This window comes from Phaeodactylibacter sp. (assembly GCF_022763345.1).
Lineage (GTDB): Bacteria > Bacteroidota > Bacteroidia > Chitinophagales > Saprospiraceae > Phaeodactylibacter.
The window spans coordinates 1-57,671 of record NZ_JALEGS010000077.1 but is presented as its reverse complement, the minus strand read 5'-3'; the positions used below and the strand labels follow the sequence as shown (position 1 = coordinate 57,671).

The following is a 57,671-nucleotide window of genomic DNA, read 5'->3' as shown; positions in this document are numbered from 1 at the left end:
ACCCGATTGCGCCGCATTACCGGTGAGTTGGACGAGACAAGTCTTGAAGAAGAAACGGTGACCTCTATTGATGCCGATATCATCGAAGCGGAAAGCCAGGAACTGCGAAGCGCCCGGCTGAAAGAGGCGATGAAGCAGCTCAGCAAGCGGCAGCAGGAAGTCCTCTACCTCAAGTATTTTCAGCAGATGGATTACCATACCATCGCCGAGGTACTGGAAATCAATTACCAGTCGGTGAGAAATGTAGCTTCAGCTGGCCTGAAAGCGCTGCGTAAACTTACCGGGTTGCTTTTTCTCCTGTGGTGGTTATAGGATCCTGCGCTGCCGCAAAATCAATAACAAAAGGCTTAAGATAAACACACCTCCTGCCAAACCAACTTGCATCCACAAGGTTTGCTGAGCCCGTACCCGGCTTTCTACAAAATATGGATTGGCGGCATTGGGCGTGCCGGTGCCTGGCCGGAAGGCCCAGTTTTGGGGGTCCGAATTGTTGAGGTCCGGCAACAGCAGGCTCAGTACGAATGCCGAATCTACAGGAGGCGCCTCGTAGCTGATACTGTCTACCATAGCCCCAAGGATGGAATACAGGGCAATGGATTCCTGCCGTTTGTTCAGCCCAAAGTTCAAACCGCCAACAACATTATAGGCTTCCGGGTGCGTAGCTCTGAAGTCCGCAGAATCTTCTGCAATGACCAGGTAATCATTAGGCTCAATCGTGACTGCAGGGAAGGTGAAGGTATTGTGCTTAAGGTCACTTAAGGTCCACTTAGCCAGGTTGAGCCGCTCTTTCGAACCATTGTACAATTCCAGCCAATCGCCAGCATTCCCGCTTTTTGGAGAGATTTCGTTGATGACGAGCTTGCTTTCCAGAGGATGGATGTAAGGCTCGAAGACGGCGTAAATCTCTGTGTCTCCTGCTGCCAGCGAAAGGGACAGCTCCTGACGTCCGTCCCCGGCGATTGCCCCTTCCCAGTGTGAAAACCGATAGCCGTGGTGGGCGACGACGCGCAGCGACAGGGGGAATCGCTCAAAGTAGGTGCCTAGCAGGGTATCAGAAGTGATGGTCAGGTTTTCATTGAGGACGACCTGGCCGCCTTTCGTACTGCCCACAGAGACCTTGCGTTGTGCCCCGGTCTGAAAATATTCCATCAGGTGCATGCGCACGAATCGGGGGCGTTCCTGCGCAAAGGTGCGCATGACATTGACGTGGAAATTCCAGTCCGTACGGCTGAGCTTCCACCGTTCGAGGTGCCGGGGTATCTCGGGCTTCAGCCGCTCGTAAAAGAAGTTGACTCGGTCCAGCACCCGTTGAGGTTCAAAAGAGGTGTTTAGGCGATCGGCAAAGCGGTTGACAAAACGGTGCCTGCAATCCTCATTTTCCAGTAGTTTGCGCAAAATGAAGGTGCTCCAGGGCGGATTGGGCCAGGCAGGGCCATCAGGATTGGTATGAAAAGCGAGGCTGTTGAACTCGTAGGCGCTGGGCTCGTGCAGGCCAAAGCCCCAGTCGGTATCGTATAGGATCCACCGCCAGCGCCCTCGTTCGGTTTGGGGGCGCCAGTACCTGATGTTACCGCCTGCGTCCTGATTGTCGAAGTAAATCTGGGCGATTTGGTAGTCCAGGAAGTTGTCAATTTCCATCTGAGCAGCTACGTAGTTGAAATGCTCCGGCTCGCTCAGGTCGTGTTTTTCCAGGTAGCGGAGCAGCGCACGGTAATGCCGGGTACTGCCTCTTTTGACCGTGTAGCGGTGCTCCATGATGTCTACGCTGTCGTTTTCCACTTCTTCAAAGTGGCTGTCAATGAAGTAGCGGTTGATTTTTTCTCGAATGTTGTAGATGCCCCAGTACCGCCCGTTAATGTAAACATGAGCGGGGCGGTTGTCCTGGGTTTCCAGGTCCCAGTCTTCCACCAGGCTGGTCATGAGGGCATCCCGGAAGTGGCTTTTGCCAAAATCGCTGCCCGAGTTGCGGAGTACCAAAAACTTAAACTTCTTCTTGCCAGGCTTCCCGAAGATTTCGTGGTCAATGCGGTGCTCCCCGTACTCGTCGCGGGCAACGAGGGCTATGGATTTTTGTGGAAAGAGGCGGCTCATGCCCCCAAAAAGCCTGAAGCCGGAAGGGCTACGGTATACGCACTGCCCGTTGCTTTCAAAAATCTCCAGATTGCAGGTAGTCTCCCGTTTGCTCCAGAAGTTAGCACCCGGTTTTTTCCATAGCGTATCTACCGCATTCGCACCAAGCATGAACAGCCCATAGAAAGGGTGGAAAAGGGTAGGCGGGTCTATGCCAATCGAGATAGTGGCAAAGCTGGTCTCCGGCTCTCCAATGAAGTAGGTATGCCCCTCCTGTAAATCCTCGCGCCCGTCCTCGTAAGTGGCAAGGAGCCGAAGCACAGTGGTTTCCTTTATCGCAATGGGGTTTTGATAGCGGGCCGATCGTTGGGTTGGCGCTGAGCCGTCAAGCGTGAAATAGACTTTCCCGCCCGGGCACTGTATGTCAATGGAGACGGCTTCCGGATAATAACCAGCCGGAAGGGATAGTATGATCTCGGGTGGCGGAGGCACTGCCGTTTCCTGTGCATATAGGCAGAGCGTAAGGCAAAGCAGGGAAAAAAGGGATATCAGTCGCTTCAAGGTGCTCGTGTGTTTAATCGGTTTTGGGCAGCAAGGCTGCAAATTACGCATTTTTGTTAAGTGTTGCCACTCGCATTGTCCACCTCTTTTTACGCAATGCAGGAGCAGTAAGTTACATTTTGTAAAATTGATTATTTTAGTAGCCTCTTATCGAATTTAAGCGACTTTAAAAGATGGGAAGGTACATCAGTACAATGCTATTGCGCTGGCTAGGCTGGCGTATTGTCACAGAATATGAGGCACTGCCGCCTAAGTATGTTCTCATTGCCGTACCCCATACCTCGAACTGGGATTTTCCGGTCGGGCTCCTGGCTCGTTCTGCACTGGGACTCGATATCAAATATGTGGGCAAAGCCAGTCTGTTCCGCCCTCCATTAGGCTGGCTTTTTCGCTGGCTGGGTGGCTACCCCGTGGACCGAAGCCGCAGTAACGGCTATGTGGATGCGGTGGTGGAGGTCTTCAATGAAAAAGAGGCCTTTGCCATGTGCATAGCTCCTGAAGGTACACGAAGCCGGGTGGACAAACTGAAGTCCGGGTTCTATTACATTGCTTTGGGGGCGCAGGTGCCTGTTATTATGGCGCGCTTCGATTGGCAAAAGAAGCTCATCACGATCAGTGCCCCTTTTCGCCCGACGGGCAATAAGGAATTAGATTTTTCTCATATTGATGCTTTTTTTGCCGGCACGCCTGGCAAAAATCCAGAGCAAAGCTATGGTTACCGTCGCGAGCACGACCTCGCTGCAGATTAGCCCTGGCTTTCTCTAAGGTGCAGATAAACCTTTTGCAACACTTTCTGTCTTTAACTTCATCATGTACACTCATAAACCACCAACGATGAAGTTTAAATTACTCTACACGCTATTTGTGCTGGCTGGCGGCGCTTTTTTATTCCTTGGCAACAGCTCTGGTGCCGGGGCGGTACAGGGTCAGGACCGTACCGGCTCACCGCTGAGCAGCGCTACTTGTGGTGCCTGCCACGGGGGCAATAATTTCTCGCCCACCATCGAATTGGAAATCCGGAAAGATGGAGAAGCCGTAGACGCGTATATTCCCGGAGAAGTGTATACCATGCGGGTCTCAGCCGGATTTACAGGCAACCCTTCGGTTTTCGGCTTTCAGGCAGTTGCGCTTACCGGAGCCAATAATGCACAGGCTGGCGATTTTCAGAATGCGCCCTCTGGCGTACAAATCACTGCCCTTAACGGCCGGGAGTATCCCGAGCATAGCTCACGCAGCCAGGAGAGTGCTTTTGAGATAGAATGGGTGGCTCCGGAGGCGGGTACCGGTGAGGTGCGTTTCTACAGTTCCATTCTGGCGGCCAATAACGGCAATGGATCCGGCGGCGATGGCGTAGCTTCGCTGGATGCACCGGTTGTGCTTACTGAGGATGCGACCAGCAATACAGCAGACCGTCTGGCGCTTGAGGCTGCAGTCGAGGTATTTCCCAATCCTGCAGGTGAAGTGACAACCCTGCGTATTAGCGAAGCGGAGGCGGGCGACTATCAGGTAGAACTGATGACGATACAAGGTCAGGTGCTTTCTGCTCAAAGCCTGCAGATCAGTGGTGATGCTACGCTGCCAATAGACTTATCAACTCAGCCTGCAGGGTTATACCTGTTGCGGGTCAGCAATGGGGAGCGTTCACTCGTGCGCCGGGTAATCAAGCGATAAGAGTGCTTAACGAACTACTATGCCTTGTGGGTGCTGAGTCGTATTGGCATCTGTCAGGTACTCGTACTGCTCAATAGCTTCGTATACCGTGCTAAGGATACGGTGGCGGGTACGAAGCTTATTGAGCCGGTAGTTGTTCATATCCGGAAAAGTACGGTTGGAAAGGAAAACGAGGACCAGGTTTTCTTCTGGGTCCGCCCAGGCACAAGTGCCGGTAAAGCCGGTGTGCCCAAATGCTGTATCGGAGGCATCGGCAGGCAGGTTGATCCACTTGCTGGGGTCCAGTTGACGCATATCGAAGCCTATACCACGGCGGGTAGATTTTGGGTGCCGTTGAGCGAAAGCATCAATGGTCTCGGCGTTGAGCAGGCGCTGATCGCTGTATACACCACCGTTGAGCAGCATTTGCATGATCGCCGCAAGATCCTGCGCATTAGAAAATAAACCGGCGTGCCCGCTGACCCCGCCCAGCATAGCCGAGCCCATATCGTGCACGTATCCCCGCAGTGCCTGTTTACGGAAGTAGTTATCAATTTCGGTAGGTGCTATATCTATGGGTTCAAACCGCTCCAGCGGGCGGTAAGTAGCGGTTTCCAGCCCCATAGGCTTATAAAACAGGCGGCGCGTAAATTCATCTAAAGGCATACCTGTGAGGCGGTCCACCATTTCAGCTATCAGGTAAAAACCGAGGTCGCTATACTTGTAGTGAGGATTATCGTCTATATTGGAATCAAAAATCTGCTGGAACAGGTTGGCCCTAAAATCATCCCGAAGGTACATGTCCGGGGCGACTTCCGTACTGAAACCCGGCTCCGGCATCCGGCGAAAAAAATCGCGGCTGTGCAGTATTCGACCTTTACGGGTATGTACCAGAGTTTGCTTGTAAAAAGGGATCCAATCTTCCAAACCAGCCTGGTGCGCCATAATATCCCGGAGGCAGAGTTGGGCTTTATTAGTACCTTCCAACTCTGGCAGGTACCGCACGATTGGTGTGTCGAGGTGTATTTGGTTGGCTTCCTGCAGCCACATGACTGCCAGCGTGGTCGCAGCAATTTTAGTAACCGAAGCCAGGTCATAAATGTCATCGGTATCTACAGGCTGCGCACCAGAGTAAGTATGGTGGCCGAATGCTTTTTTGTAAACGATTTGCTGATCTTTGGCGACCAGCACCACGCAGCCCGGGGTCGCCCTGGCTTCAATCGCTCCTGTCGCGATTTCATCAATTTTAGCAAGGGTCGCCGCATCCATGCCTACCGCTGCCGGCGGCGCAAAACCAAAGCGGGCCAGTTTGCCAGTGAGCACACCGTCTCCGAATGCACTCTTGGGAGAGGCCGTGATGGGCAGCCGCCCTTTGATGGCGCGGGCACCAAAGAGGGCCTCAGCAGCCAGGTGCTGCATCATTGGGCTGTCTTCGTAAGCTTCCAGTATCCACTCCTGCTCGTCAAAAAACTTCAGGCTGTACGGGTTGCCGAAGACGACAAGTACCACTTTGGTCTTTTGCTGGAGTTGTTGCAGCAAACGCCGGGCTGCTCCTGAAATGCCAAAGTCATTGGAAGCCCGGCTGCTCATGTTATGCAGGCCAACGATGGCGATATCGGCTTTACTCAACTCGGCAATAAGACGAGTCTGTTCCCGTTCTGAGGGTGCTTGTCCGCATTGCAGGGCTGGCATTTTCTTGTACTCTTGAAGCCGGTCCTGGAAGGGGGTGGCTTTATTGGCATTAATGCTCAGGCTCGCCATTTTGATGCCTTCCAGTTGCCGGAAGGGGAGGAGGTCGTTGGGATTGCGGACCAGCGTGAGGGCATTGGCCAGGAGTTTGCGCTTAAGCACCAGAGCGTCATCTGTGTTCAGAAGCTCCCGAAGGCTGTCGGTGCGCAGGGGCTCAAATTGCTGCAACCCCAACTCATATTTCGCGCGGAGCACTTTTTTAACCCGGGGCGCAAGCTCTTCCCAACTTAGCTTTCCGGCTTTGATGTAATTGCGGATTTCCCGGTAGGCAGCCTCCATATCTTCGGGCAGTAGCAGGATATCGTTGCCGGCTACCAGCGCTTCGGCTTCCACTTCTCCGCTTTCGAAGTGCTTGGTTACGCCTTTCATCTCCAGCGCATCGGTGAAGACGATGCCTTCATATTCCAGCCCTTCCTTTAGCAGGTTGGTGATGGTATTGTAGGATAGGGTAGTGGGGCGTTTCTCCCGCTCGTCCAAAGCCGGCACGTTGAGGTGGGCGACCATCATACTGCCGATGCCCTGTTTGGCCAGTTGCCGGAAGGGGAAGAGCTCGATGCTGTCAAGCCGGTCAAAATCGTGGCGGATTACTGGCAGATCAAGGTGAGAATCCACATCCGTATCACCGTGGCCCGGAAAGTGCTTGGCGCAGGCCATCACCCCGTTATCCTGCATGCCCTGAGCGTACCGCCAGCTTTTGGCCGCTACATTCATCCGGTCCTCGCCGAAGGAGCGGTTGTTGATGACCGGGTTGGCGGCGTTGTTGTTCACATCGGCTACCGGGGCGAAGTTGACGTGGATGCCGGCCAGCTTCATCTGCCGGGCGATCTCGGCCCCCATCTCATAAATCAGGCTGTTGTCCTGAATGGCACCAAGGGTGAGCTGCCGCGGGAAGCTGATGGTGCTGGATTTCATGCGCATGCCCAGCCCCCATTCGCCGTCAATGGCCATCATGAGCGGGACCGGTTCGGCAAGTTTTTGGTACTGATTGATGAGCTCTACCTGCCGCTCCGGTGTGCCCTGGAAAAAGCATAAGCCACCGACCTTATACTTTTTGATTTGTGTTTCTACAGACTGGATGTGTTCCGGGCCAAGGTCAGAATGGGCACGGATCATAAAGAGCTGCCCCAGGCGCTCGGTTTCAGTCATGGTATTGTACACGGAGTCAGCCCAGGCCGTTGCCGGATCAGTTTGCGCATGTAGCCCGTACCCCATCAGGAGCAGGCAGGATAGAATCAGTGGTCGGATCATTTCAGGTCGCTTGTTTTAATTGTTTGACTGCATTTTTTCAAGGAAACCGGGGTCGAGTTCCAGTGCTTTATTGCGGTATTGCTGCCCCCGTTGCTGATCGCCGGCGTTGTAGTAGGCGGTGCCCAGGTCAAACCAGGCACTGGGGTTTTGGGGCGCAACTTCGGTCGCTTTAGTAAAGTATTCAATGGCTTTTGGGGTGTTGCCTCGTATACCGTGGGCTACGCCCAGCAGACGGATGACTTCGTACTCGTCCGGCATCAGTTCGTAGGCTTGGTTCAGATAAGTGATGGCCTTGTCCACCTGGCCGAGCTGCTCGCCGTAGTATTTGCCGGCATCCTTGTAAGTAATACCCAGGTTGCGGTTGGCATCCCGGTAGTTGGGGTCAATCGACAGGGCATTTTGGTAAGCGGCAATGGACTGATCGTAAGCCTGCAGGTAATTGTAGGCGTTGCCCATGAGGAGGTAGGCGTTTTTGTAGTTGGGGTGGATGCGTACCGCTTCTTCCAGATGCCCGATGGCTTCGCGCAGCATGGCTTCCTTTCGGGTGGCATTCTCCGGTTTTACGGATTGAGTGACGAGCTCACCGCCTACCGCATTACGGAGTTTGGCGCTGTTGGGCGAGTATTGGATATCGGTTGTGAAAAGGGTATAGTTGTCAGCCCAGACCGGATTGCGGATCAGTGTTCTCATCCCAAACAGCAGCGCGATGCCGGCCACCATGCCAAGCACCGGTTTGAAGCGACGGAAGGCTGGAATTTTGCCAGCAGGCGCTCCCTTTACCGCCCAGCGATAGCCCAGCAGTGCCAGCGCCAGGCTGAACCCTACAGAAGGCATAAACAGCAGGCGCTCTGCCATGTGCGTGCCTACCGGAAAGAACAGGTTGGAGACAATAGCCAGGGTAATCAGGTAGAACAGAATGGCAAAGCTCATGGGGTCGCGTTTGGGGAGCCGCCACAGGGCGTAGGCACCCAGCGCCAGGTAGAGCAGCAGGCTGAGCATGGCCTCCCAGTCCCCAAAGGTCATCACGCCAATTGCCCGGGGATAGTAGTCGTGGGTTAGGGTGACGGGTACAAATAACAACTGCAGGTATTTTCCCAGAGAGTATATCACCGTGGCAAATCGCTCCTGTGCCGTGAAGGCTACATAGCCATTGCCCTGTACTTTGACAAAAGGATTATTCATCATCTCCATGGGCGGATCGCTCAGCCCAAAGCCCAGCACCGAGAACCGAATAGCCAGAAAGGCACCGGCAGCGATAGCAAAGGGCAGGGCCTGTTTGATGATTTCGCCGGTCTTTGCGGAGGTAAAAAAGTAGTACGCCAGTGGTGCTACAAATAAAAACATGATGGCATTTTCCTTCGCCATCAGCGCCAGGAAGAAGACTATACCTGCCAGTAGATTGTAAAGTGGTTGCTTATTGTTAAAGGCACGAAGGGAGAGGTATAGCGCCCCAAGGCTGCCCAGCAGGGTAAGGATCTCATCCCGCCCCTTGACATTGGCTACCACCTCAGTATGTATGGGGTGGACGGCAAACAACAGGCTTGCCGCCAGGGCAACGAAGTAGGCCTTCACCTGCCCCTGCTGCGGGCGGAACAGCTGCAATAGCACCAGGTACAGCAGCACCGTAGTAGCACCGTAGTAGAGCCCGTTAAACAGGTGCCCTACGAAGGGGCTTTCCCCAAAAAACTGCACCTCAATGGCAAACAGGATGAGTGACAGGGGCCGGTAACGCCCCCCCGCCACAAGCGCTGCCTTGCCTTCCTCCTTAAAGAAGCCGAAGAAGGTGTCCTTGCTCAGAATGCCAGGTATGCCGCTGATACCTTCCTTGACAAACATATTGTCATAGATCACGATGGCATCATCCAGGGCATAACCGTGCCCGAGGGTATTGGCATACAGCAAAAAGCTCAGGGCAAACAAGCCCCAGAGGTGGAGTTTCGAATTGGTAAACCAGTCAGGATACCCTTTGGGGGCAGCGGCAGGCTGGCTTTTGGTTTGGCGCTCAGGCGTCCTTTTTCCCATGGTCAGTGGTGTCTGCAGTTTGTTGTCCGAGGTAAAATAGAGCTTTTTTGCTAGGTGGAGAAATTAAATCAAGGCATTCCACAACTTGAAAATTATTGTCGTTCCACAAATAATCTGGATCTGATGATCACGGATGGGCAAAATTCATGAAAACGAGCGTGCTTAAAAAATGGTTGAATTTGTGCCTGAATTTCGATATTTTTATGCAAAAAAAAAGTAAGTACATGCGTACTAGTATCGAAATAAATGACCAGTTGATTCAGCAGGCGCTTGAATTGAGTCAACTAAAGACAAAAAAAGAAGTCGTGAATGAAGCGCTTGAGCAATTCGTGAAAAAGATGAAGAGGCTACGAATGCTTGAGCTCCATGGCAAGGTAGAGTGGGAAGGTAACCTTGATGAGATGCGCAGTATATGAACAGTAGCGGTGTTTTGGTTGATACCTCTGTATGGATTAGCTATTTAAATGGAGGTGAAGAGCCGGAAGTGGCAGCTTTGATGTCATGGATCAGGCAAGATCAAAAAATAAGTATATGCCCGGTAATTGTTCAGGAAACGCTACAGGGGATTAAATCAGATAGCCAATTTAAATTGGTAAAAGAGAGCTTGCTGTCTTTTGATATTCTTGAATGGGACCCCATTGAAGCCGCTCTTTCCGGGGCTTTAATTTATCGGGCTTTAAGGAAAAAAGGAGTGACAATCAGGAAGTCCAACGACTGTACAATTGCTGCATTTGCAAGAAAATTCGATATGCAAGTCCTGCATATTGACAGAGATTTCGAGATAATGAGCAAAGTTGGTATTATTAGCCAATTCAAACCCTTCTGATTCTAAAATTGATATGAAAGACATCCAAGCACTCCTGCAACTGCTCGACCTGGAACCGATCGAAGAGCATATTTTCCGCGGGCAAAGTGCCAGTATCGGCAGCAAGCGGGTATTTGGCGGGCAGGTACTGGCGCAGGCTTTGCAGTCGGCTATCCGCACCGTACCGGAAGACCGGTTTGTGCATTCTCTCCACGCCTACTTTATCCTGCCCGGCGATGTGGCACAGCCGATCATTTTTGAGGTGGACCGCATCCGTGACGGGGGCAGTTTTACCACCCGGCGTATCAAAGCCATTCAGAAGGGGCGGGCGATTTTTAACATGTCGGCCTCTTTCCAGAAGCAGCAGGAAGGGTTTGACCACCAAATCAGCATGCCCAATGTACAGCCCCCGGATGCACTGATGAACTGGGACGACCTTTTGGAGCAGATGGGCGACCGGCTGCCGGAGGGGATTCGAAAATTCCTGGAAATTTCCCATCCCATTGAATTCCGGCCCGTGGAGCGGGTGCACCCCATGCTCAGTGGCAAACAGCAGCCCATTCGCCACGTATGGATGAAGTCGAAGGGAGCGATGCCCGATCAGGTTACGGCACATCAGGCGGTACTGGCTTATGCTTCTGATTATAATTTGCTGACTACCGCTTTGTTGCCCCACGGCGATCAGGTATCAAAAACCAAAATTCAAATGGCCAGCCTGGACCACGCCATGTGGTTCCACCGCCCCTTCCGGGCCGATGAATGGCTACTCTATGCCATCGACAGCCCAAGTGGTTCTAACGCCAGGGGGTTTACACGGGGCAGTATTTTTAATCAGGAGGGCGTATTGGTGGCCTCAACCGTTCAGGAGGGGCTGATTCGACCGGTGGAGGGGTGATTTTTTAGGGAATTGTTTGTCGTCTGTAGGGATGGCTGGCTATGTAGATGCAATGCCTGGGGGGCAGGGCATATTCGGCTGCATTTTTCTACCGATTGAGAGGCTTACTCATTTACCATTATCAAAACTTTCTGATATAGTTTTGGACTTATCCTAAATCCAATGTCATAGATTAGTTTATCTAAGATTGGTTTGATATCATTGACATAGTTTTTCGATTTGGCATCTATTAGAATTCCAACCCAACCAGTTATAGTCAAACCATACTCTTCGGCTACCTTTCTACCCTTTCTCTCGTCAATTAGCAGCAAATCTGCCTTGTTTTCCAAGGCCAATGCAATCGATTCAGCCTCTCCCGGATCAACTCTTTTCAGTAATTTTTCATAAAGTGGCTTGTTCAAAGTTTCTCTTACTTCAAGCCAGCTGTTTTCTTCAAATAATTGATCTCTACCCTCTATTCTCAGAAGCTCTTCACTTACTTTTTGAGGAACTATAACTCTTTTGAATAACTTTTCCAGGATTTCTAAATATCCGATCTGTTTGAGGTTTGTAATCACAGAGGTATCGCTGACTATTATCATCTGGTTGGTTTTAGGCTCAGGCTAAGAAGCTTTCTTTTGATGGAAAGCTTTCAGATTTTCTAAGTCAGTATCTAGGTCGTTTTCATCATATTTTATGTATATATTCCTTTTTGCTAACTCTCGTTGAAACGAAATATGATCCATGTTTACCAGGTTTTTTGCTTGCCCTATCGACAACCTCTCTGTATCATACAGATGAACGGCTATTTCTACTAATAGCTCATCTGCTGATATTTCTGCAGCTTTTAAGGTCTTTTCAGATATTATCAAGTCCATAAACAATGATTTTCATTGTAATTTAATGCTTTTTAACCACTTGTTCAATAGTGTTTTTAGCCCTTTTGCCTGCGAAGCTACCCCACTGCGTGAAGGTCATCCAGAAAGACCGGATCACTTTCAATGCATCTGCATTCTCTTTACAAAAAGAGATGTTGGCATTAACCGTTCAGGAGGGGCTGATTCGACCGGTGGAGGGGTGATGCCTGGGTTTACTTTGGACCTGTCCCGGTTGAAGCAACCTTAGGTATCTTTTCCAAATCAACAATCAAATCCCCTTAGTCTCGTCCCCAATCTGAAAAAACAGCATGCCCGGTTCCTGTCCGGGCAGGACGATGCTGGCCAGGTTCTTCTGGTCCCGGTAGGTATCGAAAAGTACACGGTAGGTCAACTGTAGGGATTCTACCTTGGTCAGGTTTTCCACTTCCATATAGCACCAAACGGCTGAGAGGTCATCAGAAATTTCCTTACCCCAGTATTTGAAGTCCCGTGGCTCACCGTTCACGATCAGTTTGAAGTGTTCGCGCAGGTAGGCTTCGAGGTGGTGCTCGGCTTCAACGGCTTCCTTTGGGGTGCAGAGGAATAGATCGTCATGCCCCCGTTGCTCAAGCGCGAGCTCCAGGTCATCCAGGAAAATATGCATGCTCATCTGCAGCGACTGTGCTTCTGCATCGTATTCCATCAGGCATTTGCTGACGTGAAAGTCGTGGGCTTCCAGTGCAGGCGCATTCGAAAAAAGCAAGAGTAAGTATAGAAAAACCGTATTCATAGATTCGCGTAATTTATGAGGCGGTCCGCCTTATTCAAAACGAATAAGAACCCTTTGCAATTACGCTTGCCAACGGGAAAAGTTGATCAGGCACCACGCACGGCCCTCTCCCAGTTCACACTTTGCTGCCCTTTGAGGTACCGGCGCAGGCCGAGAAACACCGAAAGGTTCATGATGAAAAAGTAGTAGGGCACAAATAGGACCTTCACCTTGAGCTTGCGGTTTTCCAGGAACCAGCCCAGCAGCGCTGCTGCGTAAAAGAGGACTTGCCCCCAGAAGAGCAGGCTGTATAAACCAAAATCAAGCAACCCCTCCTGCAGTGCGAGTGCCAAATTGATCGGAATCAACAGCAGCAGCAACAAAGGCGTAAGCGTCCATCGAAGAACCCGGTGAGAAATATACTGAAAGGACAGGCGGCCGTACTTAAAGATATTCAGCAGCGGCCACAGGCGGATGACCGACTGAATGCCGCCCGCTGAGATCCGGACCTTGCGCTTGAGCTCCTCCTTAACGTTGGCGGAAGCCGTCTCAATCGCGTAGGCATTGGGATTGTACTGAATGGTATAGCCCTGCATAGCTACCCGCAGGGAAATGATAAAGTCATCAAGGAGGGTGTCTTTCTCTACTTCCTGCCAGAGTTCAGTACGAATGGCGAAGAGTTCGCCAGCGGCGCCCACTACAGAGTACAGCTCGGCATCCCATTTTTTGAGCGTAGACTCGTACTTCCAGTAAATACCCTCGCCAGCACCGGCAGCGGCATCTGCATCCTTGGAACGAATCCGCTTTTCACCCGATACACATCCCACCTTGGGGTTGCGGAACAGGCGGACAATCTCCTGAATAGAGTCCTCGCCGAGGTCTGTATTCGCATCCGAAAAGATGACAATGGGCGTTTTGACAAACTGCATGCCCCGGTTCATAGCGGCAATCTTGCCGTTGCGGGCCGGATTGTGGTGGACTTCGACCCCTTGGTATTGCTGAAGGATGTCGGGCGTACCATCGTCAGAGCCATCCGTGACCCACATGTGGCGTACCTTATCTTGTGGATAATTGAGAGATTTGGAGTTCCGGACCTTGGCGTCCACATAGTCCTTTTCGTTATAGGCGGCTACGAAAAGGGTCACCTCCGGCTCATAATCAGCATTGCCTTCGTAGGGTTTGTGCAGCCCCAGCAAGCGCCTCACTTTTACAAGGAAGTATAGCAAAATACCGTAGCCTACGTAGGTATAAAATACAATGAAGAGGAATAACCAGAATAGAATTTCAAGAAGTGTCATGGCATATTTGTTGGATTAGACAGCCGGAGCCAGGGAAGTACTGGAACCAAAGGACTGAAAACTCCCCTAAAAATAAGCAAATTTGTAATGTATTTGCCCAAATGGATTAATACTTTGTCACAATTGATTATCAGCCCATAATTGACTATCTTTGATCAGCTGGATTCCCCTTAAATAAATTGTTTCTCGAAGCCTCTGGTGCTTTCAAGTACCTTGATCTTCTTATACCTGCAGACAATGCTTGGTTAGGTCGGTCAATCAGATAGGTATATTGAACAGGCGTGATTAATTGCACACTCTCAAATGAATATGCACATTGAAACCTTTAGCACTTTTCTGGTGGCTGCTGTTATTATGGCTGGCTACTGCCTGTGACCTGCAGGTAGTAGGGTCTGCTAAATCAGCACCGCCACTTGGTAAGAAAGTCTATCTTTCTGAGTCTGATGGCGCTTTTACGCTTTATAAAGACAACCAGCCTTTTCGCATACACGGCGCATCTGGTGATCCCCGTTATATCCGCCAACTGGCAGAAGCCGGTGGGAATTGTCTCCGTGTGTACGATACTCTGGGGCTGGCAGAGGTCCTTGATACCGCGCTTCATTATGGGATAGCCATTATTGCTGATCTGCCACTACCGAAAAGTCAGTATCTTTCGTTTTACCAGGATCAGCAGCAGGTGAAAGCTCAGTTTCATGCTTACCAGGATTTTGTTCGCCGGCACAAAGACCACCCTGCGCTTCTGATGTGGATATTGGGCAACGAGCTCGATTTTCCCTACAAGCCTAACTACATCCCATTTTACCGGGCATACAATGATCTGCTCGCGATGATTCATCAGGTGGATGGGCAGCACCCGGTCGCTACCGCCCTCACGAACTTTCAGCGGCGCACCATTACCAACATCCGGCTCAAAATACCCGATCTGGACCTTTTGGGGATCAATACCTTCGGGTTGCTCAAAGACCTGGAGCAGGACATGGCTGATTTTGCCTGGATGTGGGACGGGCCCTACTTTGTCAGTGAATGGAGCATCAATGGCTATTGGGAAGTGCCAATGACTGCATGGGGCGCTCCCATTGAAGATGCCGGCTGGAAAAAAGGAGAGGAATTAGTAGAGCGCTTTTACCAGGAAATGCCCTATCATGATCCCCGTTTTCTGGGCAGTTGCCTGTTCTACTGGGGGCATAAGCAGGAGCGGACCGAGACCTGGTTCAATACCATTACCTACGATGGGGGTCCTACAGCCCTTTATGAGGCTTACGAACAGTTGAATGATTGTTCCCTGTCTTACCCTACTGCTCCCCAACTGAAATACATGCTCCTGGACAGCGCCGGCAGTTCTGATCATATTATGCTCCAGCCGGGGCAGCTCTACACGGCTCATTTAGTTTTTGACTCCCCGCCTGATTCCACCCTGAAAACCCGGTGGATGCTGCTCAATGAGGACTGGTATTCACTGGAGCTTGATACGGTGGTTCCGGTAATTCAATATGATCATTTGCTGGACACCGCCGGCACGCAAATGGTCCGGTTTCGGGCACCTGCACACGAAGGCCCATACCGGCTATATGCAACGCTGCATTACCCAGGCAGTATTGCGACCGCAGCCAACACCCCTTTCTACGTTATTGAGTAATACTTAGCCCTATGATCACCCCGCCTACAAAACTACAGACCTTAATCATGCGAAGCCTGATCCTAACTGGGGTGGCAAGTATGATTTTTCTTTGGTATGAATTGCTCCGACCGGTACATATTGGACATCCGCCACTCTATTGGCTGCTGCTTTTTGCGCTTGCTCTGCTGTGTGGGAAGGTCCTTCACGAGTGGACTTACTACTTTAGCATTAGCGTGCCGGAGACGCCTGAGCACCCGCCTGAGTTCACGGTTGATGTACTGACCACCTTCGTGGCGGGGGAGCCCTACGAGATGATCGAGGAAACACTGGCTGCCATTAAAAACATCCGCTACCCGCACGAAACCTACCTCTGTGATGAAGCTGATGACCCGCGCCTGAAAGCTTTTTGTGTGAAGCTGGGGATTCATCATGTGACCCGGGAGAAGAAAATCAATGCCAAGGCAGGCAATATCAATAATGCGCTGCAACAAGCTACCGGAGAAATATGCCTTGTGCTTGATCCTGACCATGTGCCGCAGCCAGATTTCCTGGACCATATAGTTCCTCACTTTGCCGATGAGCGGATCGGTTTCGTGCAGACCGTACAAGCTTACGAGAATATTCATGAGACCCTGATTTCCAAAGGGGCAGCCCAACAGACCTTCCAATTCTATGGGCCGATGATGATGACCATGAATTCTTATGGTACCGTACAGGCGATTGGGGCTAATTGCACTTTTCGCCGAAAGGCACTGGACTCCATTGGCGGGCATGCTGCTGGCTTGGCAGAGGACATGCACACGGCTATGCAGCTACATGCAAAGGGGTGGAAATCAGTCTATGTGCCACGAGTGCTTGCCCGGGGGTTAGTGCCGTCTACTCTTTCCGCTTATTACAAACAGCAGCTGAAGTGGTCACGGGGTGTATTTGAATTGTTGTTTACGACTTATCCGCGGATATTCAGGAAGCTGACCTGGCCGCAAAGACTGTACTACGGAGTGCTGCCTGGATACTATTTTCTGAGTACGGCCTATTTTCTCAATTTGCTTATTCCGGTTATCGCGCTTTTTTCCGGCCATATGCCTATGCGCATGGATTTAGTGGAGTTCGCATTGATTGGGCTGCCCTTATTTGTCTCCGGACTAGCGATTAGGCAGTATGCCCAGAACTGGGTGATGGAAGAGCGGGAACGGGGGCTGCATACCGTTGGAGGCTTGCTTTTGATCGGAACCTGGTGGATTCACCTCATGGGGCTGATCTTTGCCATCCTACGCCGGAAGGTGCCCTATGACCCCACCCCTAAAGACAATCAGGAAGCCAACAACTGGCCCCTGAATATCCCCAATCTCATTGCCATCGGTGTATCCCTGGCAGCAGTGATCTACGGGCTGAATACACATCCCAATATTTACTACGCCATGATGAGCAGCCTGGCCCTGCTCAATATCAGCATTTTAAGCTTTACGGTCCTGGCGAGCCGGCAGGCCAGCTGGCGGCGCGTCATCGACAGCCGCCGGTCGCTCCGTTTGCTGGATCACCGCATCCGGCAGGTCCGGCGGGCCGTTTGGCTTTTCAACCACGGGATATTCGCCCTGATCCGGAAGACTGCTTTTCCGTTGGTGGCGATCATTTCTATTGGTGCAGTATGGCTTTTGCAGGACTGGCCGACGTATCGTTTTCAGCTCATCAAGGACAAAGCGGTACAGCAATGGGTTCGGGAGGAATACCAGCATAATCCTGTACTTCAGCCGGGATCAGAATTGGATACGCGTCCGGCAGATGCTGCACCGCTGAGCATTCTGAGAACGGCTCAGGTGCTTTATCCTGGTGATATTGCCGTGTTCTCAGCTGTTGAGCCCAGAGCAGACCGCTGGGCCCTGGTTGACACGACGCACTACGACCGTCTGGATTGGTTCCTATTGAGGCTGGGAAGTGAGCCGGAAGAATACCGGTTTGCCAAAATGGGTTCCGGCCTTTGGGCAGGAATTGAAGTGCCTGAGCAAATAGATAACTTCAGAGTACTCCTGAAAGCCACACGCAAAGGGGAACGCCCGGTTATTGTGGCTAAACCGCTGAGGACACCATTCCCAAAAGCGCAGGAACAAAGCTTGCTTACACCCGCTCCCACTGCCCTGTCTCCTGATTAAAGCGTTTGATGACCCGGGCCGGGTTGCCAACCGCTACCGAGAATGGGGGGATGTCCTTGGTGACCACACTGCCCGCACCGACCTGTACACGCTTGCCTATGCGCACACCAGCCACTACCACGGAGTTGGCGCCGATGTGTGCCTCTTCCTCAATAATCACCGGTTTGATATCCAGGGGCTGCACACTGGAGTTTTTCGAGCCATCCTGGTAGCCATGGTTGAAGCCCGAAATGAAGACATGCTGCCCCAGCCCGGAGCCATTGCCCATCGTGACCGGGCCGATGACCACACTTCCGATCCCGATACGCACCCGGTTGCCCATGAGGACATCGCCGGACCCATTGTTAACGGTAGTGAAATCTTCAATAGTGGTAAGGTCGCCAATTTCGAAGCGGTTCCAGGGGAATACGTCTATTCGGGAACGCCGGCGGATGGTAGAGCCTTTGCCCCGTTTGTGGAAAAAGCGGTTCAGAATATTGCGCACCCACCACCGTGGCCGGGGGTTGCGGTTGGGCGTGATCAGCCAAAGGGCAAACGCTTTGGTCTTAGGGTTAGATTTGATTTTGGAAATGAAGCTCATGGCTGTTTAGTTTGTTGAAGGGGTTAAAGATCGCCAGGGGAGACAGAGTAGGGCCTGGCTGTTGTTCCTGAATGCTGTAGCAGGGACAACCGTGTTGCCACAATTGCCCAAACCGTGGGCCGAATACCTGCCATCATACTAGCCTTGGCTCGAATGTGCATATGTATGGGTTTAAGTTGTGGTCGTGGCCGCCTTTTCCTGGCATAGCTCAGTCAGCAACTGATCAAACTCCATGGCTTTTGCCTGCCAGCTGTTTTTTATTGCAAAGGCTGTACGTGCTTGTATTTGCTCAGGGCTGTCGGTGGCAATGGCTTCCCGAAGTGCAGTTGTAAAGGCTTCAGGTGAATCCGTCTGAGCGGCATAGCCCTCAAACTCCGGCAGGTCGGCAAAGGCGGTCATGACCACCGGCACGCCCACCGCCAGGTATTCATTGATCTTAAGGGGATAGATGCTACGGTTAATGTCGTTGACGAGATAAGGGATAATGCCCACTTCACAGTCGGCCATCAGCGCCGGGACCTCGTCGGGGCGTACAGGGGGGCGGAAGGTTGTATTGGGATAAGGCTCCAGACGGTCGCGTACGGCCTCATTGCGCAGGCTGCCCACAAATTCAAACTCGAAATCCGGGAGCACTTTGATGGCATACTCTACCGTGTCAATATCGAACCGGTGGTCCATGCTGCCCAGGTAACCGACTTTCGGACCTTTGCCGTAGTCTCGCACTTCCTGCCTGGCAAAGGGCTGGAATGTAGCATAATCTACCCCGTTTTTGACGGTGTAGGTAGCCGGGTTGCGAGGCAGTTTCTCCTGCCGTATGAAATCAGAACTGGCGATAATAGCATCTACCGCTTCTGAAAAACGACGGTCTCTTGCAAAAATCCGTTGTCCGTGCCGACGGGTGCCGATGCCGTCGTAGCAGTAGTAGACATTCAGCTGTTCGTCCAGCTTCCCAATCATAGGCAAGCCATAGAAAGGATTGTAGGCCGTGACCACGATGGCATCTTCAAGCCCCAATTGCCGCATTGCCCGGCGGACGGTCCGCCGGTACTGCCTCGCATTGCGCCGGAAAAGGATTTCAAAAACAGTATCAACCGGAATGAAATCCACCGGCAAGACCGGAGGTACTACCAGGTGGTGGACTGTCGTACCGTAGGCCGTTTCGATTTTTTGTACCCTTGGCTTAATGCCCAGCATACGCTTTACAGGCGCCTGCTGCCGGTCCAGCCAAGTCATGAGTACGTCCTTCACCGTGAAGGGGTATTCCACAAAGAGGACTTCCCGATCCCGGGCAAGGAGAGACATGAGCTGTACCGTAGATTTGGTATAGGCTCCGTGCCAGGTGGTATTCGATATGCAAACGATGGGTGCCTTCTTCATACCACAGTGGTTTTTTGGTGGATGCCCTGATACAGTTCCAGCACCTGCTCGGCCATAGCGCGCCAGGAAAACTGGGCGGCCCGCTTTGGCCCCCGCTCGCTGAGCGATTGATAAAGGGCTTCATCATTCAGCAGCAGCTCTATGGCTGCAGTGATTTCGGCCGGTTGGAAAGGGTCAACCAATAAGGCGTCACCCCCTGCTACCTCCGGCATCGATGAAGTGTTGGAGGTGATGACCGGCACGCCACAAGCCATACCTTCCAGAATCGGGATGCCGAAACTCTCCCGAAGGGAGGGATACAGGAATAACTTCGCCTGACTAATGATCGCGGGCAGTTCCACATTCGGGACATACCCGGTCAGGTGGATATAGGCTCGGAGCCCGGGGTGCCCGATATCCCGCAGGATTTGCTGAAGCTTAGCTTCTTCATAATCCAGCATGACCAGGTAGTAGGGCGTCTCCTGTTTGGCATTAAAATCGGCAAAAGCCTTAAGCACGCCGGGGGTGTTCTTTTTGGGGGCGGTATTGCCCAGGAAAAACAGGAAACGCTCCGGCAGGCGGTATTTCTCGCGCGCATTCAGGAGCAGGTCCGGGTCTGTGACCTTGCGGAAATGCGGGCTTACACCATTATACACTGCGGTCAGCTTTCCGGGCTTGAGCCCGAAAAACTCATTGATCCGGTCTTTCTCGAAGTTGGATACGGTAATAACGCATTTGCTGCGTTTCAGTACCGGGGGCACCACAAAGCGGCGGTACACATTCCCCAGCCTTTGATACCAGGTGCTGCCTTTTTGGAACAGGCTGAGCTTTTCCATGTAGATAATATCGTGCAGCGTAATCATGAGCGGCACCTTTGAGCGCAGCGGGCCTGTGTTACTGGTGCAATGCAGAAGGTCACAACCTTGCTGACGGGCAGCCCGGGGCAGCGCCCATTGTTCCCAGACCGGATAGCCTCCGGGGGCAGAAAGTTCAACGATCTTAAAATTGGGGGCTTCAGGGATACAAGTATTGTCTTCATCCGGTTTGACGAAGATGATGTATTCATTTTCCTGGTCAATCTCCTGAAGGTTTTTGATAAGCTCCAGAGCAACCATGTCCATCCCATGCTTTTTGGGGCGGAACAACCGTTGGCCTTCTATTCCGATTCTCATGCCTTCGGGGTTTTGTCTTCGATCGTGCCGTGCTGAGTGTGGATGAACTTTTTATTGGCGCCCTTGAGCTTGAAGAGCGACAGGAACATCAGCGCGAAGGCACGCGGAAGGGTGAACAATGCCTTGAGGGTGTCAAGGTTATAGAATTTGCGGGGGACGGCCAGGGCCATGCCCAGGTAGGTTAGCAACAGCGGCCATTGCCATTCCCGGAAGGATAACGCTAGCCAGGAAGCCTCCGGGAATAACCAGCTGAGGAGCAAGTACCCTCCTCCGAGGATGGTCACCATGCCCAACAGCAGCACCCGGGGCGGAGAAATCATTTGGTATACCTTATCGGCAAAGTCGATATTGCCCCGCAGCAGGCCGGCAAGCCCCGACCACGCATAGCGCTTGAAGTAAATGAGCTGTGCCGAGAGCCACCGCCGCCGCTGATTGGCAAATACCTCTGACTTTTGCACTTTCTCATCCAGTACAACTGCATCCGGCAGGTATTCTATGGTCTGCCGGTCGCGCAGCAGCTTGAGCTCCAGTTCCTTGTCGAAGCCACCCACCGCTTTTACATTCGCCATCGTTTCTTTGAAGAAGGCGTAGTCAAAGGCCATACCGGAGCCGATGAGTGCCGAGGACAACCCCAGCACCCGGTGCCCCTTACGGAAAATCTGGTTGTTGACCTCCTCACTGACCGCATCCAGGATGGCGAAGGGCGTATTGAGGTTTTTAGCTGCCCGGTGCCCCTGCACAATCCAGTAGCCCCGGTCAAAGGCGTCATTGACTTTGGTCAGAAAACTGCGCTCCATCAGGTTGTCGGCATCCAGCACCAGCGCAATATCATAGCCATCGCCAATGGTTGCCATAGCACGGTTGAGGGCTTTAGACTTGGTGCTCTTCTCGAAAGAGACTTCCACCAGCCTTATGGGGAGTTCGCGCAGGGCCGAAAGTGTTTGGGGCTGGAAAGAGTCGGCAATAACAACCACATCGTATTGCTCAGCGGGGTAGTCTTGTTGCAGGGCATCTTTCGCCACATCCACAATGACGGCATCCTCCTTGTAGCCCGGGATGAGCACGGCGATTTTTCGCGTAATGGACTTTGCCGCAAGCTTGGGGCGATAGGGTAGGAGGCTGGCCAGCGCAAAAAGAAAAACATAGGCTGCCGCAAAGCCGAAGTAAATCAGGAGTGCCCATTCCAGAGCTGATGTAAGGTAAAATAAGTAGTCCATGGTTGATGTGTTTAAGTTCGGGCTGCTGCCGGGTGATGGAGGTTCCAGGTGATGCCCCGCCAGTAGGCGGAAAGGTGCGCCCACTGCCGCTGTAGCAGGAAGGTGAGGGTATTCTTTGGTATGGAAATCAGGCAGAGGTACAGTATGCTGAAGAGCAAATGCAGGCTGCTGAAGTTGCGCCGGGCATAGAGCACCCGATTGCGGGTCAGGTAGTAAGTTTTGAGCGGGCTGTTCTTACCGGTGGAGATCGACTCCTTGTGCAAAATGTAGGACGCTGGTTGGTAATACGCCTCATACCCTGCCCGGCGGATCATCGCTGCCCAGTCGTGCTCCTCGTAGTACAGGAAATAGCCTTCGGGCATTTTACCAATCTCCTCCACGATCCGGCGGGGTACCATCATGGCAGCCCCGTGGATGGACTCGGTTGGCCCGGCCGTGTCGTAGTCCGGCCCATCCGGTTGCCGGTAACCAATGCTGTTGTTGCGGATGGTCCAGGGGTTCATAGGGGTGTAGCCTGCGTACTGAATGAGGCTGGGGTCCCAGTGAAATTTGATCTTGGGGCTGATAATGCCGATTTCCGGATGCTTTTGCAGCGTTTCCACGAGCGGCTCCAGAATACCGGGAGGGACTTCGGTGTCGTTATTGATAAAGAACAGGAACTCCCCCTTTGCCGCATCAATGCCCAGGTTGTTGCCACCGGCGAAACCCAGGTTTTCAGGGCTCTTGATGAGACGTACCTCCGGGAAGGCTTCTTTAATGCGGTCAGGGTTGTCATTAGGCGAAGCGTTGTCCACCACGATGACCTCCACCGAAGGATAGGTGAGTGCACGCAGGGACTTCAGCAACTCCAGCGTGACGCCGGACTCGTTGTAGTTGATGGTGATTATTGAAACAAGTGGTTGTGCATACATGTCTCGTTGGGGTTTTATGGTTCTGCTGTTGCTGTAGCTTTTTCTGCCTGTGCTTCCTCGTCCATCCGGGTTGAAAGGAACATGAAAGCCATGCTGGCATAGATCATGGGGCCGGTAGGGAATTGCCCTAATACACCGTTGCCGTAAGAAGCGACCATGACGCCAAACATACCACAGGCCATAGCGGTAGTCGTCCCGCGTATCCAGTCGTCTCTGATTTTGAACATCGCCAGGTAACAGGCCTTACCCAGGATATAAAACAACACACCGAGGTGCAAAAAAAGACCTACTATGCCCAGCTCTGCCCAGATCATTACATACCAGCTGTCGGTAGGGGTATTGGCCAGGAAGGTATTGGGGCTAAACCGGCGGCCCCAGTTGCCCGAGGAACCGATGCCCCCTCCTATGGGCCGGGAAGCCAGATAGCTCTTGAGCTTCCGTTGGTTTTCCAGTCGTACCTGCAGGGACTTGTCCTCCGGGTCGAAGGCGGTGCGCATACGCCTGATCTGATCGATATTATTGCCAATCGTCGTATACTTGAAGAAGCCGATGAAGGCAATCCCCATAATCGCGCCGATGACCATTACATAGATATTCTTTTTGAGCACAAAGTACAGGGCGCCACCCATTATGGGTACGGCAATAGCCCCCCGGGTACCGGAAATAAACATGCCATAAATGCCACCCAGGGAAACCACAATGTAGAAAACCCGGAGCCAAAAATTCCGGTTTTGCGCCAGCGCCAGTATCCCGAACACGACTCCTGCGTGCGCCTGAGCGCCCCCAAACTGCCCGGCATCGGAGTAGAAAGAGAAGACCCGCAGTTTGCCAAACAAAATATGCGTCTCCGCAGCCCCTTTATCCAGCCAGGCTTGCTCGAAAGGGTCCGGGCCAAGGACGAGTTGCTGGGCGCCTTTCAAGGTACCCAGGAACGACATGATGCCCCAAATGATGAAGAAGCCATGCATGTGCTGCCGCTTATCAAAGATGATCAGGATGAGCGGGATGATCAGCAGCATGTAAAGCCCCAGCCCGCGCATGGCATAAAACCAGGCCGCCCGGCTGGCTGCTTCCGGGTTGACAATTTGGAACAACAGGTAGCCATACCAGATAAAGGCGACCAGGGTGATGTCACTTTTGGCTTTTTCCCAGGGTACATCCTGGTGAAAGGTTTTGAAGAACAGGGAGCCGTACATGAGGAATAGCACTCCGTCAATTGTCAGCCCCCATTGGGCGGGCACATACCGGCTGGCCCCCAGGATGACAAAGGCCTGAAAAAAAAGAGTATAAAACCCAATTTGCGGGTAAAGCATAACCGCGAGGACAAATGAGATCACAATGGGCAGGGCTATGCCCAGAATGCCAACCGATAACCCTTTAGTAGCGATACCATAGGCCATGACCAGTTGTACCCCCAACATGATTAGTATGGGTATGGGCTTCTGTAGCCAGCTGGCACCACTCGCTTTTTTGTAGACCTCGCTGCTCATACGGCTAAAAAGCTTTTGAGGTTCTTAAAAAAAGCGAGCCCTTCGGTCCAGATGTACCTGGATTGCACCTGCAACTCCCGTTTCAACTCCCGCATGCCGATGCCGATACCAATCATTGTGAATACAATGGTTCCGATAGCGACCACCTCCAGAGACTGGAATACAAAAACTCCGACGAGGTCAATTACAACGTTGGCGATTGTCATCACCACTACCTTTTGCAGGTTCACTTTAGGGCGGTTGATGCTATCCAGGGCTACTCCGGAAAAGCGGTCGATGGGCAACAGTAGCGTATAAAGCGTAAAAATCCGGAAAATCAAAGTGACCTGTGGGAGGCTATCTGCGTAATTGCTGCCGCCCAGAAAGAGGATTAAAGGCTCAGCCAGAATGAAACAGAGCACAGCCACCGGTATAAAAAGCAGGGTCACGGCACCGGTATACCCATAGAATATCTTGCGCACACCAGCCATATCTTCCTCATGATACCGTTTGGCCATCCGGGGATAAGCGGTCATGGTAAAGCTGCGCAGTGGGATACCAAGCAGGTCGGTCAGCTTGAGCGGAATTGCGTAGAGGGCTACAGCGGTAGAACCCATTACCGGGCTCAAACCAATAATAAAGGTGTCCGCACTTTTGAGCAGGCTTGACCCCACGAGTGTCCCCATGGAGTATTTGCCAAAATCAATCAGTTCCTTTTGGATAGGCTGGGTGGCTTTGCCCAGATAGGCCATTCCATCCCATTTGGCAAAAGTCGTCCAAAGGCTGGCCAGCAGGTTGCAGGCGAGGTGGGCGTAGAGGATTTCCATCAAACCCCACTTGAAATACAAACCATTGGCAGCCAGGAAAAGGACAAAACTGCCCGTTGCCGCAAGGCGTACGTACATCATGCGGCGGAACTGCTGCTCAGCCTGAAAGAGGGAGGTGGCGTTGTTCCAGTTCATATTGAACAGGGCAAGAATGGGGTACCACTGCAGGAACAAAAGATAGCCCCGACTGATGCCTGTACCTGCCTGCTGTGCCCAGAAAGCGAGGGGCCAGCAAACCGCTGCCACGGCACCTAAGAGCCAGAGGTTAATCCGGAAGCTTGTGCCCATGATGGCCCATTGCTGTTCTGCCGCCGCCCCTGACAAAAGGCGCACGGAAGATGTTTTGGTGAGCCCAAACCGCAATAAATCAATAAAGGAAGCCAACGCTACATACAGTACCCAGTCTCCGAAAGCCGCCTTATCCAGCTGACGGGCCAGCAGCATAAAGCTCGCCAGGCCAGCAGCTGCAACAGACACGTTGCTGAGCAAAGAAGACATATTCTTCTCAAAAAGCACCTTTTTTATGACGGAAACGAGCCTCATAGTTTTCGTTTTGAGAAGAACCGAAGGCGGAGAGCATTCTTAATAAACCGCCGCACCCAGGTCCGACGGCGGGGCAGATCGCCCAGCACAGACTCCATCTCCAGTAATTCGACACCATTGAGGATGACACTGGGCTCCGGCTCCGGCGCAATTTCCCGAAACACCTTCATCGCGTTTTTGTCAGCTTCGCTCCAGGGGCGGTTGGCGCGCACCACCAGGTAGACATGGTCTGCTTCATGGAACAGCTTCACCGGGAAAGCCTTTGAGATGATTGGGGGGGCTTCCACAAAGATGAAGTCATAGGCGCTTAGTTGTTCAGGGCTAAGGTCCGGATTGAGCTCGGAAAGTCGTTCTTTAGCATACAGCTTGCAGTCGGAGGGGAATTCCCGGTGGTCGTAGGTCCCTTCCTCCATGGAGTATTCTTTGTTTTCAGGGGTAAGGAACAGGGTGCGGTAGCCCATTCCAGCCAGCTTGTTGAGCAAGCGGTGCCCGATGAAAGTCTTACCGTCATTTTTCTGGGTAGAGATGAAAAAGTTGACGGAAGGGGCCTCGGGGTTGGCTTCCTTTTCCCGGTCGGCGAAAGCCACATTGAGCAGGATCGCGTCTGTAGCCCGGTCTTGCAGGTAGTCCACATCAATGCGGCGGCTCCGGCGTACCAGCTTGGGGTAGATGGCCGTGACCGGCAGGCCTATTTTCTTCTCTGCCCGGCGGGCGTCCTTGATGTTGGTATCCAGGAACTCCAAAAGCAGGATTGTAAAAGCCGTAAGCGCAAAGCCCATAACCCCAGCTGCTGCAATCAGGATTTTCCGTTTGCTGGGTTTAGGTATGAGTGGATAGTAGGCCGGCTCGGCAATCGTATAGTTAGACTTCATCTCGATGCTCTGCTGCTTGAGCTTAGCCAGCCCAAGGCTGTGAAGGATGCTGAGGTACTCCCGTTCGGCTACGTCGATTTTGCGCTCCAACCGCTTCATTTCGGCGCCGAGTGGGGAGAAGGTGGCGTAGAGCTCTTCAAATTCTTCCCGTTTTTCTTCAAACACCTTGATCTGGGCTTCCTTGCGCTCTACTTCCATGACGGTATTAAGCCAGTTGTCCAGGATAGAAGTTGAAGGCAGCCCGTTTTGGTCTATATCGGCACGGTAGAGGGTATCGATGACCGCGCCCAGCTTGCGTTCCAGGGAATCCGCTCTTAATCGAAGCTGATAAATCCTTTGGGCATTGTTTTCCCGTTTGAGGGAATCAGCAGGCGGAGTGATTTCGAGCATAGCAATCTGGAAGTTCGCCTCAGCAATTTCGTCCCGGGTTTCCAGGACCGCCTGACTGGTTAACCGCTGTTTTTGGCGGAGCTCCATACGGCTTTCCAGGTTTTTGAGAATAGCTTTGGCGCCGTGGTAGTTGGTGAGGACATTTTGGTACTCCAGCTCCGTATGTTCCCGCTGGGAGGCGATGTGCTTTGTCTGCTCGTAATAGTTGATGATATTGTGGGTCTTGTTGAAAGCCTGCATGTTGCCTTCCGCTATACGCAGTTCTTCAGCGGCATGCTGAAGCTGGGCCTGAAAATATTTGACGACCTCATCGGAGTTATTGACTTTGATCTCGGTATTGAAGACGGTAAAGACCTCCACCAGGATGCGCAGGGTATTCTGGCAGATGCCGGGGTCTTCGGTTTCATATCCCAGTTCAATGAAATCGCTATTGGAGAGCCGTTTGACCCATATTTTAGCCCCGATTTTTTCATAGCTGTAATCGGGGTGCCGGAGGTTAATGAGCTCGTGCAGGAAGTTTTCTGTACCCTGATTCATGTACTCCCGGAACCTTTGCAAGTTTCCGGCATAGTCGCCGGGTTTGGCCAGGGCTTTTACCTCCTCCGGCACAATTCTCATCAGAGCATAGTATTTCTCCCTACCGATAATCATAGGATCAGGCTCTGTGAGCGTCATATGTTGGGAGAATAGCCGGAGCCCCACTTCGGACAGGGTGCGTTTGGATTCTACTATATTAATGAGGTTGTCAAAAGCAGTATTGGCTGCCCGGTAGTCGAAGCGCTGATTGTCCAGTTCAATGGAGGCGCCGGAGGCAATGCCTGTGTAAATCTTGACCGTTGAGTAATAGGATTTAGCCTCATCCTGCGTTAAGTAAAAGACAAGGCCTGCCAGCAGCACCGGTACAATGATCAGCAGGTGCAGATGCCTCAAAAAAAGCCGTACGAAAAATAGCAGGTTGAATTTCAAGGCTTTACAGGTTTAATTTTACGCCTGTGGTTTCTTCCAGCAGTAAATAAGCAGTAACAAATTCAATTTTTCGGGTCTCAAGTGCTTCCAGTGCATTGATGAGCATATCCTGTACGCGGGTATAGTCCCCCACGGTGATCAGTCCATCGGTGAATTCCCGTTCGGTACGTTTGGCTTGTAAGTTAATGGTTTGCAAGCGGTTGTTGGAAATGAGCAGTAGCCGGTGTGCCTGTACCACAGTCTGATATTGCGCGATGACGAGTTTGCGCAGCTCAATAGCCTGGAACTGCCGCCGGTAGCGGACCTGCTCCTGCTCTATTTTTGTGGCCTGAATCTCATTACTTCGGTTGATCGGCGTGAACAGTGGCATCTTGAAAAAGGCTCCTACCGTGTAGCGGTTTTGAGAAGAGGTGGTGGTGGCGACTCCTACCGGCGCATCCGGATTCACAGTGAGGGCATCAAACTGACCGTAGCTCCAGCCCAGGTTGAGCCCCAGGTGCCGCATCCAGTCGCGCCGCTGGGACTGCTCTGCCAGTTTGGCCAGGACCAGGTTGGCATCCTGCTCTTTGAGCAAAGGGGAATACTGTTCTGCAGCCTGCAGTAGCGTGTCCAATGGCGGGAGCCGTTGAGTAATGTCGTTACTGGCCAGGCTACGCTCGATAAAGGCTTGCTGACTTTGGGCAAGCAAGGCGGCGGGCCACGCTAAACAGGCAATAATAAAGAGTAGTGCAGGGAGTCGAATCATACATTTTCCTTTTGAAAAACAGCTGGTATGGTCCTAAGAATAATCCACATGTCCTTCCAAAACGCATACTTGCTGTTGGCAATTTCCACGTATTTGTTGTCTAATTCTTTTCGTTCTTCCGGCGACATTTTGGACGTACGGCCGCGTGCTTCCACCTGCCAGAGCCCGGTAATGCCTGCCGGTCCGTTAAAACGTTTGATCCAGTCATCGGTGGTCAGGAGTTCGGCCTCGTAGAGGGGGAGGGGGCGGTTGCCGACGATGGACATGTCACCTTTCAGTACATTGATCAGTTGTGGCAGCTCATCAATGCTTAGCTTGCGTATGATGTGCCCTACCTTGGTAATCCTGGGGTCATTGTCAAACTTAACGAAAGCGCGGGCCTGCTCCTGTTTTTTACTGCGCAAATGGGCCTGCTCGTCTACGCTAATGTCATCTCCGTAAAGGGTAGCACCTCCAGAGGCGGCAACCTTTTGCTCCTGTGGCTCAGCAACTGTATCCTTGTCCTCTTCCTCGCTGTTGTATTGATTGAGGTGCTGGAATTCCTTCAGGCGTTTATCCGCATCCGGGTACATGGAACGCAGTTTCAGGAAATTGAAAATTTTGTAGCCAGTCCCTACTCGTTTGGAAATATAATAGACCTTCCCCTTGGACTCGAGCCTAATGGCCAGAATGGTGATCAGAAGCAGGGGGGAAAGGACGATTAGCGCGGTCAGGGCGACCAATATGTCGAAGGAGCGTTTGAGGAAGCCAACTTTGTACTCTTCCAGTTGGGAATTGGCGGCAGGCTGGACTGAAGTGGCTGAGCTCATGACTGCTTTTAGCTGGGCAAGCCGGCGTAGCCGACCGAGCAACTGCTCAGGGTCAATGGGCTTGGCGTAAAAGTCATCAACTTTGGCATCCATGGCTTCTTTGATCAGCTCTTTGGTCCGTTCGGGCGCAACCACGATGTAGGGCGTTTTGCGTTGCGGGTCGAAGTTTTGGACGAAGTATTTGTAATACCCCGGCCCGGTACGCCCGGGCAGTTGGTACTCGGCTATAATGCCGTCAAGAGGCGGGCGGCTTTGCAGCCAGGCACTGGCCCGGAGCGGGTTGGGCTCCTGATGGATTTCCAGCCCCGCTTCCTGCCGAAGCAGGGACTCTGAAAGTTTGAGGTCATCGCCTATATAAAGGAGGTGCATAATTGTTCATTTGGGTTACTAAAGTTTAAGGTATCTTAAGACCCTGCTGCTATTTGAGTGCCTTCTCGATCCGGATCAGCAACTCTTCCGGATTGAAAGGCTTCATCATATAATCATCTGCGCCCAGTTTGAGGCACTTGATGCGGTCTTCCGAACTATCGAGGCTGCTGAGGATCATAATGGGGATATCTGAGAAAAAACCGCTTTCCCGAACTGCTTTGATGAGCTCAAAGCCAGACATCTGAGGCATTTCAAGGTCCGAGATAATTAGGTCAGGGAGATTGCCATCTTGCAGGTAAGCCATGGCTTCCACGCCATTGGACCTCGACTCCACGTCATAGCTTTGCTTGAGCAATTGTACGATCAGGTCGCTGATTGATGATTTGTCATCCACCACAAGGATTTTTTTCATGGTATTCCGAAAGTTGGTAGTTGGTTAAATGAATAAAATACTCTCTCTCGCGCCTTGTCCTTTCCTGGGCAGGCTCAGCAAACGGTCTGGGATGAAATTAGTGGAATGTTTATCGTAATAAGGCAGTGCAATCTGAAAATCGCATTCTGCACAAGATGAAATGGGCTGCTACAGAACATTGCCGGAAGCAATTCTAATCGTGCAGATAGACAGCTACCTGATCTGTAGCAAATAGGGTGGAGGTTGATGGATTGTAAGTTTGTTTAGGCTTACCTCCGGGAAGTGTTGTTTTTGTGTTTTGAATGCTCTGAAAAAACGAGAATTCCAAGATTTAAAGATAGCGATAAATCCTAATAAATCCCTTTTCAAGCGTCACAAATTTAGTAAACTTGAAAAAAAGACAGTCAAAACCAAATCGGCTGGCATAAAACATCATAAAATAAAGTATATTTACTGATATCAATGTGTTTTGCGCTCACAAATCAGCGCAAATCGTTAAAAGCCTGTACCGGTCAGAAAAGAGGAGGCTAATTCATCGTGCCTTCTCCCTTTCCGGAACATTTCAGGGCATCTTTTTCAATTCCGGTACTGTCTTGCGTTAAGCCAAGTCTGCCGGTTCTTCCCAAAAACTTATTGGCAAACAGACCCGAATCCAATACCCGAATTGGTGTAATTTGGGGCAAAATACTTGAATCTCGCTTTCGTAAAGAAGCGAAACCTGCCTCAGACGGGTCTTGGATTAAAAGGAGTGGGTATTGTGTAGCAAACCTAAAATGTAGACGATTGTCTAAAGGGGTTAATCTCTTGAATAAAGGCAATCGTAGGTTATACTCCTGAAGAAACGGTTTTTGGTGAACAATTTCACCTTCGCCGGGCAGCCCAATAGAGCTTGGGTTTGCCCGGTTTTTATCTAAGTTTTTGATATTCAATAAAAAACAATGTGAATAGATCCTTGATGAATGCACAACAGACTACACATTTAGCGGGTCAAAAGTGGCGGGGTTTTAAATATTTGCCTATTTTTGTGACAACTAAACCGGTAAGTCCTGTGCCGGTTCCGTAACCTACAATCGGATAGAATACCCCCCTGCCTCGAGCAGGATATTCTCTATTAAACAAAACTTTAGATGCGAGCCCCGGCTCTCACCTAACGCCCTTTACAAATCTCAATTAAGTTTCCAGAGAATGGTTATCGCAGTGCGATGAGCGAATAATTTTTATGTACTCTTTTGCTCAAATTTGCGTCTCAAAAAAAATTGGCGCAGATTTTGATATAGATAGCCGTACAAGCACTGTGGCCATGCACCTGGATGTAGCCAAACGCACCTTCACGGCGCTGAGTAACTGCTTTCGCGACATCTAAGCCCGGACAAGGTGGTTGAATGCTTCAGCCAGCTTCATTATCAGAGTATTCAAATTTTAATCACATGAGACATAGCTACACCAACTTCAATGTAGTGAATCGATTAACCGACGTTACGAACTCCAAGGTCCTGCTGGTTCTATTGCTGGGTTCCTTCTTTTCTTTTTCCGCTCTGGCTCAAAACCAGTGTGACCTTTCAATCGACGAAGTTGAAGTAGACTGCTCGTTTCAGGACGGGGGCAGTACTTTTGACGTCACGGTGTTCTTTTCCTGGGAAGGCATCAGTGAAAGCGAACTGGAAATCACGGTAGCTGGCCAGGCTCAAACCTATGCCATTGACGACAGCAACGGCAGCGGAGAGTTGACCGGGTTCACTTTGTCAGCCCCCGGTGCAGGTTATCCGGTGCTATTGAAGGCGGGCACCAATTGTCAGGTACTTGATGAGGTGGAGGCGATTGCCTGTACGCCGCCCTGTACTGGCGAACCGGACGAAATCGGTGGACTGGTGTGGGAGGACCTGGACTATAACGGTACTTTCGGTGCTGAACCGGGCCTGCCCAACGTCAAAGTACAAGCCTACGATTGCAACGGCGAACTTGCGGGCACTGCTTTCTCTAATGCAGATGGGGTTTGGGCGATTCCGAATCTGAATGCAGAGGAAGATTACCGCATTGAGTTCACGGCCCAAAGCCTTCAGGGGGTTGGTTTCTCAATGGTCGGAGAAGATAATGTCTCGGATGTGCGCTTTGCCCAACCTGGGGACTGTACTATTTTGGCAGGTTTTACCCCGCAGATTATCGAGGAGGATTGTGAGAATCCGGATAATTACGGCAATACGTGCATCGAAAACTTCAATATTCTGGACTGGGCTGATTACGCGGATGGTGCAAATCCTTTTCCGCTGCCACCTTACTCCAAAACCATTGGTGGCGATGAAATATCCTGTGCGATTGCTTCTGCCGATGGTACGCCCTACACGCACCGGGTTATTCACGAAATGCTGGGCGGGGAAGAAGTGTTCTATTCTCTGGAGATGGACGCTGACAGTCACGATGGCAATGATCCCAGAGACGTGGGCGTTGTCTTTTCTTTTGACCGCCCCGTGCAGCGCCTGGTTTTTCAGGTATTAGATATTGACATTACTGGTAATGCAATTGACCGGGTCGCTATTCAGGGTTCTCTGTCTGGTGTACCGGTGGGCATGGATATGGACGACACCTTCGTAGGGGTTCATGTCAATCAGCTTGGCGATGGCATCTTTGAAGGCACTACCACTGTGAGTGATGCCTCAACTTCAGGCAACGTTACCGTACACTTTACCGACCCTGTTGACCAAGTGGCGATCAACTTCTCTGCAATTGGCGCTGCAGTGGACGATCCGGGGCTGCAAATGATTGGCCTTGGCAAAATACAGTGGTGTGAAGACCCTGTGCCCATTGCGCCACAGTGCGCGCGTATTATGGACTGGCATCAGTTTGGCGATAATAATGCCAACCCGATGCCCCACACTATCGGAGGGTCTATACTGGATGTCGTTAGCGAAGACCCAGAAGGCATAGCTACTTCGGCTGGATTTATGGTGGATAGTGACCTGTCCCCATTGGGAGGCACCCGTGGGTTCTGGGCACTGGCTATGGATGCCGAAGCTGCCGGACAGTATGTACAGAGCAGTTTTACATTCGGCATTCCGGTAGATGATTTAAGCTTCTCTGTATTGGGCATTGATCAATTAGAAGAAGCGTACCAGGATAAAGTAAGCGTTCGTGGCTTCCTAAATGGCACAGCAGTAGCGCTTTCTCTAAATGATATCACGCCGTATTCCGGCATGTACAATAATCAGGTAGCCCTGCTCAACGCCAACGAATATGAGTCACAGGGGATGATGCTTGGCGCATCGGACCCTAGTGGTAACTTATGGGTGCATTTTGCAGAGAAAGTAGACTCTGTAGTCGTTCGTCTGGAAACAGGGGGGCAAAGCCCACAAAACCCTGCGCCTCAGATGATAGGCGTAAGCGACTTTATGTTCTGCATTTGCCGCCCGGCACCCATTCAGCTTGGCGATTATGTTTGGGCTGATAAGAATGCGAATGGGGTGCAGGATGCCTGCGAAGTGCCCGTCAAAGCCATGCCAATCAGCCTTTATGATGGCAGTGGCACCCTGCTGGCCACCACTACTTCCGGGGCAGATGGCCATTATCACTTTACGAAGCACGGAGCACAGGGCGAAAACTGGTTGCTGGAAACTCAGGTGCTGCCTCAAACCCAATACTACATTGTATTCGGAAATGATGCCAATAACCCGGAGAATCAGTTCATCGTAGCCAGTGGGAAAACCTATGCTGCAACCGGCAAGTTGGGTGGGTCTTCTTTGCATGACTCTAATCCTGACCCTGAGGCTTTATCGGACAATATGCCAGGAAGCATACCCGATGGGCTACCCTATATTGCGTACTCCACGGGTGAAGCCGGCGTGATGAATGCGTCCCTCGATGCCGGCTTCCAGGAAGTCCTCTTTGACTTGTCTTTGAAGAAAGAACTGGATACTGTGCTGACACCTCCTCCATTCACACCGGGGCAGTTGGTGAAATACAATATTACGGTTTACAACGAAGGGATGCTTAGCACCACCTTCCTAAGAGTCGTTGACTATGCTCCCGCCGGGCTGAATATGGAAGACGGCGGGCAGTACCATGTGTCTGGAAACCTTTTTGAGCTGCCAATACTGGCACCCGGTGATTCGGTGACCATGAGTGTAACCTACCGTATAGATAATGCCTTTACCGGAGAAACTATTGTCAATGCTGCCGAGATTGCTCAGGTCAACAACGCTATGAATTATACCGATGCCGACTCTACACCTGACTTTATTAACGGCAACGACGACAACGAGGATGACTACAGTACGGTAGAGATTACGGTAAATCCGGCTTTGATTTTTGACCTCAGCCTGGACAAAAGAGTAGCGGGTATTGGTCCTTTCGAACCGGGTCAGGATGTGACTTTTGAAATCTCAGTTAAGAACGAAGGGATCCTTCTGGCAGAAAATGTGGTCGTGCAGGACTACGCTCCCAATGGGCTCATTCTAAACGATACCGATTGGGAAACGGATAATGGCGTGGTCGTTTTGAAGGAAGCAATTGCGGAAATTGAGCCCGGTCAATCGGCAACAGTGCAGGTTACGTTCACAATTGACCCGTTCTTCACAGGCAATTCCATCGTGAATTCAGCGGAAGTACTGAGTTTTTACAATTTCCCCTGGACCGATGATCAGGACTCCTCGCCAGATAACAATAACCCAGAGGAAGATGATCAGGATGAAGTGCTGCTTGTTGTACAGCCTTCCTTTGACCTCGCTTTGCACAAGAATGTGGCCAGTTATGGCCCCTACGAGCCTGGTGACCTGGTAACCTTTGAATTTGAGGTAACGAATCAGGGCTCCATTATGGCAACGAGCGTCCAGATAAATGAGCAGGTCCCAGATGGCCTGACACTGGAGGATTCGGATTGGGAAATGGTGACGCCTACACGTGCCAATTTGGTTGCACCTATCCCGCTTGTAATGCCGGGCGCAACAGAAACCGTAGCGGTGACCTTCCGGATTAATAATAACTTCGGAGGCGTAAGTATCATCAACTATGGTGAAATTGCTTCTTATGACGACATGAACGTCCATCCTGACGGAGATTCCACACCCGCCAACGGCAGTACACAGGAAGATGATGATGATACGGCGGTCGTTCCTGTGGAACAGCCCATACCGGTATTCGATCTCTCTCTGACCAAGCAAATCAATGAGGAAGTAAACCCTGGCCCATTCCTGCCAGGCCAGACCGTAGCATTTGATATTACGGTAACGAACGAGGGCAATCTGGCAGCATTGGGCGTTCAAATTATTGATTATGTGCCCAACTTCCTGACCGTGACCAGCAATACCTGGGCTCCAATGATGAATTCTGCTATGCTGGCCGAGCCTATCTCAACCATTGCGCCCGGTGAATCAGTTACCCGCACGATTACCTTCATGATAGATTCGGAAGCACCAGAGGGAGTTATTGTCAATAATGCTGAAATCGCTGCAGCCTCTAATATCATGGGGATGGGAGACACGGATTCCACACCATTCAATGGAATCGATAACGATGAAGACGATACCGACAGTGCTGCCTTGGAAGTTGGCGGAGAAGCCGAAAACTTTGACCTCGAACTCAATAAATCCGTGAATTCTTCCCTGACACCTGGCCCTTATGAGCCGGGCGATCAGGTTACGTATACCATAACCTTGGACAATACCGGTTCTTTGGAAGCAACAGGTGTTCAGGTAAAAGATACTTATCCTTCAAGCCTGGTGCCCAACGATGCCAACTGGACTTTCAATAACGGCATAGCTACTCTGAATACTCCGATTTCGAGTATCCCGGTAGATGGCAGCGTTAGCGTGAATATTACCTTTACGATTGATGACCACTTCACAGGTACATCCATCAATAACGTTGCTGAGATACAAAGCGCGTCCAATAGCTCACAGCTGCCGGACGACGACTCCACACCTAATAATGGTGTCAGTGCAGAGGATGATCAGGATAACGCCTTGATTACAGTCGTACAGAACTACGATCTGGCGCTGACTAAAACAGTAGTGACCGCTGGGCCCTTTGAGGCTGGGCAGTACGTGACTTACAACCTTAATGTGGTCAACCAGGGGAATATTACCGGTACAGATATTCAACTTTACGATTACTATCCTTTCAATCATATGACGCTGGCGGATAATGACTGGGAGCCGGTGCAGGGCAATATCCTGCGCCTGAAAACACCCATCGCCAGCCTGGCACCGGGCGCCTCGGTTTCTGTGCCTATTACTTTCCAGATTGATGCCCACGTAGACTGCGGTGAGGTGCTCACCAACTGTGCAGAAATTGCCGGTGACAGTACGCCTCAACCTGATGTCGACTCCCACCCTGCGGATGGCAGCCATGATCAGGATGACGATGATGCAGTGGATATCACGGTCAGCTGCCTGCAGAACTTTGATCTGGCGCTGGAGAAAACAGTCCTGGGGAGCAGCAATCTGTCTCCGGGGTCGCCGGTAACTTTTCGTATCGAAATCACGAATGAAGGCGACCTGACGGCTCAGAATATCGAAGTCGTTGACTACGTCCCACAGGGCCTGGTCGTTATCGATCCGGACTGGACCAACAACGGCGGCGTTGCCTCCCTCAATAACAATATATCCAGCCTTTCCCCCGGTGCTTCCGTTTCGGTAGACATCGACATGGCGATTATTGCTTCATTTACCGGCGCAACGATAACCAACTATGCGGAAATTGCCGGCGCTACTAATAATGCCGGTGCTCAGGATTCCGACTCCACCCCCGGCAACGGTGCCAATGCACCTAACGAGGATGATTACGATGGCGCGATCATCAGCCTGCAGCAACAGACTTTTGACCTGGCGCTCAGCAAATCCCTCAATACTAGTGCAAACCCGGGGCCGTTCGAGCCGGGCGATGCGGTTACCTTTAATATCTCTGTGACCAATCAGGGCAGCATTACGGCTCAGAATATTCAGCTTCGGGAGTACATCCCATCTGGGCTTACCCTTATTGACTCAGACTGGACCGCAGTAGGTTCAGTAGCCGAGCTGAATGTGCCTGTTCCGAGCCTTGCGCCGGGCGCAACCACTACGCTGAGCGTGGATTTTGAAATCAATGCCTCCTTTGCGGGCACTTCGCTGACCAACTTTGCTGAAGTGGGCAGTGCCTTCAATACCCTTGGGCTTGATGATCATGACTCTACACCAGGCAATGGCAGTATGGGAAGCAATGAGGACGACTACGATGGAGCGACCATCTCCGTCCTTCAACAAAACTTCGACCTGGCACTTTCCAAGTCGGTGAATACCAGCCTGACCCCTGGTCCATTTATGCCGGGCAGTCCGGTTACTTTTACCATTACGGTGACTAACCAGGGCAGCATGACGGCACAAACCGTTCAGTTGCGCGACTATATGCCACTTGGGCTGGTCCTGGCAGATAGCGACTGGGCACAGAACGGTTCCACGGCTATTTTCAACAACGCCATTACGAACCTTGCTCCCGGGCAGTCTGCTTCGGTAGACATCTCCTTTACAGTTTCTACAGCCTTCACCGGTTCAATTATTAATAATAATGCAGAAATCGGTGCCTTTACCAACGACCTTGGCATCGGTGACGCGGACTCCACACCGGCTAACGGCGCTGCTGGCTCAGGTGAGGATGACTACGATAACGCCATTATCAACGTTATTAGCAGCGTTCAGGAGTTTGACCTGGCCTTGTCCAAAAACCTCAATTCCAGCCTTACCCCCGGGCCATTCCTTCCGGGCAGTACGGTGACCTTTAGCATCACTGTAGTGAACGAGGGGGACATCAACGCCCAAAACGTTCAAATCCGGGATTACATTCCGCTTGGTCTTGTACTGGCTGACAACGACTGGTCACAGATTGGTTCATATGCACAACTCGATGTACCTATTTCCAATCTGCCTGCCGGTGCCTCAGCGACCCGAGACATTACCTTCACCGTTTCCGGAAGTTTCGCTGGCAATGGCATTACCAACTTCGCAGAAATAGGTTCGGCAAGCAATACCGGAGGCTTTACAGATGTCGACTCCACACCGGGCAACGGTAGCTCCGGCAGTGATGAAGATGACTTCGATGGGGCTTTCATCAATGTCTCTCAGGAAGATGACCCTGTATTTGACCTATCCCTCGAAAAGGCAATTGATGTAAATGCCACGCCTGGCCCTTATCAGCCTGGCAACCTTGTGAGGTTCGTTATTACGGTGACGAATGAGGGCGATATTACGGCTCAGAATATTGTCATTAAAGACTACGTGCCTGCCGGTCTGATTTCGGCAGATATGGATTGGTCTCAGCAAGGGGGAACCGTGGTGCTGAATACACCCATTGCCTCACTGGTACCAGGCAACTCTGCTTCGGTAACTGTGGATTTCGTAGTGAACCAGAACTTTCAGGGGGCGAGTATTGTGAACTACGCTGAAATTCACTCAGCGACCAACGCTCAGGGCATTCAGGATATTGATTCTACGCCAAATAACGGCTTTGCCGGTTCAGGTGAAGATGATATTGACAGTGCCACACTGACCGTCACACAGCAAAACTTTGACTTGGCACTGATTAAGACGGTGGCTACTGTCGGGCCATTCGAGCCGGGCGATAACGTGACCTTCAACATCAACATCAGCAATCAGGGCAGTATTGCTGCTCAGTTTGTAGAGGTTCAGGACTTTATTCCAAATGGGTTGACGTTGATTGATCCGGACTGGTCTGAAGACAATGGCATTGCGACGTTAAATACGCCTATTTTTAGCCTTTCTGCGGGTCAATCTACCATGGTTTCTATCGACTTTGTAATTGATCCGGAATTTGATGGGACAAGCATCGAAAACTTTGCAGAAATCCTGAGCGCGGTCAACCCAATTGGACTGGGCGACGGAGATTCCACACCGAATAACGGTGCTGCCGGAGCCAATGAGGATGACTATGATGGCGCTTCGCTGGTGGTTGATCAGACCCCGGAGGCTGCCTTTGACCTGGCGCTGACCAAAGTAGTCAGTTCGGTAGGGCCGTTTAGCCTGGGCGATGCGATTACTTACAGCATCACCATTACCAATCAGGGAGATTTCCCGGCCTACAACATCGAGATCACAGATTACATCCCAACCGGGTTGAACCTTACGGACGCAGATTGGGCACAGAATGGTAATCAGGCCACTTACACCATACCTGGTCCGATTGCCGCGCTCGGCGGTACGGAAACGGTAACCATCGACTTTGAGATAGATAATGACTACATGGGAGCCGCTATCACTAACTACGCTGAGATCAGCGCGGCTGATGATGATAATGATTCCACGAATACACCGCCGACGGATGCGGATTCCTTCTACGACAATAACCCGTCAAACGATGCAGGTGGTGCGCCCAATACCGCTGCCGATAATGCCATCAATGGAAACGGGACCGGTGCGCCGGGCAGTGGCATAGCCGCAACCGATGAGGATGACCACGACCCTGCAATGATTACGTTAAACAACTGCAATGACCTATCAGCGGGTATCGGTACGATGCAGCAGCTGTGTTTGTCTTGTACACCGGACGAGATCATCTACGACCTGTTTGGAGCACTGTCGGGCACACCAAGCCCAGGTGGCTTCTGGCAGGATATAGACGGCGCAGGTGTAAACCTGCTCGATCCAACCAACGTGGACTTTGCCGGGGTGCCGGAAGGCAGCTATGACTTTGTCTACACTGTTGGAGGCATGGGCATGTGCCCGGAAGCATCTGCGACAGTAACTATTGAGCTTACAGATATTACTTCTTATGGTTGCAATGATCAGGTGAACGTAACCTTTGGCACCAGCTGTGAAATATTGGTCACACCAGATATGGTCCTGGAGGGTACGCCGGATTGCATGGGCTCTCTGCAGGTAAATTTGATCAATGAGAGCGGTGTATCCATTGGCAATACAATAACCGGAGATGAAGTTGGCCAACTGCTGATTGCTGAAGTTATTGATCCCTACTGTGGCCTGTTGTGCTGGGGCAATATTTGGGTGACAGATGTGACCGCACCAACGATTGTCTGCCCTACACAGGAAGTAGACCTGGTTTGCAATGATTTTGACTTCGTGATGGATGCCGAATCCAGTCTGGCCGACCTTGGGCAGCCGATTGTCCTGGACAACTGTGTGGAATACAACACCATTACCTTTACCGATGAAATGGTAATGGGGCTGCCAAGTTGCGAAGGGCAGCGCATCAACCGTACCTTTACGGTGACTGACCCGGCAGGCAACTCCACCACTTGCGTGCAGGAAATCAATTTCCGTAACCTGTCATTCAGTGATGTCATGCAGCCAGACCCCGCACCGGTGGTCTCCTGTGATCAGCCATTTGCTGCGGACCCCGTCACGGGTAATCCAACAGCAGACGTGACAGGTTCCCCAATGATTGATGGCTATTACAATGACTACTTCTTTGACGGTGCGCTCTGTGACCTGGGCGCTACCTTTGAGGATGGCCCGCCAATTCAGGTTTGCGACGGTACGATCAAATTCGTGCGGGAGTGGACAATTATTGACTGGTGCCCGGGTGGTGGCGACAACGTTATGACCTTCACTCAACTGATTAAAATAGGTGACGAGGAAGGGCCAGCGGTTACTCCGCCGAACGTAGACAGCGATGGCGATGGTGAGCTTGACCCATTGGTGTACTCTACAGGTACCTTTGACTGTACAGCAGCGATTGTTGTGCCGGAGCCTGATGTGGTGGATAACTGCTCCAGCTTCGAAATTGATACAGATATCCTCGTGGAGGAAATTGTACCCAATTACAATCAGTACGGTCAGCTCATCGGTTACGATACGGTACAAACGGTATTTGCCTCTATTGGGCCCGATGACAACCGGTTTATCTCGGGTATTCCTATTGGTTGCCACACCTTCCGCTATAAAGTGACAGACGACTGTAACAACTTTACCATCATTGACGCACCGTTCTGCATCGAAGACAATATTGCACCTTCAGCGGTTTGTGACGATGACCTGAATATCTCACTGGGCGGTAATGGTGCAGCACGGGTATTTGCTACGGATATCGATGAGGGCAGCAGCGACAACTGCGAAATTGCTACTCTTGAAGTACGGCGCTTGTACGAGCTTGACCCTAATGATTGCAGCGATGTTACGGACTATTATTCCGACTGGGGTAATTTTGTCGATTTCTCCTGCTGCGATGCCGGCAGCATGGTAACCATTGAGCTGCGCGTGACGGATATCTACGGCAACCAGAATATTTGCTGGCTGGAAGTAATGATAGAGGATAAGATCAATCCATTCTGTGTGGCGCCTGCCAATACCACTATTAGCTGCGCTGACATCCCTGCCGGTTTCGAACCGGAAAGCCCTCAGGCATTAGAGGCCTTGTTTGGTGTCGCTACCGCAATGGATGATTGCGGAGTTGCTACAGTGGATGAATTCACGCCGGAATCCACGCTCGATGCCTGTGGCTTTGGAACCATTACGCGTACGTTCACAGCATTTGATAATGCCGGCAATCAGTCTACCAACACTTGCCAGCAGGTCATCACGGTCACGGAGGAATACAACTACACGATCAAGTTCCCGAAAGACGAGATCTCCAACTGTGGCGTACCTTCACCAGACACGATCCTTGTCAACGGGCAGGGCTGTGATATGCTCTCGGTAAGTGTCTTTGATGAATACTTCTACCCGAATGCGGGGGGGAATGACGCTTCATGCTACAAGATCTTCCGCCGCTACCGGGTACAGAATATGTGCGAGTGGGACGGCATTTCCGGACCATTCGTGGTCGGCCGCAATGAAGATTGCGATGCCACGCCTGGAGATGAAGATGTCTGGGTGGTTCGTACCCCCGGCACAACGTACATTGACCGCGATAACAATCCAAACAACAGCAATCCTGCCTTTGGCGTGAAAGGGACCTCCTGCGATGGGCAGACCAACCCTGCGGGTTACTGGCGTACGGTTGCTTCCGTTGGGTATTGGCAGTACACTCAGATTATTGAGGTGAAAGATGAAGAAGCGCCGGAGATCAGCTTTGCCGGCCCTCAGGAATTCTGTAGTATCAATCAGGCGACCTGTAACGCAACAGTACAGTTCCCATTCACAATTGTAGAAAACTGTGATCCGGACAATCTCGATATTACGGTTGAGTTGGATGCAGGAGCCAATGGTACAATTGACTTCAACGTGACCAACCAACTCACCGGCTCCTATCCAAACTATGTGATCGGTGGGGAGTACCCAATCGGTTCTCACGAATTCCGCGTAACAGTCTCCGATGGCTGTGGCGGCAATACAGACTTTGCAATACTGCCATTTGAAGTGATCGACTGTGCACCACCAACACTAACCTGTCTGAATGGCATCACCTTCAGCTTGCAGGAACTGCCACCGAACACGGATATTGACGGTGATGGCGAGATTGATGCCTATGGTGCGGGAATTTGGGCAAACGACTTCCATATCAATGAATCGGACTGTAGTGATGATACCATTGCCTTTTCCGTGAACCTGGTGGGGGAGACACCAAACTTCAACCAAACCTCGATCTACTTCACTTGTGATGATGTTGGTAACGTGCCTATTGAGGTCTACTTTTACGACAGTGCATTCAATCCGAATGCCGTGCAGCCGGATGGTACCGTTGGCGGCCCGAACTGGGACTTCTGCGAAACTTATGTGCTGATCACGGATCCGGAAGGCTTCTGTACGACCACACAACCAGACCCAATGATGGCAGGCCTCATCTCCAGAGAGAATGACGATGCTGTAGAAGCAGTGGAAGTTTCGCTGAGTGGACAGATGAGTACGTCCATGATGACAAACTCAACGGGTACCTACGAATTCGTTGACCTTCCAATGGGGTATGACTACACGGTAACACCGTCCAGAGATGATGAGCACCGCAATGGTGTATCCACCTTCGATTTGATCATCATTCAGCAGCACTTGCTGGGCATCTCAGCGCTGGGTAGCCCGTACAAGATGATTGCTGCGGATGTCAACAGGACCAATTCTATTACGACCCTGGATATGATTCAGATTCAGAAGCTGATTCTGGGTGAAATTCAGGAGTTTGCCGGCAATACGAGCTGGAGGTTTGTAGACCGGGAGTTTGTATTCCCTGTACCGACGAACCCTTGGTTCTCCCTGTTCCCCGAAAGCATCTCCGTAAACAATCTGGATGATGATGTGATGTCGAATGACTTCGTAGCCATCAAGGTTGGGGATGTAAACAATAGCGCGACTACGACCCTCTTTACCGGAATCGACGAGCGGAGTTTCCGTGGCGCATTCCAGTTGAAAACCGGAGAGCAGCAGCTGAAGCAGGGGGCACAAATCCGGGTTCCGGTGCGCGCGCCTCAGGATGAGCCCGTTTACGGTTATCAGTTCTCCATGAACTTTGATACCGATATGCTGGCACTGGCAGAAGTGGAGTACGGATTGGCTCAGGAAAATAGTCTTGGCCTGTACGATGCAGACCAGGGCTTGATTACCGCCAGCTGGTATGACGAGGAGTTAATGGCAGATGGTGGTACAGCCGGTGGTCCGGTGTTGTTTACTTTGGTCTTCGACGTGGTAGGCAGCGCAACAACCACACTTAGCGAAGTGCTTGAGGTCAATTCCAGTGTGACGCTGGCAGAGGCCTACAGCCGGGACGGACGATTGCTGGACGTGAGCCTGAACTTTGCACAAGGAGAAAGCTCCAGGGCTCCATTCCATCTCTACCAAAACCGTCCTAACCCATTCCGGCAAGGAACCATCATTGGTTTCGACCTGCCTCAAGCGGGTGAAGCCGCCCTGCATATATTCGACCTTAATGGCCGTCTGCTGAAGACCTACGAAGGGGATTACGCAGCCGGTTACAATGAGATTCGATTGGAGCGGGATGAACTGCCTGCTGCCGGAGTGTTCTACTACCGTTTACAAGTAAATGGACAGGTAGCAACCAGAAAGATGATTATTCAGGATTAACCAAAGCTAATGGCCTGTCAGGGCGTTTCAACAGCGTCTTGGCAGGCCTCTTTTAATTCAGCCTTGGGTTACAGTATTTCAGATAAAAGAACAATCTATTGAATAATTAAGATGATTTTAGCATTTTTGTCATATCAGGAATAAGTCGAATTATACCTGTTTCCCCATAGCAAGCGTGCAAAATCAGGTTATTGATCCCTTTGTCACATCTGCCTGACCAGTAAAAGACGACCTCAAACACATTTAGGCGGTTAAACAGTACCTTCCTCCCCCCTTAATTATGGTACTGTTTGTACCCAGACAGTAAGCACACACTTGGACAAATTCAGACACTAAAAGAATGGTGACCGCACAGGCAGCCTCTTAGCTGTTAGAGCGGTCTAAAGAGTAGTAAGCACGAAAAAGGGCTTTCACTTTATCCGGAAATAGAAAGGAATTTGTCATATATGTTATAAATTATTAAACCAGTATTGCAGGGGATTGTAAGACATATATCTTTACAATCGAACTGATGATTCGCATCTCGTGAAATTATGAAGACGTCCGGCACCACGGTTTTTAGCGTGTTTTGTTATGCATTGGGGCTCGTTATGCTCCTCTGCACAACGGCTTGGTCAGTCCCGACTCACGGAGAGACGGCAGAATCAGCCACTTCAGTTGAGGTATCCTGGCCCGAAGCCGCGCTGTCGGCCTGTGAATCAGATTCCACCGCCCCAGTCATCGTTTACCCGGCTGCCGGTTTGCACGCTACCATTGAGGGCTGCGACGCCGGGCAACCTGCGGTCTTCTTCTTTTCTATTACGGTAGCGGATGATTGTGACCCTAATCCTGCATATGATATAAGCCTTTTATCTGGAGATACCGCCAGCCTTTCCCTTAGCAATCCATACGATAATCACTTTTTGCTTACGGCTCTGCCGGGCAGCTACGAAATTACCATCACAGCGTCTGATACCACCGGGAATGCCCGAGAGGAAATTTTTGCTGTAGAAGTAGGGCAGGAGCCAGTTCCGGGCACAAACTATGGCTGCAATGACACCATCATCGTTACGCTCGATGAGGCTTGTCAGCGTTTAATCACGCCTGATATGATTCTGGAAGGGGATATTGGCTGCGTCCCGGCAGAATACTTTGATATTCAAGTCGTAGATGAGGTACCGGGCAACGGGCCGTTAGTGGATGGAACAGGTACTTATCCGGTAGAGCTCAACCCACAGCAAGTAGAGGCCGTTTCAGGGTTTACCCTATCTGCTGACCCCAGTTTCTGGGAATTGTCCAATCGGGGCAGCGCAGCCGCCAACTTTTCGGCAGATACGCTTTTCCAGTCTGTAAACGTGCCAGGTGGCTGGTCGGCAGCCGTTCTCCCAATTGATTTTGGAGGGGTGCTTCATTTTGACTGGGCAACATCCATTGAACTGGCAGACTCCGCTACCTTTAGTATTCAGGTACTGAATGCCGATGGTACAGTCGCCATTGAAAACCTATACAGCAATTCTGATGCGGGCAGCTTCGAAAGCCCGGTCGCTCAGGGGCAGCTTCTAGTTCTGAATTTAGTTTCCCCGGGCGTGGCAGAGCCTAACCCTACTTTCAGCACCTTTGTTACGAATTGGAGTGTAACTTTAGATGAGCTTGACCTGAGTGCCGCTTTTCCTTGTTGGGGAATGGTCGTAGCCCGCGATCAGATGCCTCCCTCCATCACCTGTCCGCCCGATACCGATGCGGCAACGATTATGCAGACCGCTCAGCAACTGAATGGTGCCATTACTGCTCAAAGCCCAACCATTAATGTGAACGTCCACTCCTGCCTTTCGGGAGATTTGCCGATTAGCGGGGACCGTTTCTACGATGTGATTGTGTTTGAAGTAGATCAACCGGGCATCTTTACGTTCTTTCTCAACACCACATTCTCCGATGGTGGCGGGCATATGGCCCTGTTTCAGGGAGGCTTCAGCCCGCTGAGCCCTTGCAGCAGCATCCTGGCGCAGCACGATTTCCCGGCTTCTCCGAACCCATTCAACGGAGGCAACGACCCCTATGTAAGACTGTCGCTGCCGCTGGAAGCCAATCAGCTATACTATTTGTTTACGACAACAGATACGCCCGGTGCTACCGGCGACTATACCTACTCGATATTGCCGGACGGCAATGGCTTGCTCAGTGGTGCAACCGAGGTGGTGCTGCCATTTACGCAAACGCTATTCTGTGAAGACCTGTTTTTCATCCAGGAAACCGATAGCCTGCACTGGACAGGCGCTCCTGAAATCTCGGACAACTGCGGGCCGGTCAACTTTACTTTTGAGGATGACCTGGAGCAGTCAGGCGATTGTGGCGCATTGAGCATCCTTCGGACCTTCACCGTTGAGGATGACTCCGGGAATTCCAATTCATGTACGCAGCAAATTGACTTGCGCCGGCCCGGTGTGGATGATATATCGCTACCGCCTCAGACCTTCCCTATTGATTGCAACCTAAATTATCCGGTAAACGGTATGGGCAATCCCTCCCCCAGCCTTACCGGCTATCCTTTTTTGTTAACGGTGCAGGGCGCCCGTGACCTGGACCAGGTGTATTGCAATCTGGGGGCATCATATAGCGATGGTCCGGCCATTCCTGTCTGCGAAGCCTCTTTCCAGTTTTTGAGGACCTGGGATATTATTGACTGGTGCGACCCGGCCGGCTCCTTTACTTTCGGGCAAATCATTAAGGTAGGAGATTTCACCGCACCTTTATTGAATTGCCCGGCTCAGGACACTGACGGGGATGGCTTGGATGACGTACTGGTATTCCCAACCCAACCCTTTGAATGCACTGGAGCTTTTGCAGTGCCTTTGCCGGAAGTAACCGATAACTGCTCCAGTTGGGAGGTGTTCACTCAGGTGGTAACCTTCCGCGATAGCATTGTGCATAATGCTTCCGGCTTGCCTGTAGACACATTGGAGATCGAAGAGGTGCTGGCCACGATTCCTGATGATGCGCCAAACCGTTTCGTCTCCGGAATACCCACTGGCTGCCATGCTTTCCGCTATGTAGTGACGGATGCCTGCGATAATCAAATTGAACAGTACTGCACCTTCTGTGTGGAAGACCGCACCGAGCCGGTTGCAGATTGCAATGAACAGCTCAATGTTTCACTGACACATGACGGGTTTGTCCGCCTTTTGGCGCCAAGTGTTGATGAGGGCAGCTGGGACAACTGCGCCATTGAGCAAATGGAAGTTCGCAGGCTAATCACTAAAGGACCAGGCTGTACAACAGTAGATTCTACCTACTCTGACTGGGCACCTCATGTAGATTTTACCTGCTGCGATATTGATTCTCTTGTACTCATAGAACTGTTGGTGGTTGATACGGCCGGCAATGAAAATACCTGCTGGGCAGAAGTGCTGGTTGAAGACAAAATCCGCCCTAATTGCAGCCCTCCCAATGACCGGGTTATATCCTGCGATAGCCTGCCTAACGGTTTCGAACCAGACAGCCTTGGAGGGCTTCAGTCGCTGTTTAGCCAGCCTTCTGTAACGGATAACTGTTCGGCGACCTGGGAAGAACTGGAACCAGAATCTTTGATTGATGAGTGTGGGGTAGGTACTATTGTCCGGCGCTTCCAGGCAGTGGATGTTGCCGGGAACGTGTCGAACACAGCCTGCGAACAGCTCATCACTATTGAGCCCGACCACAATTACGAAATAAAATTCCCCCGGGATGGCATGTCCAACTGCGGTATTCCCAATCCAGATACGATTGAAGTCTTTGAGATGGCTTGCGACCTGCTGGCTGTGAGTGTAACGGATACAGTTTTTGCGGCTTCCGGAGACGAATGTTATAAGCTTTTCCGCACTTACAAAGTGATTAACTGGTGCGAGTACGATGGCGAAAGTCCGCCTGTACTGATCCGCCGCGATGAAGATTGCGATGAAATACCTGGGGATGAAGATGTTTGGGTGCTTCGCCGTTCGGACCATGCTTTTGTTGACCGGGACAACCACCACAACAACAGCGTACCAGCTGCTGGCACAAAAGGCACTGTGTGCAACGGGCAATCCAACCCTGAAGGTTTTTGGCGGACAGTCGTATCGAACGGATTCTGGCAGTATCAGCAGCATGTAAAGGTATTTGACGACGAAGCACCGGAAATCCTGTTTGTCCCGCCATTGGATGTCTGTAGCATAAACAATGAAACCTGCCGTGCTTCTGCGGAGTACCTGTTTAGTGTACTCGATAACTGCACCCCTTCTGACCTGACCATTGAGGTTTATTATGATGAATATTCTGATGGGACAGTGGATTCTGTCTTTACCGATATTTTTGGGACTTATCCTAAGTGGAAGCTCAATGGGGACTGGCCGATAGGAGCGCATGAATTTGAAATCCGGGTGGAAGATGGATGTGGCAATGAAGCTGCCGCCACTATGCCGTTCCGAATAGTAGACTGCCTGGCACCAGTGCCTACCTGCATTAATGGCTTGTCGACTCCGCTGATGCCTGTCCCTCCCCAAACGGATGTGGATGGAGATGGAGATTTTGACCGCGGTGCGGCAACTATATTTGCGACAGATCTGATTGTCTCGCCCTATATAGACTGTAGTGGTCCGGTTACATACAGTGTCAACAGGGTAGGAGAACAGCCCGCCCGCGACAAGACCTCCATCATCCTGACCTGCGAAGACCTCGGCGTGGCCCTGCTTGAAGTATATGCCTGGGATAGTGCGGACAACCCCTTTCAGGTACAGCCAGACGGAAGTACCGGCGGCCCCAATTACGATAATTGTGAGACTTACGTGCTGGTCACCAATAACCTAGCCGATTGTAATGCGCCTTTGCCCACCATTGCCGGTGCCATCGAGCGGGAGGATGAATCTCCTGTGTCGGGCGTATCTACTGACCTTAGCGGTTTCATCAGCCAGTCGGTCCTTACCGATAGTCTGGGGACCTACGCACTCGAAGGGTTAGAACCGGAATTTGATTATACCGTTACCCCTTTCCTCGATGGAGATGACCAGAATGGGCTGACCACCTACGATGTCGTTTTAATCAGCCGTCATATTCTGGGGATCGATCACTTGGATTCTCCCTACCAGCTGATTGCGGCCGATGTAAATAACTCAGGCTCCGTCAGTACACTCGATATGATCCTGCTGCGCCAGGTTATCCTGAGCATCCTGGTTGAAATACCGAATGGACCCAGCTGGCGGTTCGTTCCAAAAAGCCATCAGTTTGAAGATCCAACCAACCCCTGGGCGGAACCGATACCCTACTCGGTAACCTATAACGACCTGGTCACTTCCCGACTTGATGAAGACTACGTCGCTATCAAAATAGGAGATATTGATCTAAGTGCGGTTGCCAGCGCTGGACCGGTTACAGAAACAAGAAACAGCAGCCATGATGGCCCGGCAGCCCACCTTCGCTTCGAAGATGTGGTCCTTCCGGCAGGTGCTGCGGTGCAGGTGCCCCTGAATAGCGACTGGTCTGACTTAGCGGGTTTTCAGGCATTGTTAACTTTTGATCAAGAGGCCGTAGCATTGGAAAGCGTGGATGCGGGTGCGCTAGGTGAACCATTTTTTCATCAGGTATCCGGTCGTTTAGCTATGAGCTGGAATGGCGACACTCCACCGGAAAACGACAAACCTTTGCTCTATTTGACCCTGCGGGCTAAGCGTCGGGTACGCTTGTCGGAAGTGGTATTCCTGGATGCTCAAAGCATGCAGCCGGAGTGCTATACTCCATCGCTGGTCAAAGGCCCTGTATTCCTGCAGTTCAGGGATGTTGCATCAGCAGGTTATGAACTGGAAGTTTTCCCCAATCCTTTCGTACAGCAAGCTACAGTCCGGTACTACGCTTCTACTGCGGACCCTGCCCATTTGTCCATCCTTGATCAGCAAGGGCGGCTGATATGGGAAGGATGGCAGTCACCATCCTCTGCCGGTTGGCAGGAGTGGTTGCTCAATGAGCAGTTGTTGCCCTCCAACGGACTGTATTTCCTCCGGCTGAGCAGTAGCGGGCAAGTATGGTCTCATCGTCTTTTAAAGTCAGATTAGAGCTTTGCTATTACAAGGGATAGTCAAACAGCCCCGCGTGCCTTTCTGGCATGCGGGGCGGTTTTGTATGTAGAGCTACAGTAGTTGCTATAATCCTATCGTGCGCCCTGTTTTACACTATTTGTAATTTGTCTAAAAAAAAGTATCCAGATTGCAACCAACTCTGGGTAGGAGTGTTATATTTGCGTCTGTAATAGTTTTACTATTGTGTAATGGAGTTAAACTTGTTTATAAAATCGTAGCCCTATGTCACAGATCGAGTTTACCGAGTCATTCTGCCAGTTTCGCCCCATGCTTTCTTCCTTCGCATTCCACTTGACCAAGAATGAGGAGGAAGCACAGGACCTTTTACAGGATACGGCGTATAAAGCCTTTAAGTACCGCAGCATGTATAAGCCACATACCAACCTTCGGGCATGGCTGATGACCATAATGCGGAATACCTTTATCAATAATTACCGTCAAAAGAAGCGTCGTCAAACCTTGAACGACAAAACTCCAAACAACTACTTCCTAAACAGCGGAGGCCGCACTGTACTTAATGGCGGAGAGTCAACAGTAACCATGAATGAGCTCTCCCGTCTTGTGGATGGGCTGGAAGACTGGCTGAAAGTGCCCTTTCTGATGCACTATCAGGGGTTCAAATACGAAGAAATTGCTCAGGAGCTTGACATTCCCCTTGGTACGGTCAAAAGCCGGATCTTCTTTGCGCGCAAGAAACTACAGGAAGGACTAAAAGGAATGTATCAATCTCAAAACCTGAACGAATTATTGAACTAAAATGGCTGTAGCCAGGTCATTACTACCAAACTTTTCATCAACCGGAATTCCAAATGGCTCTGTTATCTATTGAGTTAAAGATCAACGAGAAGCTTTACAAAAACGACCCTCAGCGCACAGACCTGGGGCGTAAAATCCTGCAGTATAGCGTCATTATGATTGATGAGCTTGGGCTGGAGCGGTTTAATTTTAAAAAGCTGGCTCAACGAATAGGGTCTACAGAAGCGTCCATCTATCGCTACTTTGAGAACAAATACCTTTTGCTCATCTATCTTGTTAACTGGTATTGGGAGTGGATGCGCTTCAGAATCGACCTTAAAACGATGGAAATTGACGATCCTATCAAAAGGTTGCGGGCGGTCGTCAGCTGCATAGTCGATACGGCAAAGCGCAATACAACAGTAGCTTTTATTGATGAAGACATTCTTCACCGTATCGTTGTGGCGGAGGGTACCAAGGCTTACCATAACAAAGCTGTGGATGCGCAGAATCAGGATGGCTTCTTCTCTTCCTACAAGGAGCTCTCCAAGAAAGTAGCTGGTGTGATTCTGGAGAACAATCCCGATTTTCCTTATCCAAGAGCTATGGCTTCCAATATTCTGGAAATGACCAACAACCACATCTACTTTGCTGAACACTTGCCGAGCCTCACCGAGGTCAAAGCCAACGGTGATATTCTCGCACAGGTGGAGGAGTTGATGTTGTACTATATCTGGAAACTTATCTTCCCGCCAACCGTTCAGCATGATGAGGCTTATCAACAAGCCAGTCATCAGATGCCACAACCTGAGCGCTGGAGCATGGATGTCACAACGAATGGGTTGCAATATTCAGAAAAATAGCGCATCATTCAGAGTGTCTGGTCTCTGCGAGAAACGATAGGGCTTCACCCCAGTTGGTTTTGTTCCCTTATTACTTTAAACTAAGTATCCCTAACCAAACTTTTGAATATCAGGGGCAAAGCGTCCCGCCATGCTTTTCTTCTTAGGAAAGCCTTGTTTCTCCAGAGGTTGCCTTCTGGGGTATGCAGAAATGCTGCTTTCCATCCGGAGCATGGCTTTTTGGGTTGAAATAATTGATTTGTAATAGAGTTTATTAAGGTAGGTTTTGTACAGGGTATGGATGAGTATTTTTTGCCAGATCAAAGAACACCCGGAACCTCGACTTCAGAAAGGGAGCCCTTTAATTCCCTTTCTTCGTGTAGCTACGAAGGTGAGGACGAGATGCAGAGCTGGTGAAAAAGACCATTCAGAGACCTACAAAATTTGCGTTAATAAACTCTAATATTCACGCGAAGCTGTTATGCCTGAGGTGAAGTATCGGTAACAGCTGAATGCAAAATACTCTTGGAATGGCAGATTATGGTTCTACGAAACCTTTGCAGCGGTTTTTCCGTTTGCTGGAACTCGACAAGAAAGACATTTACTACATATATGTCTATGCAATCTTTGCCGGGCTGATCACGCTTAGCCTGCCGCTTGGGGTACAGGCGATCATCGGCTTAATCGCGGGAGGGGCGTTGTCCGCATCCCTGGTTATTCTGGTAGCCGTCGTTACCCTTGCAACAGCGCTCTCCGGTATTCTCAAAGTGATGCAGCTGACGGTTACGGAGACCATACAGCGGAGGATTTTTGCCCGTTCGGCTTTTGATTTTGCCTATCGCATACCGCGTATCAAGCTGGATGAAGTGGTCCGGTTTTATCCGCCAGAATTGGTCAACCGCTTTTTTGATACGCTCTCTGTACAAAAAGGGGTGCCCAAAATCCTGATGGACTTTTCCACCGCCGTCCTCCAAATCCTTTTCGGGCTGATCCTGATTTCTTTTTACCATCCTTTCTTTGTTTTCTTTGGGCTTGCGCTGATTGTCATTCTGCTGGCTATCATGCGGGTGACCGGCCCCGGTGGGCTCAAGACCAGCCTCAAAGAATCGAAATATAAGTACGAAGTGGCTTACTGGCTGGAGGAAATCGCCCGCGCCATGAATACCTTTAAGCTGGCAGGTGGCAATTCCTTCTCCCTGAATAAAACGGATGGTCTGGTTTGCGATTACCTGGATGCCCGGAAGAAGCACTTTAAAATTCTGGTCTTCCAGTACGGGAATATCGTAGCTTTCAAAACCATCATCACAGCCGGTCTTTTGTTTTTGGGAGCCTATCTGGTGATTGACAATCAGATCAACATTGGCCAGTTCGTTGCAGCGGAGATTGTGGTGATCTTGGTGATGAACTCTGTGGAGAAGCTCATTCTGAGTATGGAGACCATTTATGATGTACTCACAGGGCTGGAAAAACTGGGCGCTGTCACCGACCTGCCTATCGAGGAGGAAGAAGGCCGACTGTTCGAGCAAATCGACACCGGTAAAGGCATTGCGCTCAACCTGGAGAAGCTGACCTTCAAATTCCGGGATTCCGAGAAGAATACCTTGGATAACCTGAACTTAAAGATTAAAGCTAACGAGCGCATTTGCATCGCTGGCTACAATGGGTCTGGTAAGTCGACCCTGCTTCAGATTATGGCAGGCCTGTATACCGATTTTAAAGGCAGTATTTCCTACAACGGTTTCCCAGTGCGGAACCTCAACATACATAGCCTGCGGCAACAAATAGGCGATTATTCTGCACAGGAAGACATTTTCAGGGGCACCATTCTGGAAAATATCACCTTCAGTTGCCCCGATGTGCCATTGAAACGCGTGGTAGAGGTCGCGAATCAGATCGGGTTGAGTACATACATTGACAAGCTACCCAAAGGCTATGAGACCATGCTTCTGCCTGAGGGCAGCAACGTCACCCAAAGCATACGTACCCGCATTATTCTGGCGCGTTGTATCATCACCAGCCCGCGTATGCTGGCTGTGGAAGGTTTCTTCTACGGAATTGAGCAAGGCGACCGCGAGATGATTTCGGACTACCTCACTTCTGAAGATCACGACTGGACTATGGTCACCGTAACGGATGACCCGGTTCTTGCTTCCCGGTGTGACCGAATCATCGTCATGAAAGAAGGGCAGATCGTACAATCCGGGACGTTTGAAGAGATTGAGAAGGGCCCCCACTTTTACAATATTTTTACACGAACTGACGCAGCGCGGATTCACGGCAACGGAGTCGGGAAGTCGCATCAATCTGCAGAATCAAATGCTTAACCGATATGTTGAATATATCTGATAATACTGTTAATCAGGAAGTAGAGTTCAGCCGGTTCAACTCTTTTAAACGGACTGTGCTGTCTAATGCCAACCGGATGTTTACCCGCTGGCTGTTATTCACGCTTTTCCTTGTGATTGTGTTCTTATTCCTGCCCTGGACGCAAAACGTGCAGTCTAAGGGCAAGGTCACTACCCTTCAGCCCGGGCAGCGGCCGCAGACCATACAGTCTACCATTGCGGGCCGTATTGAGAAATGGTATGTTCGGGAAGGGGACCTGGTCAGGCGGGGAGATACGATTGTATTCCTTTCGGAAATTAAGGCTGAATACTTTGACCCCGATCTTGTACCCCGCACCAATCAGCAGGTGAAGGCAAAGGAAGGGGCTATCAATTCCTACAACGATAAGGTGGTGGCACTGAAGCAGCAGATCGAAGCCATGAAGTCAGAGCTGGAGTTCAAGCAGCGGCAGCTTAGGAATAAAATTCTCCAAACAGAGGCCAAGCTCAACTCTGCAGAAGCCGATTATGCGCAGGCTATTGTTCAGGATTCTATTGCTAACCGGCAGTTTGCACGTTCGCAGGAGCTGTTTGACAAAGGTATTGACAGCCGGACCAAGCTGGAGGATAAACAGTCGAAACTTCAGGAGACGGAGAACAAAGTCATTTCTGCCCGGAATAAGGTTCAGGAGGCTAAGAATGAGTTAGAAATTGCTAAGTTAGACCTCAATACAATACAGACCGACTATAATCAAAAAATAGCAAAAGCAGAGTCAGATAAATTCAGCACGATGTCCATGATGTATGATGCTGAGGGGAGCGTCAATAAGTTGCGGATTCAGGCTTCAAACTATAGTGCCCGCAATCAGTTTTACTATATTCTTGCCCCTCAGGATTGTTACATCACCAAAGCCATTACACCCGGTATTGGTGAAACGGTGAAGGAAGGGGGAGATATTGTAACCATCATGCCAGCTGACTATGAACTGGCTGTGGAACTCTTTGTGAAGCCTATGGATCTGCCGCTCATCGAACTCGGGCAGGAAGTCCGTTTCATTTTTGACGGCTGGCCAGCGTTCATTTTTTCCGGCTGGCCCGGGCAGTCCTTCGGTACTTACTCCGGCAGTGTGGTCGCTATTGACAATATGATTAGTAAAAATGGTGAATACCGCATTCTAGTGGGTGCAGACCCCGGCGGCAAGCCCTGGCCGGAAGCCCTACGGGTAGGCTCAGGGGCTCAGGGGATTGCGCTGCTCAATAACGTGCCGCTCTGGTACGAAATATGGCGCCGACTCAATGGGTTCCCACCAGATTACTACGACGCGGAAGATGGTGATATGGGAGATGGCGAGGATGTTAAAATGAAAGCTCCGGCAAAATCAATAAAATAAAATGAGATTGAGATTCATCCCGACGCTTTTCATACTAATGCTATTTGGTGTGGTAGCCGAAGCGCAACCGGCGGACAGTGCGCAGGTGCTCACCGCTGATCAGTATTTGTCCTGGGTGGCGAGCTACCATCCGGTGGCGCGGCAGGGGCGGTTGCTGAATGTGCAGGCGGAAGCTCTGGAGCGGCTGGCCCGGGGCGGGTTCGACCCCAAGCTTTACGGCGACTGGGACCAGAAAAACTTCAAGGAAAGTGAATACTTTGCGTTTGGTGAGGCTGGCGTGAAAATTCCGACCTGGTATGGCATTGAGCTTAAAGGAGCTTATGCTGTCGCAGATGTGGATGCCCTCTATCAAAACGCGGAGCGCACCGTGCCCGATGTGGGGCAGGCCATATTAGGCATTAAGGTGCCCCTCGGCCGTAACCTGATCATTGATGAGCGCCGGGCTGCTCTGGAGCAAGCCAAAATCATGGCCGATGCTAACCGGGCAGAGCAGCAGGGTATGGTCAACGATTTATTGCTGGAAGCCGCAAAGGCTTACTGGGAGTGGAGCGTGGCTTTCAATCAACTGATCGTTTTTGATCGGGCACTGGTCATTACGGTAGAAAGATTTGAGGGGATAAGGGAGAGTTTCCTCGCGGGGGATTTGCCCGCAATCGATACGCTAGAAACGATGATTCAGGTGCAGGTCCGGGAGTTTGACTATAACAATGCCTTGATTGAATACCGGAACGCGACGCTCAAACTCTCGAATTTTCTCTGGACAGAAGCCGGAGAGCCGTTGGAGGTAACCGATGAGCTTCGTCCGCTATTGCTGGAAGAACTCTCTCCTGACCCGTTGCCAAATACCCGGCAACAACTTTGGCAGGATGCTCTGCAAATACACCCGGACCTCTTGAAGTACCGGTTCAAGCTGCAGCAGTATGATGTGGATAGACGGTTGGCCCTGGAGCAGCTTAAACCACGCCTGGACTTCGAGTACAACTTCCTGGGCGAAGGGACCAACTTCCTCCCTGGCCCAACTACAGATAATGGCATTACGCAATTAGTTGGGCAAAATTATAAGTGGGGCGTACGCTTCGACTTCCCGGTTTTCCTGCGCAAAGAGCGGGGGAAATTACAGCTTACGCGCATCAAAATTCAGGATACAGAGTACACCCTGCAGCGCAAACAACTGGAAGTAGAGAACAAGATCAATAATTACTACAACGAGCAGGATAACTTTATCGCTCAGATTGAGCTCTATGAGGGCGCTGTTCAAAACTACAACACCTTACTCGAAGCCGAATACATCAAGTTTGACCTGGGAGAGAGCTCCATTTTCCTGGTGAATTCCCGTGAGCAGAAGCTCATAGAGGCACAGCTGAAGCTTATAGAGCTGCGTGGTAAGTTCTTCAAGACCCGTCAGAAGCTCCAATGGGCCGCTGGCCAACTGGGGCTGATGGCTAACTGATGAATGCCCCAGATCAGGGCGTATCATCCTGGTTTAATAGGTTTCCATTTCTAATTAGGTTTGTTATCATCCAGGGGCACCTCAAAATATGTTTTCAGGTGCCCTTGGCTATGGCTGTTCTCCGCCGCGCTCATTTCGCACTCAGGAACAAGTTCCAGAAAAAAGCGCTACGGCAAAAGCCGCAGCGCCTTCAAATTCCCCATAAATAATCTTTGATTTACTATAGCACACTGCGTAATAGGATTAGTGGTTACCTTGAACAAGATGGGCTCAAATCAAGGCTACAACACAATCAAGAATGAGGGGGAAGAACCCTTCAAAATGATCGAAAATTATTACACCGTATACTAACGATCAGAACGAATTAATTGACCGGGTTTTCACGGTTCCCCCCTGTTAATTAATTCTGCCTTTAACGGTCTTTTACGGCTCAACCCACAAGTCATACTACTGTCTTTGTATACGCAACATGAAGTGGTCACCGACGATAAATGTCGGGATCTTGGATTTGCGACATGGGAGCAAGCCACTTCCCAGCGTAAATGCTGACCTGTCTGCCGAAGTACCGACACGAAGGCAGGCATTGAGTAGGTTTGCTGTGGCAAACCACTTAATCGT

At 51.0% G+C, this 57,671-nt stretch carries 34 protein-coding genes (1 of these 34 running past the window's edge); 15 read left to right on the top strand and 19 right to left on the bottom strand.

Translation table 11 applies throughout. From position 1 onward, the window contains the following. A protein-coding gene (locus tag MRY86_RS20925) for a sigma-70 family RNA polymerase sigma factor (protein ID WP_293564613.1) crosses the window boundary here: on the top strand, nt 1-312 show its 3' portion. Its footprint begins 249 nt before the window's first position; 312 of the gene's 561 nt are visible here — the last part of the coding sequence; its start codon lies beyond the left edge, outside the window; the stop codon is at nt 310-312. Here the strand turns inward: MRY86_RS20925 and MRY86_RS20920 are convergent. After that, the gene (locus MRY86_RS20920) at nt 307-2,631 is read right to left on the bottom strand and encodes a CotH kinase family protein (RefSeq protein ID WP_293564615.1); all 2,325 of its coding nucleotides are present in this window, start codon (nt 2,629-2,631) and stop codon (nt 307-309) included. The genes MRY86_RS20925 and MRY86_RS20920 overlap by 6 nt on opposite strands. A 173-nt stretch (nt 2,632-2,804) precedes the next feature. On the opposite strand from MRY86_RS20920, the gene MRY86_RS20915 reads away from it, so the two are divergent. Together MRY86_RS20915 and MRY86_RS20910 are read left to right on the top strand one after the other, a co-directional pair. Beyond that, nucleotides 2,805-3,380: a lysophospholipid acyltransferase family protein gene (locus tag MRY86_RS20915; RefSeq protein WP_293564617.1), complete on the top strand. Its 576-nt coding sequence runs from the start codon at nt 2,805-2,807 to the stop codon at nt 3,378-3,380. A gap of 85 nt (nt 3,381-3,465) precedes the next feature. After that, entirely contained in the window at nt 3,466-4,302 is an 837-nt protein-coding gene (locus MRY86_RS20910; protein ID WP_293564619.1) for a choice-of-anchor V domain-containing protein, read from the top strand. Nucleotides 4,303-4,308: 6 nt separating this feature from the next. Here the strand turns inward: MRY86_RS20910 and MRY86_RS20905 are convergent, their stop codons facing one another. Together MRY86_RS20905 and MRY86_RS20900 are read right to left on the bottom strand one after the other, a co-directional pair. Beyond that, complete coding sequence (locus tag MRY86_RS20905; protein WP_293564621.1) at nt 4,309-7,278, bottom strand: glycoside hydrolase family 3 N-terminal domain-containing protein; 2,970 nt, start codon at nt 7,276-7,278, stop codon at nt 4,309-4,311. A 15-nt stretch (nt 7,279-7,293) separates the two neighbouring features. Then, the gene (locus MRY86_RS20900; protein WP_293571867.1) at nt 7,294-9,300 is read right to left on the bottom strand and encodes a tetratricopeptide repeat protein; all 2,007 of its coding nucleotides are present in this window, start codon (nt 9,298-9,300) and stop codon (nt 7,294-7,296) included. Nucleotides 9,301-9,446: 146 nt separating this feature from the next. Here MRY86_RS20900 and MRY86_RS20895 point away from each other — a divergent pair, with 146 nt between their 5' ends. From MRY86_RS20895 to tesB, 3 genes are read left to right on the top strand one after another with little or no spacing between them, the layout of a single operon-like run. Beyond that, nucleotides 9,447-9,716, top strand: coding sequence for a type II toxin-antitoxin system VapB family antitoxin (locus MRY86_RS20895; RefSeq protein WP_293563166.1), 270 nt, complete (start codon nt 9,447-9,449; stop codon nt 9,714-9,716). After that, on the top strand, nt 9,713-10,126 hold the full coding sequence (locus MRY86_RS20890) for a PIN domain nuclease (RefSeq protein WP_293563167.1): 414 nt from the start codon (nt 9,713-9,715) through the stop codon (nt 10,124-10,126). Before MRY86_RS20895 ends, MRY86_RS20890 begins: the two co-directional genes overlap by 4 nt. Nucleotides 10,127-10,139: 13 nt before the next feature. Further along, entirely contained in the window at nt 10,140-11,000 is an 861-nt protein-coding gene (gene tesB, locus MRY86_RS20885) for an acyl-CoA thioesterase II (protein WP_293571865.1), read from the top strand. A gap of 104 nt (nt 11,001-11,104) precedes the next feature. Here the strand turns inward: tesB and MRY86_RS20880 are convergent, their stop codons facing one another. The 4 genes from MRY86_RS20880 to MRY86_RS20865 all read right to left on the bottom strand — a co-directional run bounded on the left by MRY86_RS20880 (nt 11,105) and on the right by MRY86_RS20865 (nt 13,903). Further along, a complete protein-coding gene (locus MRY86_RS20880) occupies nt 11,105-11,581 on the bottom strand; it encodes a DUF3368 domain-containing protein (protein WP_293571863.1) in 477 nt (158 codons plus the stop codon). 21 nt (nt 11,582-11,602) lie between these two features. After that, nucleotides 11,603-11,857: a UPF0175 family protein gene (locus MRY86_RS20875; RefSeq protein WP_044221737.1), complete on the bottom strand. Its 255-nt coding sequence runs from the start codon at nt 11,855-11,857 to the stop codon at nt 11,603-11,605. Between the two features lie 268 nt (nt 11,858-12,125). Further along, complete coding sequence (locus tag MRY86_RS20870; RefSeq protein WP_293567157.1) at nt 12,126-12,626, bottom strand: DUF6702 family protein; 501 nt, start codon at nt 12,624-12,626, stop codon at nt 12,126-12,128. An 86-nt stretch (nt 12,627-12,712) separates the two neighbouring features. Further along, a complete protein-coding gene (locus MRY86_RS20865; RefSeq protein WP_293567156.1) occupies nt 12,713-13,903 on the bottom strand; it encodes a glycosyltransferase family 2 protein in 1,191 nt (396 codons plus the stop codon). 316 nt (nt 13,904-14,219) lie between these two features. Between MRY86_RS20865 and MRY86_RS20860 the strand changes: the two genes are divergently transcribed. Both MRY86_RS20860 and MRY86_RS20855 read left to right on the top strand, forming a co-directional pair. Further along, the gene (locus tag MRY86_RS20860) at nt 14,220-15,539 is read left to right on the top strand and encodes a glycoside hydrolase family 2 TIM barrel-domain containing protein (RefSeq protein WP_293567155.1); all 1,320 of its coding nucleotides are present in this window, start codon (nt 14,220-14,222) and stop codon (nt 15,537-15,539) included. 47 nt (nt 15,540-15,586) lie between these two features. After that, entirely contained in the window at nt 15,587-17,668 is a 2,082-nt protein-coding gene (locus MRY86_RS20855; protein ID WP_293567154.1) for a glycosyltransferase family 2 protein, read from the top strand. On the opposite strand, the gene MRY86_RS20850 is transcribed toward MRY86_RS20855, so the two are convergent. From MRY86_RS20850 to MRY86_RS20795, 12 genes are all read right to left on the bottom strand, one after another. Continuing rightward, nucleotides 17,634-18,248: an acyltransferase gene (locus MRY86_RS20850; RefSeq protein ID WP_293567153.1), complete on the bottom strand. Its 615-nt coding sequence runs from the start codon at nt 18,246-18,248 to the stop codon at nt 17,634-17,636. The genes MRY86_RS20855 and MRY86_RS20850 overlap by 35 nt on opposite strands. A gap of 171 nt (nt 18,249-18,419) precedes the next feature. Then, nucleotides 18,420-19,625, bottom strand: coding sequence for a glycosyltransferase (locus MRY86_RS20845; protein ID WP_293567152.1), 1,206 nt, complete (start codon nt 19,623-19,625; stop codon nt 18,420-18,422). Beyond that, entirely contained in the window at nt 19,622-20,776 is a 1,155-nt protein-coding gene (locus tag MRY86_RS20840) for a glycosyltransferase family 1 protein (protein ID WP_293567151.1), read from the bottom strand. Before MRY86_RS20840 ends, MRY86_RS20845 begins: the two co-directional genes overlap by 4 nt. Next, nucleotides 20,773-21,993: a glycosyltransferase family 2 protein gene (locus MRY86_RS20835; protein WP_293567150.1), complete on the bottom strand. Its 1,221-nt coding sequence runs from the start codon at nt 21,991-21,993 to the stop codon at nt 20,773-20,775. The genes MRY86_RS20840 and MRY86_RS20835 overlap by 4 nt, the downstream gene beginning before the upstream one ends. 11 nt (nt 21,994-22,004) lie before the next feature. Continuing rightward, nucleotides 22,005-22,904, bottom strand: coding sequence for a glycosyltransferase family 2 protein (locus MRY86_RS20830; protein WP_293567149.1), 900 nt, complete (start codon nt 22,902-22,904; stop codon nt 22,005-22,007). Nucleotides 22,905-22,918: 14 nt separating this feature from the next. After that, nucleotides 22,919-24,394 carry an O-antigen ligase family protein gene (locus MRY86_RS20825; protein ID WP_293567148.1) on the bottom strand — a complete coding sequence of 492 codons (1,476 nt, stop codon included), beginning with the start codon at nt 24,392-24,394 and terminating at the stop codon, nt 22,919-22,921. Beyond that, the gene (locus MRY86_RS20820; protein ID WP_293567147.1) at nt 24,391-25,743 is read right to left on the bottom strand and encodes an oligosaccharide flippase family protein; all 1,353 of its coding nucleotides are present in this window, start codon (nt 25,741-25,743) and stop codon (nt 24,391-24,393) included. Before MRY86_RS20820 ends, MRY86_RS20825 begins: the two co-directional genes overlap by 4 nt. Continuing rightward, nucleotides 25,740-27,971: a hypothetical protein gene (locus tag MRY86_RS20815; protein WP_293567146.1), complete on the bottom strand. Its 2,232-nt coding sequence runs from the start codon at nt 27,969-27,971 to the stop codon at nt 25,740-25,742. The genes MRY86_RS20820 and MRY86_RS20815 overlap by 4 nt, the downstream gene beginning before the upstream one ends. Nucleotides 27,972-27,975: 4 nt before the next feature. Beyond that, nucleotides 27,976-28,716 (bottom strand): TolC family protein, encoded by a 741-nt coding sequence (locus tag MRY86_RS20810; protein WP_293567145.1) that lies wholly within the window; start codon nt 28,714-28,716, stop codon nt 27,976-27,978. Next, nucleotides 28,713-29,894, bottom strand: coding sequence for a sugar transferase (locus tag MRY86_RS20805; RefSeq protein WP_293567144.1), 1,182 nt, complete (start codon nt 29,892-29,894; stop codon nt 28,713-28,715). The genes MRY86_RS20810 and MRY86_RS20805 overlap by 4 nt, the downstream gene beginning before the upstream one ends. A gap of 49 nt (nt 29,895-29,943) precedes the next feature. Then, nucleotides 29,944-30,306 carry a response regulator transcription factor gene (locus MRY86_RS20800; protein ID WP_293567143.1) on the bottom strand — a complete coding sequence of 121 codons (363 nt, stop codon included), beginning with the start codon at nt 30,304-30,306 and terminating at the stop codon, nt 29,944-29,946. Nucleotides 30,307-30,833: 527 nt separating this feature from the next. Then, the gene (locus MRY86_RS20795; protein WP_293567142.1) at nt 30,834-31,235 is read right to left on the bottom strand and encodes a hypothetical protein; all 402 of its coding nucleotides are present in this window, start codon (nt 31,233-31,235) and stop codon (nt 30,834-30,836) included. Nucleotides 31,236-31,733: 498 nt separating this feature from the next. Here MRY86_RS20795 and MRY86_RS20790 point away from each other — a divergent pair, with 498 nt between their 5' ends. From MRY86_RS20790 to MRY86_RS20760, 7 genes are all read left to right on the top strand, one after another. Then, nucleotides 31,734-44,252 (top strand): SdrD B-like domain-containing protein, encoded by a 12,519-nt coding sequence (locus MRY86_RS20790; RefSeq protein WP_293567141.1) that lies wholly within the window; start codon nt 31,734-31,736, stop codon nt 44,250-44,252. Nucleotides 44,253-44,785: 533 nt separating this feature from the next. Continuing rightward, complete coding sequence (locus MRY86_RS20785; protein WP_293567140.1) at nt 44,786-50,287, top strand: T9SS type A sorting domain-containing protein; 5,502 nt, start codon at nt 44,786-44,788, stop codon at nt 50,285-50,287. Between the two features lie 246 nt (nt 50,288-50,533). Continuing rightward, nucleotides 50,534-51,067, top strand: a complete 534-nt coding sequence (locus MRY86_RS20780; RefSeq protein ID WP_293567139.1) for an RNA polymerase sigma factor — start codon at nt 50,534-50,536, stop codon at nt 51,065-51,067. Nucleotides 51,068-51,120: 53 nt separating this feature from the next. Continuing rightward, the gene (locus MRY86_RS20775; protein WP_293567138.1) at nt 51,121-51,909 is read left to right on the top strand and encodes a TetR/AcrR family transcriptional regulator; all 789 of its coding nucleotides are present in this window, start codon (nt 51,121-51,123) and stop codon (nt 51,907-51,909) included. Nucleotides 51,910-52,418: 509 nt separating this feature from the next. After that, nucleotides 52,419-54,212, top strand: a complete 1,794-nt coding sequence (locus tag MRY86_RS20770) for an ATP-binding cassette domain-containing protein (protein ID WP_293567137.1) — start codon at nt 52,419-52,421, stop codon at nt 54,210-54,212. A 5-nt stretch (nt 54,213-54,217) separates the two neighbouring features. Continuing rightward, on the top strand, nt 54,218-55,603 hold the full coding sequence (locus tag MRY86_RS20765) for a biotin/lipoyl-binding protein (protein WP_293567136.1): 1,386 nt from the start codon (nt 54,218-54,220) through the stop codon (nt 55,601-55,603). 1 nt (nt 55,604) lies between these two features. Then, nucleotides 55,605-57,053, top strand: a complete 1,449-nt coding sequence (locus tag MRY86_RS20760) for a TolC family protein (RefSeq protein ID WP_293567135.1) — start codon at nt 55,605-55,607, stop codon at nt 57,051-57,053. The last annotated feature ends 618 nt before the right edge of the window (nt 57,054-57,671 follow it).

Excerpts from the sequence above, each read along its gene's own strand:
- MRY86_RS20915 (WP_293564617.1), top strand. The coding sequence starts at position 2,805 with ATGGGAAGGTACATCAGTACAATGCTATTGCGCTGGCTAGGCTGGCGT.
- MRY86_RS20910 (WP_293564619.1), top strand. The coding sequence starts at position 3,466 with ATGAAGTTTAAATTACTCTACACGCTATTTGTGCTGGCTGGCGGCGCT.
- MRY86_RS20905 (WP_293564621.1), bottom strand. The coding sequence starts at position 7,278 with ATGATCCGACCACTGATTCTATCCTGCCTGCTCCTGATGGGGTACGGG.
- MRY86_RS20900 (WP_293571867.1), bottom strand. The coding sequence starts at position 9,300 with ATGGGAAAAAGGACGCCTGAGCGCCAAACCAAAAGCCAGCCTGCCGCT.
- MRY86_RS20895 (WP_293563166.1), top strand. The coding sequence starts at position 9,447 with ATGAAAACGAGCGTGCTTAAAAAATGGTTGAATTTGTGCCTGAATTTC.
- MRY86_RS20890 (WP_293563167.1), top strand. The coding sequence starts at position 9,713 with ATGAACAGTAGCGGTGTTTTGGTTGATACCTCTGTATGGATTAGCTAT.
- tesB (WP_293571865.1), top strand. The coding sequence starts at position 10,140 with ATGAAAGACATCCAAGCACTCCTGCAACTGCTCGACCTGGAACCGATC.
- MRY86_RS20880 (WP_293571863.1), bottom strand. The coding sequence starts at position 11,581 with ATGATAATAGTCAGCGATACCTCTGTGATTACAAACCTCAAACAGATC.
- MRY86_RS20875 (WP_044221737.1), bottom strand. The coding sequence starts at position 11,857 with ATGGACTTGATAATATCTGAAAAGACCTTAAAAGCTGCAGAAATATCA.
- MRY86_RS20870 (WP_293567157.1), bottom strand. The coding sequence starts at position 12,626 with ATGAATACGGTTTTTCTATACTTACTCTTGCTTTTTTCGAATGCGCCT.
- MRY86_RS20865 (WP_293567156.1), bottom strand. The coding sequence starts at position 13,903 with ATGACACTTCTTGAAATTCTATTCTGGTTATTCCTCTTCATTGTATTT.
- MRY86_RS20855 (WP_293567154.1), top strand. The coding sequence starts at position 15,587 with ATGCGAAGCCTGATCCTAACTGGGGTGGCAAGTATGATTTTTCTTTGG.
- MRY86_RS20850 (WP_293567153.1), bottom strand. The coding sequence starts at position 18,248 with ATGAGCTTCATTTCCAAAATCAAATCTAACCCTAAGACCAAAGCGTTT.
- MRY86_RS20845 (WP_293567152.1), bottom strand. The coding sequence starts at position 19,625 with ATGAAGAAGGCACCCATCGTTTGCATATCGAATACCACCTGGCACGGA.
- MRY86_RS20840 (WP_293567151.1), bottom strand. The coding sequence starts at position 20,776 with ATGAGAATCGGAATAGAAGGCCAACGGTTGTTCCGCCCCAAAAAGCAT.
- MRY86_RS20835 (WP_293567150.1), bottom strand. The coding sequence starts at position 21,993 with ATGGACTACTTATTTTACCTTACATCAGCTCTGGAATGGGCACTCCTG.
- MRY86_RS20830 (WP_293567149.1), bottom strand. The coding sequence starts at position 22,904 with ATGTATGCACAACCACTTGTTTCAATAATCACCATCAACTACAACGAG.
- MRY86_RS20825 (WP_293567148.1), bottom strand. The coding sequence starts at position 24,394 with ATGAGCAGCGAGGTCTACAAAAAAGCGAGTGGTGCCAGCTGGCTACAG.
- MRY86_RS20820 (WP_293567147.1), bottom strand. The coding sequence starts at position 25,743 with ATGAGGCTCGTTTCCGTCATAAAAAAGGTGCTTTTTGAGAAGAATATG.
- MRY86_RS20810 (WP_293567145.1), bottom strand. The coding sequence starts at position 28,716 with ATGATTCGACTCCCTGCACTACTCTTTATTATTGCCTGTTTAGCGTGG.
- MRY86_RS20805 (WP_293567144.1), bottom strand. The coding sequence starts at position 29,894 with ATGCACCTCCTTTATATAGGCGATGACCTCAAACTTTCAGAGTCCCTG.
- MRY86_RS20800 (WP_293567143.1), bottom strand. The coding sequence starts at position 30,306 with ATGAAAAAAATCCTTGTGGTGGATGACAAATCATCAATCAGCGACCTG.
- MRY86_RS20790 (WP_293567141.1), top strand. The coding sequence starts at position 31,734 with ATGAGACATAGCTACACCAACTTCAATGTAGTGAATCGATTAACCGAC.
- MRY86_RS20785 (WP_293567140.1), top strand. The coding sequence starts at position 44,786 with ATGAAGACGTCCGGCACCACGGTTTTTAGCGTGTTTTGTTATGCATTG.
- MRY86_RS20780 (WP_293567139.1), top strand. The coding sequence starts at position 50,534 with ATGTCACAGATCGAGTTTACCGAGTCATTCTGCCAGTTTCGCCCCATG.
- MRY86_RS20775 (WP_293567138.1), top strand. The coding sequence starts at position 51,121 with ATGGCTCTGTTATCTATTGAGTTAAAGATCAACGAGAAGCTTTACAAA.
- MRY86_RS20770 (WP_293567137.1), top strand. The coding sequence starts at position 52,419 with ATGGCAGATTATGGTTCTACGAAACCTTTGCAGCGGTTTTTCCGTTTG.
- MRY86_RS20765 (WP_293567136.1), top strand. The coding sequence starts at position 54,218 with ATGTTGAATATATCTGATAATACTGTTAATCAGGAAGTAGAGTTCAGC.
- MRY86_RS20760 (WP_293567135.1), top strand. The coding sequence starts at position 55,605 with ATGAGATTGAGATTCATCCCGACGCTTTTCATACTAATGCTATTTGGT.